53 protein-coding genes and 1 tRNA gene (1 of these 54 only partly in view) are annotated in these 56,691 nt (G+C 68.2%); 40 read left to right on the top strand and 14 right to left on the bottom strand.

Features of this window, described 5'->3' with window-relative positions:
• The first annotated feature begins 184 nt into the window (after window positions 1-184).
• The 24 genes from AC1DH3_RS11625 to AC1DH3_RS11510 all read left to right on the top strand — a co-directional run bounded on the left by AC1DH3_RS11625 (window position 185) and on the right by AC1DH3_RS11510 (window position 26,174).
• Window positions 185-1,342, top strand: coding sequence for a mannose-1-phosphate guanylyltransferase (locus tag AC1DH3_RS11625; protein WP_441418516.1), 1,158 nt, complete (start codon window positions 185-187; stop codon window positions 1,340-1,342).
• An 84-nt stretch (window positions 1,343-1,426) separates the two neighbouring features.
• Complete coding sequence (locus AC1DH3_RS11620; protein ID WP_476909372.1) at window positions 1,427-2,626, top strand: amidohydrolase; 1,200 nt, start codon at window positions 1,427-1,429, stop codon at window positions 2,624-2,626.
• A 301-nt stretch (window positions 2,627-2,927) separates the two neighbouring features.
• On the top strand, window positions 2,928-3,320 hold the full coding sequence (locus tag AC1DH3_RS11615) for a MarR family winged helix-turn-helix transcriptional regulator (RefSeq protein ID WP_476909391.1): 393 nt from the start codon (window positions 2,928-2,930) through the stop codon (window positions 3,318-3,320).
• Between the two features lie 76 nt (window positions 3,321-3,396).
• Window positions 3,397-3,828 carry an organic hydroperoxide resistance protein gene (locus AC1DH3_RS11610; protein WP_441418514.1) on the top strand — a complete coding sequence of 144 codons (432 nt, stop codon included), beginning with the start codon at window positions 3,397-3,399 and terminating at the stop codon, window positions 3,826-3,828.
• A complete protein-coding gene (locus AC1DH3_RS11605) occupies window positions 3,825-4,850 on the top strand; it encodes an NADP-dependent oxidoreductase (protein ID WP_476893267.1) in 1,026 nt (341 codons plus the stop codon). The genes AC1DH3_RS11610 and AC1DH3_RS11605 overlap by 4 nt, the downstream gene beginning before the upstream one ends.
• A 306-nt stretch (window positions 4,851-5,156) precedes the next feature.
• Complete coding sequence (locus AC1DH3_RS11600; RefSeq protein WP_441418512.1) at window positions 5,157-6,266, top strand: BMP family lipoprotein; 1,110 nt, start codon at window positions 5,157-5,159, stop codon at window positions 6,264-6,266.
• 170 nt (window positions 6,267-6,436) lie between these two features.
• A complete protein-coding gene (locus AC1DH3_RS11595) occupies window positions 6,437-8,050 on the top strand; it encodes an ABC transporter ATP-binding protein (protein WP_476909371.1) in 1,614 nt (537 codons plus the stop codon).
• Window positions 8,043-9,467, top strand: coding sequence for an ABC transporter permease (locus AC1DH3_RS11590; RefSeq protein WP_441418511.1), 1,425 nt, complete (start codon window positions 8,043-8,045; stop codon window positions 9,465-9,467). The genes AC1DH3_RS11595 and AC1DH3_RS11590 overlap by 8 nt, the downstream gene beginning before the upstream one ends.
• Window positions 9,464-10,801, top strand: a complete 1,338-nt coding sequence (locus AC1DH3_RS11585) for an ABC transporter permease (protein WP_441418510.1) — start codon at window positions 9,464-9,466, stop codon at window positions 10,799-10,801. Before AC1DH3_RS11590 ends, AC1DH3_RS11585 begins: the two co-directional genes overlap by 4 nt.
• A gap of 2 nt (window positions 10,802-10,803) precedes the next feature.
• Window positions 10,804-11,247, top strand: coding sequence for a cytidine deaminase (locus AC1DH3_RS11580; protein ID WP_441418509.1), 444 nt, complete (start codon window positions 10,804-10,806; stop codon window positions 11,245-11,247).
• A complete protein-coding gene (locus AC1DH3_RS11575; RefSeq protein WP_476909370.1) occupies window positions 11,244-12,578 on the top strand; it encodes a thymidine phosphorylase in 1,335 nt (444 codons plus the stop codon). Before AC1DH3_RS11580 ends, AC1DH3_RS11575 begins: the two co-directional genes overlap by 4 nt.
• A gap of 151 nt (window positions 12,579-12,729) precedes the next feature.
• On the top strand, window positions 12,730-13,380 hold the full coding sequence (locus AC1DH3_RS11570; protein WP_476893264.1) for a DedA family protein: 651 nt from the start codon (window positions 12,730-12,732) through the stop codon (window positions 13,378-13,380).
• 182 nt (window positions 13,381-13,562) lie between these two features.
• Entirely contained in the window at window positions 13,563-14,279 is a 717-nt protein-coding gene (locus AC1DH3_RS11565; RefSeq protein WP_441418506.1) for a DedA family protein, read from the top strand.
• Window positions 14,280-14,311: 32 nt separating this feature from the next.
• Window positions 14,312-15,493: an adenosine deaminase gene (locus tag AC1DH3_RS11560; protein ID WP_476909369.1), complete on the top strand. Its 1,182-nt coding sequence runs from the start codon at window positions 14,312-14,314 to the stop codon at window positions 15,491-15,493.
• A 76-nt stretch (window positions 15,494-15,569) separates the two neighbouring features.
• The gene (locus AC1DH3_RS11555; protein ID WP_441418571.1) at window positions 15,570-16,247 is read left to right on the top strand and encodes a MazG nucleotide pyrophosphohydrolase domain-containing protein; all 678 of its coding nucleotides are present in this window, start codon (window positions 15,570-15,572) and stop codon (window positions 16,245-16,247) included.
• Window positions 16,248-16,375: 128 nt separating this feature from the next.
• A complete protein-coding gene (eno, locus tag AC1DH3_RS11550; protein WP_441418504.1) occupies window positions 16,376-17,656 on the top strand; it encodes a phosphopyruvate hydratase in 1,281 nt (426 codons plus the stop codon).
• A 122-nt stretch (window positions 17,657-17,778) separates the two neighbouring features.
• Window positions 17,779-18,528, top strand: a complete 750-nt coding sequence (locus AC1DH3_RS11545; RefSeq protein WP_476909368.1) for an FtsB family cell division protein — start codon at window positions 17,779-17,781, stop codon at window positions 18,526-18,528.
• A gap of 123 nt (window positions 18,529-18,651) precedes the next feature.
• Entirely contained in the window at window positions 18,652-19,344 is a 693-nt protein-coding gene (locus tag AC1DH3_RS11540) for a DUF501 domain-containing protein (RefSeq protein ID WP_476909390.1), read from the top strand.
• Entirely contained in the window at window positions 19,341-20,291 is a 951-nt protein-coding gene (locus AC1DH3_RS11535) for a Ppx/GppA phosphatase family protein (protein WP_441418502.1), read from the top strand. Before AC1DH3_RS11540 ends, AC1DH3_RS11535 begins: the two co-directional genes overlap by 4 nt.
• Before the next feature lie 120 nt (window positions 20,292-20,411).
• Entirely contained in the window at window positions 20,412-21,827 is a 1,416-nt protein-coding gene (locus AC1DH3_RS11530; protein ID WP_476909367.1) for a S8 family serine peptidase, read from the top strand.
• 38 nt (window positions 21,828-21,865) lie between these two features.
• Window positions 21,866-23,320, top strand: coding sequence for an NAD(P)/FAD-dependent oxidoreductase (locus AC1DH3_RS11525; RefSeq protein ID WP_476909366.1), 1,455 nt, complete (start codon window positions 21,866-21,868; stop codon window positions 23,318-23,320).
• Between the two features lie 135 nt (window positions 23,321-23,455).
• Window positions 23,456-24,433 (top strand): N-acetyltransferase, encoded by a 978-nt coding sequence (locus AC1DH3_RS11520; RefSeq protein ID WP_441418499.1) that lies wholly within the window; start codon window positions 23,456-23,458, stop codon window positions 24,431-24,433.
• A gap of 31 nt (window positions 24,434-24,464) precedes the next feature.
• Window positions 24,465-24,538: transfer RNA gene (locus tag AC1DH3_RS11515), tRNA-Leu, on the top strand.
• A 283-nt stretch (window positions 24,539-24,821) separates the two neighbouring features.
• Entirely contained in the window at window positions 24,822-26,174 is a 1,353-nt protein-coding gene (locus AC1DH3_RS11510) for an ABC transporter substrate-binding protein (protein WP_476909365.1), read from the top strand.
• A 538-nt stretch (window positions 26,175-26,712) separates the two neighbouring features.
• Here AC1DH3_RS11510 and AC1DH3_RS11505 read toward each other — a convergent pair.
• The 4 genes from AC1DH3_RS11505 to AC1DH3_RS11490 are packed head-to-tail and all read right to left on the bottom strand — an operon-like array spanning window position 26,713 to window position 30,889.
• Complete coding sequence (locus tag AC1DH3_RS11505; RefSeq protein WP_476909364.1) at window positions 26,713-27,486, bottom strand: ABC transporter ATP-binding protein; 774 nt, start codon at window positions 27,484-27,486, stop codon at window positions 26,713-26,715.
• A complete protein-coding gene (locus AC1DH3_RS11500) occupies window positions 27,483-28,619 on the bottom strand; it encodes an ABC transporter ATP-binding protein (protein WP_476909363.1) in 1,137 nt (378 codons plus the stop codon). The genes AC1DH3_RS11505 and AC1DH3_RS11500 overlap by 4 nt, the downstream gene beginning before the upstream one ends.
• A complete protein-coding gene (locus tag AC1DH3_RS11495) occupies window positions 28,616-29,584 on the bottom strand; it encodes a branched-chain amino acid ABC transporter permease (RefSeq protein WP_441418496.1) in 969 nt (322 codons plus the stop codon). Before AC1DH3_RS11495 ends, AC1DH3_RS11500 begins: the two co-directional genes overlap by 4 nt.
• 9 nt (window positions 29,585-29,593) lie before the next feature.
• Entirely contained in the window at window positions 29,594-30,889 is a 1,296-nt protein-coding gene (locus AC1DH3_RS11490; protein WP_476909362.1) for a branched-chain amino acid ABC transporter permease, read from the bottom strand.
• A 511-nt stretch (window positions 30,890-31,400) separates the two neighbouring features.
• On the opposite strand from AC1DH3_RS11490, the gene AC1DH3_RS11485 reads away from it, so the two are divergent.
• Window positions 31,401-32,324 carry a Bax inhibitor-1/YccA family protein gene (locus tag AC1DH3_RS11485; protein ID WP_476909361.1) on the top strand — a complete coding sequence of 308 codons (924 nt, stop codon included), beginning with the start codon at window positions 31,401-31,403 and terminating at the stop codon, window positions 32,322-32,324.
• Window positions 32,325-32,441: 117 nt separating this feature from the next.
• Here AC1DH3_RS11485 and galK read toward each other — a convergent pair whose 3' ends face one another.
• Together galK and galT are read right to left on the bottom strand one after the other, a co-directional pair.
• Window positions 32,442-33,602: a galactokinase gene (gene galK / locus AC1DH3_RS11480; protein ID WP_476909360.1), complete on the bottom strand. Its 1,161-nt coding sequence runs from the start codon at window positions 33,600-33,602 to the stop codon at window positions 32,442-32,444.
• Window positions 33,599-34,762 (bottom strand): galactose-1-phosphate uridylyltransferase, encoded by a 1,164-nt coding sequence (galT, locus tag AC1DH3_RS11475; protein WP_476909359.1) that lies wholly within the window; start codon window positions 34,760-34,762, stop codon window positions 33,599-33,601. Before galT ends, galK begins: the two co-directional genes overlap by 4 nt.
• 83 nt (window positions 34,763-34,845) lie before the next feature.
• Here galT and AC1DH3_RS11470 point away from each other — a divergent pair, with 83 nt between their 5' ends.
• From AC1DH3_RS11470 to AC1DH3_RS11455, 4 genes are all read left to right on the top strand, one after another.
• Window positions 34,846-35,850 carry an aldose 1-epimerase family protein gene (locus tag AC1DH3_RS11470; RefSeq protein ID WP_441418491.1) on the top strand — a complete coding sequence of 335 codons (1,005 nt, stop codon included), beginning with the start codon at window positions 34,846-34,848 and terminating at the stop codon, window positions 35,848-35,850.
• A 94-nt stretch (window positions 35,851-35,944) separates the two neighbouring features.
• Entirely contained in the window at window positions 35,945-37,288 is a 1,344-nt protein-coding gene (locus AC1DH3_RS11465; protein WP_476909358.1) for an AI-2E family transporter, read from the top strand.
• A 3-nt stretch (window positions 37,289-37,291) separates the two neighbouring features.
• Window positions 37,292-38,530: a threonine ammonia-lyase gene (gene ilvA, locus AC1DH3_RS11460; protein WP_441418489.1), complete on the top strand. Its 1,239-nt coding sequence runs from the start codon at window positions 37,292-37,294 to the stop codon at window positions 38,528-38,530.
• 9 nt (window positions 38,531-38,539) lie between these two features.
• Complete coding sequence (locus tag AC1DH3_RS11455; RefSeq protein ID WP_441418488.1) at window positions 38,540-39,130, top strand: rhomboid family intramembrane serine protease; 591 nt, start codon at window positions 38,540-38,542, stop codon at window positions 39,128-39,130.
• A gap of 79 nt (window positions 39,131-39,209) precedes the next feature.
• Here AC1DH3_RS11455 and greA read toward each other — a convergent pair whose 3' ends face one another.
• Together greA and AC1DH3_RS11445 are read right to left on the bottom strand one after the other, a co-directional pair.
• Entirely contained in the window at window positions 39,210-39,704 is a 495-nt protein-coding gene (gene greA, locus AC1DH3_RS11450; RefSeq protein ID WP_138769984.1) for a transcription elongation factor GreA, read from the bottom strand.
• Between the two features lie 224 nt (window positions 39,705-39,928).
• Window positions 39,929-40,387: a DUF4307 domain-containing protein gene (locus AC1DH3_RS11445; protein ID WP_476893258.1), complete on the bottom strand. Its 459-nt coding sequence runs from the start codon at window positions 40,385-40,387 to the stop codon at window positions 39,929-39,931.
• Window positions 40,388-40,483: 96 nt separating this feature from the next.
• Here AC1DH3_RS11445 and mca point away from each other — a divergent pair, with 96 nt between their 5' ends.
• The 4 genes from mca (at window position 40,484) to AC1DH3_RS11425 (ending at window position 44,662) form a co-directional block, all read left to right on the top strand.
• Window positions 40,484-41,389 (top strand): mycothiol conjugate amidase Mca, encoded by a 906-nt coding sequence (mca, locus tag AC1DH3_RS11440; RefSeq protein ID WP_441418486.1) that lies wholly within the window; start codon window positions 40,484-40,486, stop codon window positions 41,387-41,389.
• Window positions 41,390-41,470: 81 nt separating this feature from the next.
• Window positions 41,471-41,815: a hypothetical protein gene (locus AC1DH3_RS11435; protein ID WP_476893257.1), complete on the top strand. Its 345-nt coding sequence runs from the start codon at window positions 41,471-41,473 to the stop codon at window positions 41,813-41,815.
• On the top strand, window positions 41,793-43,988 hold the full coding sequence (locus AC1DH3_RS11430; RefSeq protein WP_476909357.1) for a thioredoxin domain-containing protein: 2,196 nt from the start codon (window positions 41,793-41,795) through the stop codon (window positions 43,986-43,988). The genes AC1DH3_RS11435 and AC1DH3_RS11430 overlap by 23 nt, the downstream gene beginning before the upstream one ends.
• Window positions 43,985-44,662, top strand: a complete 678-nt coding sequence (locus AC1DH3_RS11425; protein WP_476909356.1) for an HAD family hydrolase — start codon at window positions 43,985-43,987, stop codon at window positions 44,660-44,662. The genes AC1DH3_RS11430 and AC1DH3_RS11425 overlap by 4 nt, the downstream gene beginning before the upstream one ends.
• A 147-nt stretch (window positions 44,663-44,809) precedes the next feature.
• On the opposite strand, the gene trhA is transcribed toward AC1DH3_RS11425, so the two are convergent.
• Window positions 44,810-45,451, bottom strand: coding sequence for a PAQR family membrane homeostasis protein TrhA (gene trhA, locus AC1DH3_RS11420; RefSeq protein ID WP_441418569.1), 642 nt, complete (start codon window positions 45,449-45,451; stop codon window positions 44,810-44,812).
• A 256-nt stretch (window positions 45,452-45,707) separates the two neighbouring features.
• Here trhA and AC1DH3_RS11415 point away from each other — a divergent pair, with 256 nt between their 5' ends.
• Together AC1DH3_RS11415 and AC1DH3_RS11410 are read left to right on the top strand one after the other, a co-directional pair.
• Complete coding sequence (locus AC1DH3_RS11415; RefSeq protein ID WP_346959534.1) at window positions 45,708-46,469, top strand: isoprenyl transferase; 762 nt, start codon at window positions 45,708-45,710, stop codon at window positions 46,467-46,469.
• 235 nt (window positions 46,470-46,704) lie between these two features.
• Window positions 46,705-48,147 (top strand): PhoH family protein, encoded by a 1,443-nt coding sequence (locus tag AC1DH3_RS11410; RefSeq protein ID WP_441418482.1) that lies wholly within the window; start codon window positions 46,705-46,707, stop codon window positions 48,145-48,147.
• 209 nt (window positions 48,148-48,356) lie between these two features.
• On the opposite strand, the gene AC1DH3_RS11405 is transcribed toward AC1DH3_RS11410, so the two are convergent.
• Window positions 48,357-49,004 (bottom strand): GNAT family N-acetyltransferase, encoded by a 648-nt coding sequence (locus AC1DH3_RS11405; protein ID WP_476909355.1) that lies wholly within the window; start codon window positions 49,002-49,004, stop codon window positions 48,357-48,359.
• A 96-nt stretch (window positions 49,005-49,100) separates the two neighbouring features.
• Here AC1DH3_RS11405 and AC1DH3_RS11400 point away from each other — a divergent pair, with 96 nt between their 5' ends.
• From AC1DH3_RS11400 to AC1DH3_RS11390, 3 genes are all read left to right on the top strand, one after another.
• The gene (locus tag AC1DH3_RS11400) at window positions 49,101-49,667 is read left to right on the top strand and encodes a prepilin peptidase (protein ID WP_476909354.1); all 567 of its coding nucleotides are present in this window, start codon (window positions 49,101-49,103) and stop codon (window positions 49,665-49,667) included.
• Window positions 49,668-49,676: 9 nt separating this feature from the next.
• Entirely contained in the window at window positions 49,677-50,147 is a 471-nt protein-coding gene (locus tag AC1DH3_RS11395; RefSeq protein ID WP_441418479.1) for an NUDIX hydrolase, read from the top strand.
• A gap of 125 nt (window positions 50,148-50,272) precedes the next feature.
• Window positions 50,273-50,941: a VWA domain-containing protein gene (locus tag AC1DH3_RS11390; RefSeq protein WP_476909353.1), complete on the top strand. Its 669-nt coding sequence runs from the start codon at window positions 50,273-50,275 to the stop codon at window positions 50,939-50,941.
• A 115-nt stretch (window positions 50,942-51,056) separates the two neighbouring features.
• On the opposite strand, the gene AC1DH3_RS11385 is transcribed toward AC1DH3_RS11390, so the two are convergent.
• The 3 genes from AC1DH3_RS11385 to AC1DH3_RS11375 form a co-directional block, all read right to left on the bottom strand.
• Window positions 51,057-52,493, bottom strand: coding sequence for a class II fumarate hydratase (locus tag AC1DH3_RS11385; protein ID WP_476909352.1), 1,437 nt, complete (start codon window positions 52,491-52,493; stop codon window positions 51,057-51,059).
• Between the two features lie 64 nt (window positions 52,494-52,557).
• Window positions 52,558-53,172 carry a carbonic anhydrase gene (locus tag AC1DH3_RS11380; RefSeq protein WP_441418476.1) on the bottom strand — a complete coding sequence of 205 codons (615 nt, stop codon included), beginning with the start codon at window positions 53,170-53,172 and terminating at the stop codon, window positions 52,558-52,560.
• A gap of 9 nt (window positions 53,173-53,181) precedes the next feature.
• Window positions 53,182-53,862, bottom strand: a complete 681-nt coding sequence (locus tag AC1DH3_RS11375) for a DUF4245 domain-containing protein (RefSeq protein WP_476893292.1) — start codon at window positions 53,860-53,862, stop codon at window positions 53,182-53,184.
• A gap of 221 nt (window positions 53,863-54,083) precedes the next feature.
• On the opposite strand from AC1DH3_RS11375, the gene glpX reads away from it, so the two are divergent.
• Together glpX and galE are read left to right on the top strand one after the other, a co-directional pair.
• Window positions 54,084-55,106 carry a class II fructose-bisphosphatase gene (gene glpX, locus AC1DH3_RS11370; RefSeq protein ID WP_175322845.1) on the top strand — a complete coding sequence of 341 codons (1,023 nt, stop codon included), beginning with the start codon at window positions 54,084-54,086 and terminating at the stop codon, window positions 55,104-55,106.
• Window positions 55,107-55,221: 115 nt separating this feature from the next.
• The gene (galE, locus tag AC1DH3_RS11365; RefSeq protein ID WP_441418475.1) at window positions 55,222-56,196 is read left to right on the top strand and encodes a UDP-glucose 4-epimerase GalE; all 975 of its coding nucleotides are present in this window, start codon (window positions 55,222-55,224) and stop codon (window positions 56,194-56,196) included.
• Window positions 56,197-56,198: 2 nt separating this feature from the next.
• Here galE and AC1DH3_RS11360 read toward each other — a convergent pair whose 3' ends face one another.
• Window positions 56,199-56,691: the 3' portion of a lipid II:glycine glycyltransferase FemX gene (locus AC1DH3_RS11360; RefSeq protein ID WP_476909351.1), read on the bottom strand. 467 nt of this gene lie beyond the right edge of the window; only the last 493 of its 960 coding nucleotides appear in the window; its start codon lies off the right edge, out of view; its stop codon occupies window positions 56,199-56,201.

Raw genomic sequence — 56,691 nt, 5'->3', positions numbered from 1 at the left:
GCCTAAATCTAGGCTTCGCCCTCAGCTTATTCAATTCAGCGGATCGATGGTGACGGCGCCCGGCGCGGTTTTTGGCCGCTTTTGAGACGAACGCCACATTCGCTTGCGCCGCCGTCGACTCCGTTTGCGTGCGTTGCGTGCCAACTCCGGGGTGTGCAGGCGGCGTTCCGCTAAAGTAGCCGTGATGACTACAGACAATATGGCCAGCCATGACTCACCCCAGGACGCTGCGGCGGACTCCCCGCTGCGGCGTTTCATCGCGGTGATTCCGGCAGGCGGTGTGGGGACCCGGCTCTGGCCGCTGTCCCGGGCCGCCGCCCCCAAATTCCTGCACGATCTCACCGGATCCGGCAGCACGTTGCTGCGCGCCACCTACGACCGGCTGGAACCCCTCGCCGGCAGCCGCGTGCTGGTCGTCACCGGAACGGCGCACCGCGAGGCCGTGTGCCGCCAGCTGCCCGAGGTGCGCGAGGCGGACCTGGTGCTGGAGAGCGAGCCCAAGGACTCGGGTGCGGCCATCGGCCTCGCCGCGGCGATCCTGTTTGAGCGCGATCCGGAAACGATCATGGGTTCCTTCGCCGCGGATCAGGTCATCAGCCCCGACGCACTGTTCCAGGACGCGGTCCGTGAGGCCATCCACACGGCGGCCGCCGGCAAGATCGTCACCATTGGCATCAAGCCCACGCACCCGTCCACCGGCTTTGGCTACATCCGCGCCGGCGACAAGTTGAGTGTGCCCGGCGCCCCGAGCGCCCACACAGTCGTCGAATTCGTCGAGAAGCCCAGCGAGGAAGTCGCCCAGCAGTACGTGGACAGCGGCGAGTACGTCTGGAACGCGGGCATGTTCGTCGCGCCGGTCTCGCTCATGCTCAAGCACCTGGAGGCCAACCAGCCGGAACTCTTCGCGGGCCTGCAGGAGATTGCCAAGGCCTGGGACACCCCGCTGCGCGACGAGGTCACCTCCCGCGTCTGGCCAACCCTGCCCAAGATCGCCATCGACTACGCGGTCGCCGAGCCCGCCGCGGCAGCCGGGGACGTCGCCGTCGTGCCCGGCACCTTCCGCTGGGACGACGTCGGGGACTTCGCCTCCGTGGGCCGGCTCAACAGTGCCAAGGAAGTCGACGACGTCACCGTGATCGGCGAGGGTGCCCGGGTCTTCACTGAGAACTCGAGCGGCGTGGTGGTCTCCGACACCAAGCGTGTGATCGCCCTGATCGGCATCGAGGATGTGGTGATCGTGGACACCCCCGATGCCCTGCTCGTGATGACGAAGGCGCATTCGCAGCGGGTCAAGGCCGCCGTGGACGCGCTCAAGGCCAGCGGCGACACGGACGTCCTCTAGTCCCCTTCAGGTAAGCGGGACTGTACTGCCGTAACCGTCCGGCTGCGATGCCGCTATTTTTCTGACTCTCGCTAGAGTGATTGTGTGCGCAATTACACTACTGAAGCTGAGCCAACCACCCTGGTGGGGCCGTGGCTGGAGCCACTCCTGCCGGAGCTGATCGCCTTCCGCCGCGACCTGCATGCGCACCCCGAGCTGTCCTTCAAGGAGTTCCGCACCACGGATAAGCTGGCCAAGCGGCTTGAGGCTGCCGGCCTGGCCCCGCGCCGGCTCGAGGGTACCGGGCTGACCGTGGATGTCGGCGAGGGCCCCATCGCCACCGCGCTCCGCGGCGACATTGACGCCCTGCCCATCATCGAGGAGACCGGACTGCCGTTCGCGTCCAAGAACCACGGCGTGACGCACGCCTGCGGCCACGACGTCCACACCACCACGATGCTGGGCATCGCCCTGATCCTGCAGCGGATGCACGACTCCTCGCCGCTGGGCGGCACGGTGCGGATCATCTTCCAGCCGGCGGAGGAGACCATGCCCGGCGGGGCGCACGCGTGCATCGAACAAGGTGTGCTGGAGGGGGTGCCGCGGATCCTGGCGCTGCACTGCGACCCCCGGATCGAGGTCGGCAAGATCGGCACCCGGATCGGCGCCATCACCTCGGCGTCGGACACCATCAAGATTGAACTTAGCGGCCGAGGCGGCCACACCTCGCGCCCGCACCTGACCGAGGAACTCGTCTTCGCCCTCGCGCAGATCGCCATCAACGTCCCGGCCGTGCTCTCCCGCCGCGTCGACGTCCGCAGCGGGGTGTCCGTGGTCTGGGGACACATCTCGGCTGGCTCCGCACCGAACGCCATCCCGGCGAGCGGCTACATGGCCGGCACCATGCGCTGCCTGGACCGGGATGCCTGGCACAGCGCGGGGGAGATCCTCGACGAGGTGGTGCAGCAGATCGCAGCGCCCTACGGCGTCGACGTGCACCTGGAGCACACCCGCGGCGTGCCGCCCGTAGTGAACTCCGAACACGAGACCGCGCTGATCGAGGCTTCGGCCCGGGCCGAAATCGGCGAGAGCTCCGTGGTGCTGACGCCGCAGTCGATGGGCGGCGAGGACTTCGCCTGGTTCCTCGCGGACCTGCCCGGCGCGATGATGCGGCTGGGCACGAAAACCCCCGGCGGCGAGGAGTACGACCTGCACCGCGGCGACTACATCCTGGACGAACGCGCCCTGGGCCTCGGCATCCGGGTGCTCACGGCGGCGGCCCTCCGCACCCTCCGCGACCTCTAGGGCAGGCGCCAGCCGACGCTCCGGAGCCGCACCTTCGCCTGCTCAAGGGCGGGCGTGCCCGCGGAAATTCCCCACCTTTCCCTTCGCGGGGCCGGGACGCGCCAGCGCTGCCTGCGGACACGCCGTCGGCGCCCCTTGAAGGTGGGGAAATCCGGCGGGCGACTCCACCGGTAAATGCGTTGTGCACAACTCAGTTGTGCGCAACTTAGTTGTGCGCTAAGGTTTTTAGGTGAGCAAAACTGATTCCCCTGCGTCCGCCGGGACCGACGCCCCCCGCCTGGACAGGCAGGTGTGCTTCGCCATGTACTCGGCTTCGCGGGCCGCTACCGCCGTCTACCGGCCCATACTCGAGGAACTCGGACTGACGTACCCGCAGTACCTCGTGATGATGGTGCTCTGGGAGGACCAGCCCCGCAGCGTCCGCGAGCTGGGCGAGGAACTCGGGCTGGACTCCGGAACCCTCTCGCCGCTGCTCAAGCGCCTCGAGTCCCTGGGATACGTGGAACGACGGCGGTCCGCGGCGGACGAACGGCGCGTCGAGGTCTTCCTCACTGAGTCCGGCGCCGCCCTCAGCGCCCGTGCCACCGGAATTCCGCAGCGGCTCGCCGATGCCGCCGGACTCTCCGCTAACGAGCTCGACCAGCTCCGCGAGACCCTGGGCCGGCTCACCGCCGCGCTGCAGTCCGGCCGCTGACCGGCCCCGCCAATTGCGGGCTGCGGCCGCGCGGCAACCCCACAAGCTTCCCTTCCCCCAACAGATTGGAATCCCCATGAAGACCCTCTATACGGCCGAAGCACTGGCCTCCGGCGAAGGCCGCGACGGCAACGCGCAGACGTCCGACGGCAAACTCAATGTCACCCTGGCCAGCCCGGTTGAGCTCGGCGGCAACGGCGAAGGCACCAACCCCGAGCAGCTCTTCGCCGCCGGGTACGCCGCCTGCTTCCACTCTGCCCTGCGCCTGGTGGGCCGCCAGCAGAAGGCGGACCTGACCGACTCCGCCGTCGCCGCGAAGATCCACCTCGGCGCCCTCGACGGCGGCTCCGGCTACGGCATCGCCGCCGAACTCGAGATCGCGCTGCCGGCCGTGGACCGCGAAACCGCCGAAGCGCTCGTCGCCAAGGCCCACGAGGTCTGCCCCTACTCCAACGCCACCCGTGGCAACATCACCGTAGACATCACCATCCTGGAGGTCGCCGCATGAGCACCGAGAACAGCACCCTTCCCGCCACCACCCGAGAGATCCAGCTGGCCTCCCGCCCGCACGGCCGCCCCGTGCCGGAGAACTTCCGGCTGGCCGAATCCCCGCTGCCGGAGCTCCAGGACGGCCAGGTCCTGGTCCGCAACCTGTTCATCTCCGTGGACCCCTACATGCGCGGCCGGATGAACGACGTGAAGTCCTACTCCGCGCCGTTCGCCCTGGACGCCGCCATGGAGGGCGGCGCCGTCGGCGAGGTCATCGCCTCCCGCTCGGCCGACCGCGCGGTTGGGGACACTGTGGTGCACAGCCTCGGCTGGCGCGAGTACGCCGTCCTGGACGCCGCCGCGACGACGCCGGCCCGCACCGACCTGGCCCCGGCGTCGGCCTTCCTGGGTGCCCTCGGCATGACCGGCCTGACCGCCTACGCCGGACTGCTCAAGGTCGCCGAGTTCAAGCCGGGCGAGGCCGTCTTCGTTTCCGGCGCAGCCGGCGCCGTCGGCTCGCTGGTGGGGCAGATTGCCAAGGCCATGGGCGCCTCCCGGGTGATCGGCAGCGCCGGCACCCCGGAGAAGGTGGCCCGCCTGCTGGAGCTCGGCTTCGAGGCCGCCTTCAACTACCATGACGGCCCGGTCCGGGACCTGCTGAAGGAGGCCGCGGGGGAGAAGGGCATCGACGTCTACTTCGACAACGTCGGCGGCGAGCACCTCGAGGCCGCGCTGTCCGTGCTCAACGTCGGCGGCCGCGTCGCCATGTGCGGCGCCATCTCTCAGTACAACTCCACCGAGCCGACGCCGGCCCCGCGGAACCTCATGCTGGCCATCGGCAAGCAGCTGACCCTCAAGGGCTTCCTGGTGGGCGGTTACTGGCAGTACATGGGCGAGTTCGTCGAGAAGCTCTCCGGCTGGCTGGCCGACGGCACCGTCCGTTACGACGAGACCGTGGTGGACGGGCTGGAGAACGCACCGCAGGCCTTCATGGACCTGCTGGAGGGCGCCAACACCGGCAAGATGCTGGTCCGCCTCTAAGCTAACTCCGCCTCCAGCGCAGGCGCGAACGTTGCCCCTGGGGCCCCGATTTCCACGATTTCGGGGCCTCACGCGTACGGTCGCGCGGGAACGGCGCAGCGCTTGGTAACAAGTTCTCAACAATCTGTGAAATGGCTGTGAAGTGTGTTACTCGACGTGTTCCATGACACTAAAGTAACTTGCATCAGTGCGCCTCGGCGCAGTGCTGCGAATCCGTCAGTGACAACAGTGTTTCGGGGGAAAACCGGAAGCAGACACTCATTGAACTCCCGTCGTAGCGCCTATCTCTTTCTTCCTGGAGGAACTTTGACGAACTCACTGCGCGCAACTTTCAAGCGCGGTTCAATGGCCGGCGTCGCCACCGCAGGTGCGGCCGCTTTGCTGCTCACCGGTTGCGGGGCTGCCCCGACCGCCAGCAGCACCGCCAGCGCAAGCGCCAGCAACTACACCGGCTGCATCGTGTCCGACTCCGGCGGATTCGACGACCAGTCGTTCAACCAGTCCTCCTACGAGGGCCTGAAGAAGACCGAGAAGGATCTCGGCATCAAGGTCAACCAGGTCGAGTCGAAGACCAACAACGACTTCGAGCCGAACCTGCGCGCCATGGTCACTGCCGGCTGCAACCTGACCATCACGGTCGGCTTCCTGCTCGGCGACGCCACCAAGGCCCAGGCCACGGCGAACCCGGACAAGCACTTCGCGATCATCGACTTCGGCTACGACAAGCCGATCGCCAACGTCAAGCCGATCATCTATGACACGGCCCAGGCTGCCTTCCTGGCCGGCTACCTCGCCGCGGGCACCACCAAGACCGGTACCGTCGCGACCTTCGGCGGCATCAAGATCCCCACCGTCACCATCTTCATGGACGGCTACGCCGACGGCGTGAAGTACTACAACGAGAAGAAGGGCAAGAACGTCAAGGTTCTTGGCTGGGACAAGGCCAAGCAGGACGGCTCCTTCACCGGCGACTTCGAGAAGCAGGACAAGGGCAAGCAGTTCACCCAGAACTTCCTGGACCAGGGTGCGGACATTGTCATGCCCGTCGCGGGTCCGGTCGGCAAGGGTGCAGGCGCAGCGCTGAAGGAAGCCAAGGCAGCAGGCAAGGACGTCAAGCTCATCTGGGTTGACTCCGACGGCTTCCTGACCGCCCCGGATTACAAGGACATCATGCTCTCCTCCGTGATGAAGCAGATGGGCGAGGCCGTTGAGACCGTCGTGAAGGAAGACACGGAAGGCAAGTTCACCAACACGCCTTACGTCGGCACCCTCGCGAACGACGGCGTCCAGCTGGCTCCGTTCCACGACCTGGACTCCCAGGTTCCGGCCGAACTGAAGTCCGAGCTGGACCAGATCAAGAAGGACATCGCCGACGGCAAGCTGAAGGTTGAGTCCGCAGCCAGCCCGAAGGCGTAACTTCCGCCGCTAAGCGCCACGGCCCGGACGGTCCCAGACCGCACGGGCTGTGGCGCTTTTCGTTGCGGCTACTCTTGGCCGCAGCGCTGGCGGCAGGCACTAGGCTGGTTCTGCAGCCCCATCACCCCGTCCGGTCGTGACCCGGACACACTTCGAGATTGGTCAGAGTTTTGAAACTTGAACTCAAGGGGATCACCAAACGCTTCGGCTCCCTGGTAGCCAACGACCACATTGACGTGGTCGTTGAACCCGGGCAGATCCACTGTCTGCTCGGCGAGAACGGCGCCGGCAAGTCCACGCTGATGAACGTCCTCTACGGGCTCTACGAACCCACCGACGGCGAAATCCTCATCGACGACAAACCCGTCAGCTTCCGCGGCCCGGGGGACGCGATGGCGGCAGGCATCGGCATGGTGCACCAACACTTCATGCTGGTCCCGGTCTTCACGGTCGCCGAAAACGTGGCCCTCGGGGCGGAAACCACCAAGGCCGGCGGCTTCCTCAATCTCGATGACACCCGCCGGAAGATCCAGGAGATCTCCGACCGGTACGGCTTCGACGTCGACCCCGACGCCCTGATCGAGGACCTGCCGGTCGGCGTCCAGCAGCGCGTGGAGATCATCAAGGCCCTGGTCCGCGACGCCAAGGTGCTCATCCTCGACGAGCCCACCGCCGTGCTGACCCCGCAGGACACCGACGAGCTGCTGGACATCATGCGCCAGCTCAAGAGCCACGGAACCTCGATCGTCTTCATCTCGCACAAGCTGCGCGAGGTCAAGGCCGTCTCGGACACCATCACGGTGATCCGGCGCGGCAAGGTCGTCGGCACGGCCAGCCCCACGGCCTCGACGACGGAACTCGCCTCCATGATGGTGGGCCGGGCAGTCAACCTGACCCTGGACAAGGCCCCGGCCCGGCCGCAGGAGACCACGTTCCAGGTCAAGGACCTCACCGTGATCGCACCGAGCGGCCAGCACGTCGTGGACGGGATCAGCTTCGACATTGCCCGCGGCGAGATCCTGGCCGTCGCCGGCGTGCAGGGCAACGGGCAGACCGAGCTGACCGAGGCGATCCTCGGCCTGCAGGACCGGGTCCACGGCTCCATCCTGCTCGACGGCGAGGAGTTGGTGGGCCGCAGCGTCAAGGACGTGCTGAAGGCCGGCGTCGGCTTCGTGCCCGAGGACCGCTCGGTGGACGGTCTGATCGGAACGTTCTCGATCGCCGAGAACCTGATCCTGGACCGCTACGACCAGGAACCGTTCGCGAAGGGCATCAGCATGAGCCCGGCGAAGGTGCTGGAAAACGCGAAGACCCGGATCGACGAGTTCGACGTGCGCACCCCGTCCGGCTCGCTCGCCGCGGGCACCCTGTCCGGCGGCAACCAGCAGAAGGTGGTCATGGCTCGCGAGCTGTCGCGCCCGCTGCGCCTCTTTATCGCGTCCCAGCCGACCCGCGGCGTCGACGTCGGCTCCATCGAGTTCCTGCACAAGCGGATCGTAGCGGAACGCGACCACGGCACCCCCGTGATGATCGTCTCCACCGAACTCGACGAAGTGATCGAGCTGGCGGACCGGATCGCTGTGCTTTACAAGGGCAGGCTGGTGGGCATCGTCCCGGCCGGCACCGGACGTGACGTCCTGGGCCTCATGATGGCCGGCCTGTCGCCCGACGAGGCCCACGCCGACGGCACCAAGACCCCGGCAACCGCAGCCGCCGCCCCGGCCGCCGCCGCCCAGCCCGCACAGGAGTCCACCTCCGGCGCCGTAGGAGAGCACCATGACTGAAACCAACCGGCCACGCCACGCGGCTGAATCCGATCCGGCGAAAACCGCGGGAACCGCAGCCCAGCCAACCGCGACGCCGAACACCCCCGACGTCGAAACCGCCGAAACCACCGACGCCACGGACGCCACCACCGCCACCTCGCTGGACACCGCTGGCGGGGCGATGCGCCCCTCGGCCGTCCCGGTCTCGGGCCAGAGCGGCATCGTCCCCGGCGGCCCCGACTCGCTCATGCGCAAAATCTTCACCGGAAGCGGCATGGTCTCCGTGCTGGCCGTGCTGCTCGCGCTGATCCTCGGCGGCCTGCTGATCGCCAGCACGGACAAGGCCGTCAGCGCGAGCGCGGGCTACCTCTTCGCCCGGCCCAGCGACTTCTTCTCCGCCGTCTGGTCCGCCGCTACCCGCTCCTACGTGGCGCTCTTCCAGGGCTCCGTGTTCAACCCCCGCGGCACCGGCGCGGCCGGGCAGTTCGCCCCGCTGATGGAAACCCTCACCATCGCCACCCCGCTGATCACCGCCGGCCTCGGCGTCGCCCTGGCCTTCCGCGCCGGACTCTTCAACATCGGTGCTCAGGGCCAGATCATCATGGCCGGCATCCTCGCCTCGTGGGTCGGCTTCGCCCTGCACCTGCCGATGGGCCTGCACCTGCTGCTGGTCCTCGTGGCCGGCATCCTCGGCGGCGCCCTCTGGGCCGGCCTGGTCGGCTTCCTCAAGGCCCGCACCGGCGCCCACGAGGTGATCCTGACGATCATGTTCAACTACATCGCGCTGTACTTCCTGCGCTACCTGCTCAACACCCCCGCGTTCCAGCGGCCGGGCGAGACCAACCCGATTTCCCCGATCCTGGACCCCAGCGCCGTCTACCCGCAGATTTTGGGCACCCAGTACCGGCTGCACCTGGGCTTCATCCTGGCCATCGCGGCGACCGTCTTCGTCTGGTGGGTGCTGAACCGCTCCACGATCGGCTTCGAATTCCGGGCCGTCGGCGCCAACCCGAAGGCCGCCCTGACCGCCGGCATCAACGTCCCGCGCGCCACCATCCTGGTGATGGCCATCGCGGGCGCCCTCGCCGGCATGTCCGGCGTCGCCCAGGTGGCCGGCACCGAAAAGGTCCTCACCGACGGCGTCGCGGCCACCTACGGCTTTGACGCCATCACGGTTGCGCTGCTGGGACGCTCGACGCCGTGGGGCACCTTCGCCGCAGGCCTGCTCTTCGGCGCCTTCCGCGCCGGCGCCGTCCAGATGCAGATCCAGACCGGAACCCCGATCGACATCGTGCTGGTGGTCCAGTCGCTGATCGTGCTCTTCATCGCCGCCCCGCCGCTGGTGCGGGCGGTGTTCGGCCTGAACCCGCGCAAGAAGAAGGCCGTCAAGGCCAACAAGTCCAAGACGGCAGCAACCACCGGAGTAGCAGCATGAGCACAACAGCAACGTCGCCCCAGCCGGGGAAGCCGCAGCCTGCACCCCTGGACGGAGCTCCCGCGGCCAAGCACCACCACACGGCCGTGACCGCCAAGCCCGTGACCTGGAAGCTCCCGGTCACCCTGCTGGTGCTGGCCATCGTGGCGTTCGTCTTCTTCGGACTGATGGGGCCGCACCAGACCGCCAAGTTCGGAATCTCCACCGGGAGCGACTTCTTCCAGCTGCCGGCCCTGGAGGTTCAGGCCTTCCTCGGCGGCATCGTTCTCTCGGTGATCATGCTGGCGCTGGCCGGCTATGCCGTGTTCCTCAAGACCCGGAACCGCAAGGTCCCGGGCTGGGTCACGATCGCCTTCATCGCGCTGTTTGTCGCCGCGTTCCTGATCTGGGTGGTCGGCGGGGCCCGCACCACCAGCATTTCCCTCGCCGGGCTGATCGCAGGGTCCGTGACCCTGGCCGTGCCGCTGGTCTTCGGCTCCCTGTCCGGCGTGCTCTGCGAACGCGTCGGCGTCGTGAACATCGCGATCGAAGGCCAGCTCCTGGGCGGCGCCTTCACGGCCGCGATCATCGCCACCCTGACGCACAACCCCTTCCTGGGCCTGCTCGCGGCGGCCATCGCCGGGGCCCTCGTCTCCATGATCCTGGCCCTGTTCAGCATCAAGTACGTGGTCAACCAGATCATCGTCGGCGTCGTGCTCAACGTCCTCGTCTCCGGCGTCACCGGCTTCCTGTTCAGCACGGTCATGCAGGCGGACAAGGAGAAGTTCAACTCTCCCGCGCACCTGGATCCGATCACCATCCCGGTTTTGGGCGACATCCCGCTGATCGGCCCGATCCTGTTCAAGCAGTCCTTGATCGGCTACCTGATGTACATCGCCGTGATCGTGGTCTGGGTAGGGCTGTTCAAGACCAAGTGGGGCCTGCGCGTCCGCGCCGTCGGCGAACACCCGCAGGCAGCCGACACCATGGGCATCAAGGTCAACGCCACCCGCTTCTGGAACGTCACCCTCGGCGGCGCCATCGCCGGCATCGGCGGTTCCTTCTTCACCCTCGTGGCGATCGACAGCTTCACCAAGGAAATCTCCGGCGGACGCGGCTTCATCGCCCTGGCCGCACTGATCTTCGGCCGTTGGAACCCGATCGGCGCCTTCTTCGCGGCGCTGCTGTTCGGCTTCGCCGACAACCTGCAAAGCATCGTGACGATCATCGGCACCCCGGTTCCGAGCCAGTTCATGGCGATGCTGCCGTACCTCGTGACGGTGCTCGCCGTGGCCGGGCTCGTCGGACGCTCCCGGCCGCCGGCGGCCAGCGGCATCCCGTACGTGAAGGGCTGACCATGGCTGATCACATTAGCGGGAACGGCAGCCCGGCAGCGGTCCCGGCCGCCGGCGTGGACTGGGCAGCCCTCGAGGCCGCCGCGGTCGCGGCGATGAAGAACGCCTATGCGCCGTATTCGAAGTTCGCGGTGGGGGCAGCGGCCCTCACCGCGGACGGCCGGATCGTCAGCGGCTGCAACGTCGAAAACGCCAGCTACGGGCTCACGCTGTGCGCCGAGTGCACGCTGGTCGGCAACCTGCACATGAGCGGCGGCGGCCTGCTGCGCGCCTTCTACTGCGTGGACGCGGACGGCAACGTGCTGATGCCGTGCGGGCGCTGCCGGCAGCTGCTCTACGAATTCCGGGCCCCGGACATGGAACTCATGACCACACAGGGCATCAAGACGATGGACCAGGTGCTTCCCGACGCATTTGGCCCCCAACACCTGGAGGAAACCCGGTGACACAGACCACCAGCACCACTGCCAGCGGCACTGAAGCCTTCGACGCCGTCGACATCATCCGCATCAAGCGCGACAAGGGCGTGCTCAGCGCCGCCCAGATCGACTGGACGATCGACGCCTACACACGCGGCGCCATCGCCGATGAGCAGATGGCCGCGCTGAACATGGCCATCCTGCTCAACGGAATGGACCGCGCGGAGATTTCCCGCTGGACCGCGGCGATGATCGCCTCCGGCGAGCGGATGGACTTCTCCAGTCTGCGCCGGCCCGACGGCGGCGTGAAAGCCACCTCTGACAAGCACTCCACCGGCGGGGTGGGGGACAAGATCACCCTTCCGCTGGCACCCCTCGTGGCCGTGTTCGGCGTCGCCGTTCCGCAGCTCTCCGGCCGCGGCCTCGGCCACACGGGCGGCACCCTGGACAAGCTCGAGTCCATCCCCGGCTGGCGCGCGGCGCTGAGCAACGAGGAGATGCTGGCCCAGCTGCAGGACGTGGGGGCCGTCATCTGCGCCGCCGGCGCCGGCCTGGCCCCGGCGGACAAGAAGCTCTACGCCCTGCGTGACGTCACCGGCACGGTCGAGGCCATCCCGCTGATCGCCTCCTCGATCATGAGCAAGAAGATCGCCGAAGGCACCGGATCGCTGGTCCTGGACGTCAAGGTGGGCAGCGGCGCGTTCATGAAGGACGAGGCGCGTGCCCGCGAGCTGGCCGAGACCATGGTTGCGCTGGGCAAGGACGCCGGGGTCAACACGGTGGCGCTGCTGACCAACATGAACACGCCCCTGGGCCTCACCGCGGGCAACGCGATCGAGGTCGAGGAATCCGTGGAGGTCCTCGCCGGCGGAGGCCCCGAAGACGTCGTCGAACTCACCGTCCGGCTGGCCGAGGAGATGCTGGCCTGCGCCGGCGTCCACGACGCCGATCCGCGCGCCGCGCTCCGGGACGGCCGCGCCATGGACGTCTGGAACCGGATGATCGAGGCCCAGGGCGGCGATCCGCGCGCCAAACTGCCGGTGGCCAAGGAATCCGAGACCATCTACGCGCCGGCCGACGGCGTGCTGGTGGAACTCGACGCCATGGCCGTTGGCGTCGCAGCCTGGCGCCTCGGCGCCGGCCGCGCCCGCAAGGAGGACCAGGTCCAGGCCGGCGCCGGGGTGCGGATGCACGCCAAGCCGGGCGCCACGGTCCGCGCCGGCGAGCCGCTGATGACCCTGCTGACGGACACCCCGGAGAAGTTCGAACGTGCCAAGGAAGCGCTCGAGCACGCCGCCGTGATCGCCCCCGAGGGCTCCCACCCGGCCCAGCAACTCATCATCGACCGCATCGCCTGAGGCTCCGGCTGCCGCCTTGCCCTATCACTCCTGGTCCCCAACCCCCGGGGGTTGGCAGCCCCAAGTGATAGGGCAACGGCGCCGGGTCCGGCAGTACACTGGCACCACAGTATTCCGGGAGAAACCGGGCACCGCCGTGCGTTAGGAAACCGTGCAGGCAATCAACGACTTCATCCTGGCCGCCGCAGGCCAACCCTGGGTCCTGTTCCTCGTGTTCGCGTGCTGCCTGATCGACGGGTTCTTTCCCCCGGTTCCCAGCGAATCGGTGGTGGTGGGCCTGGCCGCCGTCGCCGCGGCGGCCGAGGTGCCCAACCCGCTTCTGCTGGTGGCCGTGGCCGCCGCCGGGGCGTTCTCCGGGGACAACATCGCCTACCTGATCGGGCGGGCCACCGGGACCGGACGCTGGGCGTGGATGCGCGGATACCGGGCGCAGCGGGCCTTCCTCTGGGCCGGCGGCGAGCTCCGGAAGCGGCCCGCGTCGCTGATCATGGTCGCCCGGTTTGTCCCGATCGGCCGGGTGGCCGTCAACCTGACCGCCGGCGCCACCAACTATGCGCAATCCCGTTTTGTGGCCCTGACGGTGCTTTCCGCGATGCTGTGGTCCGGCTATTCGGTGGGAATCGGCCTTTTCTTCGGGCAATGGTTCGAAGACAACCACCTGCTCGGCGCCACCATCGCGATCATCTGCGCGATCATCCTCGGCATCGCCGTCGACCTCACCCTGAGCAGGCTTCGCGGCCGTGCGCCGGGGGAGCTGGTCCCGGACGACCCGGACCGGCCCGCGCCGCCGGCCGACGGCTAGGACCGTGCCGGGAACGCCCGCGCCACGGCCGGAAACATCGCTGCGGTGCGTAGCGCAGGACGCCCGGCCCGTGGGACACTTAGGTGCGATTCACGTCACGTCCGTGCCGTGTGCGCCCAGCTGTATCTCATGTCCGTCCCGGGTACGTCCCACCCCTTCAGTTTTCTAGGAGCACAGCCCGCGTGGAGTTCATTAATGAGGCAGTCCTCCATGCAGCAGGCCAGTGGTGGATCTACCCCCTCCTGCTGGTGTTCTTCTTCGTCGACGGCTTCGCCATGGTGGTCCCCAGCGAGACGCTGATTGTCGCCCTCGCCGCGTACTCCCGGCACAGCGGACAGCCCAATCTGTGGATTCTCGGCCTCACGGCGCTCATCGGCGCCATCGCCGGCGACAACATGGCCTACCTGCTGGGGCGCAAAATCGGGATCGAACGGTTCCGCTGGATGCGCAAGCCCAAGGTCCAGCGGGTCTTCGCCTGGGCCCGCTACGAACTGGAAAAGCGCGGCGCGGTGCTGATCTTCACCGCCCGGTACATCCCGTGGGGCCGCGTGGCCGTCAACTACGTCGCCGGCACCACCGGGTTCCCGCACCGCAGGTTCTTCCTCCTGGACGCCTTCGCCTGCGTCACCTGGGTGATCTACTCGCTCGGGATCGGCATTCTGGCCAGTTCCTTCCCCTGGCTGCACCACAACCCGCTCCTGAGCGCCGGGATCGCCGTCGTCTTCGCTATTGTCCTCGGCGTGGCCGTTGACCACCTGCTGCGCTGGTGGCACAAGCGCCTGGGCCGGCACGACGAGCCGGAAGCCGCGGAGGCCGACGCGGCGGACGATGCCGCGGCTTCCGGGTCCGAGCCGGCGCTGACCGCCTGGTCGAAGGAGACCGACGCTTCCCGCAAGTAGCGCGGGGAGCCGTCCGACCCTATGGTTGGAACGTGACTGAGACTATTCTTGACGCTGCCCCTGACCTCGAATTCGACCTGAAGGGCCTTCCCAAGGTTTCCCTTCACGACCACCTGGACGGCGGACTGCGTCCGGCCACCATCATTGAACTTGCCGAAGCGGTCGGCCACACGCTGCCCTCCACCGACCCGGTCGCGCTGGGGGAGTGGTTCCGCGAATCCGCCGACTCCGGTTCGCTGGTCCGCTACCTCGAGACGTTCGACCACACCATCGCCGTCATGCAGACCAAGGAAGGCCTGTTCCGCGTCGCCAAGGAGTTCGTTGAAGACCTCGCGGACGACGGCGTCGTGTACGGCGAAGTGCGCTGGGCCCCGGAACAGCACCTGCAGCAGGGCCTGTCGCTGGACGACGTCGTTGAGGCCGTCCAGGCGGGCCTCAATGCAGGCGTCGACGCCGTCGCCGAGACCGGCCGCGAGATCCAGGTCGGCCAGCTGATCACCGCCATGCGCCACGCCGACCGCGGCCAGGAAATCGCCGAACTGGCCGTCCGGCACCGCTACAAGGGTGCAGTCGGCTTCGACATCGCCGGCGCCGAGGACGGCTTCCTGCCTTCCCGCTTCAAGGACGCCTTCACCTACCTTGCCCAGCACAACTTCCCGGCCACGATCCACGCCGGCGAGGCCGCCGGCCTGGAGAGTATCCAATCCGCACTCGTTGACGGCCGGGCCCTGCGCCTGGGCCACGGCGTTCGGATCGCCGAGGACGTCACCGTCGAGTTCGAAGAGGCCGACGCCGCCGACGCCGACGATGTCTCCGATATCAACGCCGACAGCGACGAGGTCGACGACAACATCGGCCTGGTAACCCTCGGCGAGCTCGCCAGCTGGGTCCGGGACCGCGGCATCGCACTGGAGATCTGCCCGTCCTCCAACCTGCAGACCGGCGCCATTGCCGGCTTCGGCGAGGGCATCGAAAGCCACCCGGTGGACATGCTCTACCAGCTGGGCTTCAACGTCACGATCAACACGGACAACCGGCTGATGAGCGGCGTGACCCTCACCGACGAGTTCGAACTGCTCGTGGAGACGTTCGACTACGACCTGGACGACCTGCTCGAGCTGACCCTGAACGCAGCCGAAGCCGCGTTCCTGCCGCTGGAGGAGAAGGAAGCCCTGGTCGAATACATCAACGAGGCCTACGCCGACCTTGGCTAAGGACTCCAACCCGGTGGACGCGCCGCTCAGGGATTTGTTGCGAACCATCGCCGAGCTGCGCGTCCACTGCCCCTGGATGGGCGCCCTCAGCCACGAATCCCTCGTGGAATACCTCCTCGAGGAGGCCTATGAGGTGGCTGAAACCATCGAGTCAGACGGCGGCGACGCCGAGCTGCGGGCGGAACTAGGCGATGTCCTGCTGCAGGTGGTGCTGCATGCCCGGCTCGCCGAGGAGCGCGGCGCCTTCGACTTCGACGACGTCGCCCGCGGCCTGCGGGACAAGATGGTCCGGCGCAATCCGCACGTCTTCCGCGCCGACGGCTCCCTGCAGGACTCCTTCCCGGCCACGGTCCAGGAGATCGTGCTGAAGTGGGATGCGGTCAAGAAAACCGAAAAGCCCGGCCGGGGCCACGCCTTCGACGGCGTCCCGGCCGCGCTGCCGGCGCTGGCCCGGGCGCAGAAGCTCCAGGACCGGGCCGAACGGGCCGGACTGCCGACTGCGTTGGAGCCGGCGCCCGCGATGGAGGCCCCCGCCTTGGAGGCCGCCGCCTCCGCACCCGCCGCGGGACCACCCGCCCCGGCGACCGAGCGGGAGCTAGGCGAGCTGCTGTTCGGCATTGTCGCGGCCGCCCGGCGCAACGGCCTGGACGCCGAACGCGCCCTGCGCGCGGTCAACCGCCATTTCCAGGAGAGCCAGCCCGGCAGCGAGCCCGGCGGCACCGGCGCGGGAGCACCGAGTCCGGGGACTGGATAGCTTTCCGTAACTTATCCCACTCTCGACTAGGCTAGGGGCGACGAGGACGTCGGTTTCCAGCTTGATCCACCGCTAGATTTCCAGCAGTCAGATTCCCAGCAGATCGCTTCACCCAAAGGAGCATATTCATGGCGCTTATCGATGCCATCCACGCCCGCGAGATCCTCGATTCCCGCGGCAACCCGACCGTAGAAGTTGAAGTCCTGCTCTCCGACGGCCAGATCGGCCGCGCAGCAGTTCCCTCCGGCGCCTCCACCGGCGAACACGAGGCCGTGGAACTCCGCGACGGCGACAAGGGCCGTTACCTCGGCAAGGGCGTCCAGAAGGCCGTCGACGCCGTCATCGACCAGATCGCCCCGGCCCTCATCGGCTTCGACGCGACCGACCAGCGCAGCATCGACCAGGCCATGATCGACCTGGACGGCACGGCCAACAAGGGCAAGCTCGGTGCCAACGCGATCCTGGGCGTGTCCCTCGCCGTTGCCAACGCCGCGGCCGCCTCGGCCGACCTGCCGCTTTACAAGTACCTGGGCGGGCCCAACGCGCACGTCCTGCCGGTGCCGCTGATGAACATCCTCAACGGCGGCTCGCACGCCGACTCCGACGTCGACATCCAGGAGTTCATGGTTGTCCCGCTCGGCGCCGAGACCTTCTCCGAGGGCCTGCGCTGGGGCGTCGAGGTTTACCACGCGCTCAAGGCGGTGCTGCAGTCCAAGGGCCTGGCCACCGGCCTGGGTGACGAGGGCGGCTTCGCCCCGAACCTGCCGTCCAACCGCGCGGCCCTGGACCTGATCCAGGAAGCCATCAAGAACGCCGGCTACACCCCGGGCAAGGACATCGCGCTGGCCCTCGACGTCGCCTCCTCCGAGTTCTTCAAGGACGGCGCGTACCAGTTCGAAGGCAAGGCCCTCAGCTCCGCCGAGATGAGCGCCTACTACGCCGAGCTGGTGGCGGACTACCCGCTGGTCTCCATCGAGGACCCGCTGGACGAGAACGACTGGGAAGGCTGGAAGGCCCTCACCGACTCGATCGGCGACAAGGTCCAGATCGTGGGCGATGACCTGTTCGTCACGAACCCGGAGCGCCTCCAGACCGGCATCGATTCGAAGACCGCCAACTCGCTGCTGGTCAAGGTCAACCAGATCGGTTCGCTGACCGAGACGCTCGACGCCGTATCCCTCGCCCAGCGCGCGGGTTACACGACCATCACCTCGCACCGCTCCGGCGAAACCGAGGACACCACCATCGCTGACATCGCCGTTGCCACCAACGCGGGCCAGATCAAGACCGGTGCCCCGGCCCGCTCCGAGCGCGTCGCCAAGTACAACCAGCTGCTGCGCATCGAAGAGGAACTCGACGACGCCGCACGCTACGCCGGACGCAGCGCCTTCCCGCGTTTCAAGGGCTAGTACCCGCAAGAATCAGGTACCGGTGGCTATGGTGGAAAGACCATGGCCACCGGTTCTGTTTTGGCCCGTTCTTTTTGGCGGCCTGTTTTGGCCGGTTCGTTTGGCCTGTTTGAAGGAGTGACATGGCAACCCGCCGTCCCAAGGTTCCCCGGGCCGCTGCTGCGGCCCCGAAGTCTCCGGCCTCCGGCCGGGGGGAAGCCGACGGCGGCGACGTCATCAGGGCTGATTTCGGCAGCCCGCGGCACGGCATCGAACCCGCCGGCCGGACAGCCGGCCACGACGCCGGACGGCCGGCGTCTGAAGCGCCGGGAACCGGCAAACCCGGCCCCGTCGGCGGAGCCGCTGCGCCCGCCCGGACGGGAGCTGCAAAGACCGGAGCTGCAAAGACCGGCGCACGCGAGACCGGGCCAGCCACGCCGGCTGCGGGCAGCGGAGCCGGCACGAAGTCCGGACAGACCGGGCAAACCGACGGGCTCGATCCCGTCCCGGCCAAGGCCTTCTCCGGACGACTGCTGGCACTCGGCGTCGTGATGATCGCCATCACGATCATGCTGGCGCCCACGGTCAGGATCTTCCTTGAAAAGCGCGCCGAAATAGCTGACCTGGAGGCCGAAATTTCGGCCCAGCAGGCGAAGCAGACGGACCTCAAACGTGAGGTCTCGCGCTGGCAGGACCCGAACTACGTGAAACAGCAAGCCCGTGATCGCATTAACATGGTTATGCCCGGCGAAACCGGCTACTGGGTTTACGGCAGCGATCTTCCTGCCGCAACGTCCGGTTCCGGCGCCGCAGCAGGAACAGCCACAGACCCGGCCAATCTGCCGTGGGTGGATTCCCTTTGGGACTCCATCAGGCGGTCGGCAACAGACTAGGAGCGGCGCCCGCCGCCGGATTACCGCAACCCGGTAATTCCAACAGGGCAGGAAGGTGCCGCGCCAGTGGACGAGAACCGAGCGGACGATCCCCGGACCGGGAACCCCATCGACGCGACCCCCATGGAAGGGACCCCAGCGACGGGGGATTCCCGCCAGCCGTCGGCCCGCGACCTTGACGTGCTCAGCCGGCAATTGGGGCGGCCGGTGCGCGACGTCGTCGAGATCCCTGCCCGCTGCGTCTGCGGCAACCCGCTGGTGGCGGCCACCTCGCCGCGGCTGAGCAACGGGACGCCGTTCCCCACCACCTTCTACCTGACCCATCCGGTCATCACCTCGGCCGTGTCCAGGCTGGAGGCGGCCGGGTTGATGAATGAGATGAACGAACGGCTCGGTGCCGACGAGGCGCTGGCGGCGGACTACCGTGCCGCGCATGAGGCGTACCTGCAGTCCCGCGCCGAGATCGGCGCCCGGTCCGGCATCGGGGCCGTCCCGGAGATCGACGGGATCTCCGCAGGCGGCATGCCCACCCGCGTGAAGTGCCTGCATGTCCTGGTGGGCCACTCGCTCGCTGCCGGTCCCGGAGTCAACCCGCTCGGCGACGAGGCCGTAGCCGGCATCAGCGAGTGGTGGACCCCGGACCGTTGCTACTGCGACGGCGCGTGGGACACCGGCGGAGAGGCCCCTTCCCAGGACCTGAGCCGGCACGGTCCGCAGGGTCTGCCCGAAATCGTCGGCCGGCCGGCCCCGGTGCGGAAGTCCCGCACCGGGCATGACGAGAACGGCGCGGATACCGCCGCCGGAGCCGGGCAGTGAGCCGCGTGGCCGCGATCGACTGCGGCACCAACTCCATCCGCCTGCTCATCGCAGATGTCGCCGCGGGCGGCGATACCCTGCCGAAGCTGACCGACGTCGTGCGCGAGATGCGCGTCGTCAGGCTCGGCCAAGGCGTCGACGCCACCGGCGAATTCGCCCAGGACGCGCTGGACCGCACCCTCGAGGCCACCCGTGACTACGCCGAGCTGATCCGCCGCCACGGCGCCGGGAAGGTCCGTTTCGTGGCAACATCCGCAACCCGGGACGCCCGGAACCGCCAGGTCTTCATCGACGGGGTCCGGGAACTGCTCGGCGTCGAACCCGAGGTGATCAGCGGCGACGAAGAAGCCGCCCTGTCCTTCGCCGGCGCCAGCAGCGTGCTGCCCTCGCGGGGCAAGGACCCGGTGCTGGTAGTGGACCTGGGCGGCGGCAGCACGGAGTTCGTGCTGGGCGACGCCGACGGCGTCATCGCCGCCAAATCGGTCGATGTGGGCTGCGTCCGGATGACCGAACGGCACTTGCAGGACGACCCGCCCACGGCGGAACAGATCGCCGCGGCGGAAGCCGACGTCGACGCCGCCATCAGCCACGCGGCGCTGACGGTGCCGCTGGAGCGCGCCACCGCCGTGGTCGGCGTCGCGGGGTCAGTGACCACAATCACCGCCCACGCCTTGAAGCTCACCGAGTACTCGCCGGCCGCCATCCACGGCACCGAACTTGGCTTGGACACTGCCCGGGAGGCCTGCACCTCGCTGCTCGAAATGACGCGGGACGCCCGCGCCGCCCTGCCCTACATGCACCCGGGCCGGGTGGACGTGATCGGCGCCGGCGGCCTTGTCTGGCGGCGCGTGCTCGAACGCATGGCGGACGTCACAGAGGGCCGCATCACGTCGGCCGTGACGAGCGAACACGATATTCTGGACGGTATTGCCCTGAGCATCAGCTAGCTCCGCGCCGGCACCAACCCACTCCCGGCCCTGTCCGGCAGCGCCGGCAGGAGCAGCCGCCACCCCTGCCGCGCGCCCGGAACGGTCGCGGCCGCAGCCACACCGCCGATTGGACCTGAAATGACCAGAGCAACAGCCCGGCGCCGCCGGACCGCCTCCGCGTTGATGGCCCTGGCCCTTGCCGGCGGCAGCGTCGCGGGAGCGCTGTCGGCTGCCCCCGCTGCACACGCGGACAGCACCCGCGACAAGGAGTACTGGCTCGCCGAGTCCGGCATCAAGAAGGCCTGGGCCGTCTCGAAGGGCGCCAACGTTAAGATCGCCGTCATCGACAGCGGCGTGGACGGCAAACATCCGGACCTCAAGGGCGTGCTGACCGGGGGCACGGACGTGTCCGGGGCGGGAGCCGCGGACGGCAGGAAAAGCATCGGCGCCAAACCCGAGCACGGCACCCTGGTGGCGACCATGCTCGCGGGCCGCGGACACCAGCCGGCAAAGTCGACAAAATCCACGGCCCGGCCCTCAGCCACAGCCGGAGTAGGCCCCGACGGGATCGTCGGCGTCGCCCCCGAAGCCGAGATCCTCTCCGTCTCCACCTGGCTCGGATCCGCTAACCCGGGCGGAAAGAGCGACCAAGACCAGATCCCCGCCGCGGTCCGCTGGGCCGTCGACAACGGCGCCCGGGTCATCAACATCTCGCTCGGCAGCACCTCCCCGGAGTGGCCGCAAAGCTGGGACGCGGCGTTCCTTTACGCCGAGCAGAAGGACGTCGTCATTGTCGCCGCCGCCGGCAACCGGGTGGGCGGCAACATCCAGGTGGGCGCCCCGGCGACCATCCCCGGCGTGCTGACGGTGGCCGGCCTGAACCGCAAGGGCGTCGCCAGCATTGACTCCTCGTCCCAGGGCATCAGCATCGGCGTGGCGGCACCGGCCGAGGACCTGGTCGGCGGCCTGCCCGGCGGCGGCTACGCCGAGTGGGCGGGCACTTCGGGCGCAACCCCGATCGTTGCCGGCGTCGCTGCCCTGATCCGCTCGAAATGGCCGGAGATGTCCGCCAGCCAGGTTATTAACCGGATTGTCAGCACCGCGAAGGATGCCGGGCTGCCGGGCAAGGACCCGCTGTACGGCTTCGGCGTGCTGAACGCCGAGGCTGCACTGAAGGCCGATGTGCCGGAAACCACCCTCAATCCGCTGGGTTCGATCTCCGATTGGATCCGTGTGCACCGGCGGGGAAACCCGGTGAGTCCCGCCCCGGCCGCCGCACCCAGCCCCTCGAGTGCGGCGCCGACCCTGCCCGAAGCCACCCTTCCCGTCGCGGAGGCCCCGTCGCCGGCCGACAGCGCCGTCCCGGCAATGGTGGTCCTCGGCTTCGGCGGGCTCTTCGTCTGCATCATCGCCGGGGCCGCCATCCAGCTGCGCCGTGCCCTCCGCGGGCCCGGCACCGCACCCGTGCCGGGCACCGACCCAGGCACCGCCGCGGGCCCCCGCGACCCGGGGGCAGCGGCGCCGGATTCGGTGCAAGACCAGGCCCCGCAGTAGTTAGTGAAGTTTTTCACAAACTACGGTATTCTTGATCCATGGCATCCACCCCTCAGCTCCAGGACCGTCCCAGGGTACTCGTCGTCGGCGGCGGGTACGTCGGCCTGTACGTAGCCCTCAAACTGCAGAAAAAGATCGCGAATGCCGGTGGCATCGTCACCGTCGTTGATCCGCTGCCCTACATGACTTACCAGCCCTTCCTGCCGGAAGTGGCCGGCGGAAACATCGAGGCGCGTCACGCCGTCGTCTCGCACCGCAAGCACCTCAAGCAGACCGAACTGATCCAGGGCCGCGTCACCTCGATCGATCACGCCAACCGTACGGCCGTGGTGGCGCCGGCTGACGGCGGCGAGAACTTCGAGATCCCCTACTTCGACGTCGTGCTGGCCGCCGGCGCGATCACCCGCACGTTCCCGATCAAGGGCCTCGCGGACAAGGGCATCGGCCTGAAGACGATCGAGGAAGCCGTCGCCCTGCGCAACGGTGTCCTGGAGCGCATCGAAACCGGCTCGCTGATGACCGACCCGGCCGAGCGCGCCCGCGCCCTGACGTTCGTCGTCGTCGGTGGCGGCTTCGCCGGCATCGAGTGCATCACCGAAATGGAAGACCTGGCCCGCGCCGCGGTCAGGAAGAACCCGCGCATCAAGCAGGAGGAAGTCCGCTTCGTCCTGGTCGAGGCCATGGGCCGCATCATGCCCGAGGTCACGGCCAAGCAGGCCGAGTGGGTCGTCGAGCACCTGCGCAGCCGCGGCATCGAGGTGCTGCTCAACACCTCGCTGGACAACGCCGAGGGCTCCCTGAAGCTCATCAACCTGCCGGACAAGACCCCTGCCCAGGAATTCGAATCCGACACCCTGGTTTGGACTGCCGGCGTGCAGGCCAACCCGATGGTCCGCTCCACCGACTTCCCGCTGGAACCCCGCGGCCGTGTCCGTGTTCTCCCGGACCTGCGCGTCTCCGGCGACGAAGGCATCATCGAAAATGCCTGGGCCGCCGGCGACATCGCGGCCGTGCCGGACCTCACCGGCAGCGGCCTGCCGGACGGCACCTGCGTCCCGAACGCCCAGCACGCGCTGCGCCAGGCCAAGCGGCTTGCCAAGAACCTGTGGGCCTCCCGCTGGGACAAGGAGCTCAAGGACTACAAGCACAAGAACCTGGGCGCCGTAGCCGGCTTCGGCGAATGGAAGGGCGTTGCCAACATCAACCTCGTCGGCCGCATCGGCCTCAAGGGCCCGCTGGCCTGGCTCGCACACCGCGGCTACCACGGCCTGGCCATGCCGACGGTCGAGCGCAAGATCCGCGTGATCTCCGGTTGGTTCTGGCAGCTCTTCCTGGGCCGCGACACCACCCAGCTGATGGACCTGGACAACCCGCGCGGGGCCTTCGTGGCCGCGGCGACGCCGGCTCCGAAGCCGGCGGCTGCTCCGGCTCCGGCCGCCGATAAGCCGGCCGAAGCGCCTGCGAAGGAAGCTGCCCCGGCCAACTCCAAGTAGCCGGCAGCAAGCCGACGACGGCGGCCGTTCCCCTTCGGGGGAGCGGCCGCCGTCGTCGTTGGTGCCGCCGCCGGCACCGCCTGGATTGCCGGTCGGATTGGCCGTGGGACGGGCCGACCTGCCTAGACTGGGCCCATGACTCCCGCTGAGAAGGACCTGAACACCTTGCTGGCGACCATGCGGCCGGTGGTGCGCGAGGGCGAGTACGTCTATGCGCTGTGGCCGCACGGCAAACCGCTGGCCGGCCACATTGCGGCCGCGGTCCGGGAGGCCGAGGGTTTGACCGTGGTGCTGCCGCGGGCCGACGCCGATGCCCTGGGCCTCAAGTACGACTTCGTGGCGGCCTGGATCACCCTGCAGGTGCATTCCTCGCTCGAAGCGATCGGACTTACTGCTGCCGTCAGTGCCGCCCTGACCGAGGCCAAGATCAGCTGCAACGTGCTGGCCGGATTCCACCACGACCACCTGCTCGTGCCGGTGGCCGATGCCGAACGCGCCCTCGAGGTGCTCCACGAGCTCTCCGCGGACAGCCGCAGCGCGAACGGCGGCGGGCAGTTGCCGGTGCCGAAGCTGGTCCTGCGCGGCGAACAGCCCGAGGACCGGCCGGCGCTCCTGGCCCTCACCGCAGCGGCCTTCTCCATCTCGCCGGTCACGGGCCTGCCGGTTGAAGGGGAGCCGGAGGAAGTGGACCTGCTGCGGCGGCTCTTCGATTGCGGGGAGTACCTGCCGGACTTCAGCATTGTCGCCGAGCTGGATGGTGAGATCGTGGGCCATGTCATCAGCACCCGGGGCAGGGCGGGGGAGCTGGAGCTGCTGGGGCTGGGCCCGATCGGGGTGGTGCCGCGGCTGCAGCGGCACGGAATCGGATCGGCGCTGATGAAGGAAACCATCGACCGTGCGAATGCCGCGGGGGAGCGGGGCATTGCGTTGCTCGGCAGCCCGGAGTATTACGCCAGGTTTGGCTTCGTGCCTTCCACCTCGCTCGGCGTGCAGGCGCCGGATCCGTCCTGGGGCGACCATTTCCAGCTGCTGCCGCTGGCGCTTTGGCCCGGCGGGGTCAGCGGGACGTTCCGCTACGCCGAGCCCTTCGACGGGGTGCCGGCCGCGTCGTAGGGAGCCGTTGCCGGGATACCATTGACCGGGCGCCCCAGTAGCCCAATTGGCAGAGGCAGCGGACTTAAAATCCGCGTGTTGTGGGTTCGAGTCCCACCTGGGGCACTTCATAAATGCCGCACTGCGCGCCACAATTGCTGCCCGCGGCCCCGGCAGGCGCTTCAGGGCGCCGGGGGTGGTGGGCGCTGGCGTGGCCTCCCGGGCCGTCCCCAAGCCAATCACCGCGCTTTTCCCGCACGCTGATTTCCTCTATGCAACGAGTGTTATAAGGATGTGACCGTAGTCACTTATTTTCGGGCGGAAATTGCATTAGCTTGAATCTAAATCAGGAACACCTGATCTTTCGCATCAAAGGCCGTTCGCACCTTTAGATCGAGGAGATTTCTCTATGACTTCACTCCCCCAGGTGGCGCCGCGCATCGCTAAGCTCACAGTGCTTAGCCTCGGCGTCGCCCTTCTGGCTACGGCTTGTGGCGGTACGTCCACCGCGCCGGCGTCAAGCGGCTCGGCATCCGCCCAGGCCGCCGGCATCGCTTGCCCGGCCCCGAGCGCAACCGGAGGCTCCACCAGCTCGGCCAGCGCGGCAGGCTCCGTGCCCGCGTCCTCGACCACCACGGATACCCCGCTCAAGATCGGCTCGCTCCTGCCGACCACCGGTTCCCTTGCCTTCCTCGGCCCGCCCGAAATCGCAGGCGTGAACCTTGGCATCAAGGAAATCAACGACGCCGGCGGCGTCCTCGGCAAGCCGGTCCAGGTCATCCACCGCGACTCGGGCGACACCAAGACGGACATCGCCACCCAGTCCACCACCGCGTTGCTGGGCCAGGGTGTCAGTGCCATTGTCGGTGCCGCCTCCTCGGGCGTTTCCAAGACCGTGATCAACCAGATCACCGGCGCCGGAGTCATCCAGTTCTCGCCGGCCAACACCTCGCCGGACTTCACCACGTGGGACGACAAGGGTCTCTACTGGCGCACCGCCCCGTCGGACGTCCTGCAGGGCAAGGTCCTCGGCAACTACATGGCCACCTGTGGCGCGCAGACCGTTGGCATGATCGTACTGAACGATGCTTACGGCACGGGTCTGGCTAAGAACGTCAAGTCGGCCGTAGAAGCTGCCGGCGGCAAGGTTGTGGCGGAAGAGCTCTTCAACGAAGGCGATTCCCAGTTCAGCAGCCAGGTGGACAAGGTCCTCGCGGCCAAGCCGGATGCCATCGCCCTGATCACCTTCGACCAGGCCAAGAGCATCGTCCCGCTGATGACGGGCAAGGGCATCAAGCCCACCCAGATCTTCATGGTGGACGGCAACATGTCCGACTACAGCAAGGATTTTAAGGCAGGCACCCTGAAGGGCGCCCAGGGCACCATCCCGGGCACCTTCGCCAAGGATGACTTCAAGAAGAAGCTCCTCGCCATCGATCCGGCGCTCAAGGACTACAGCTACGCAGGCGAGTCCTACGACGCCGTGAACCTGATCGCACTGGCTTCTGAAGCCGCCAAGAGCACCAAGGGCGTGGATATCGCCAAGCAGCTCAAGGCGGTCTCTGAAGGCGGCGAGAAGTGCAACAACTTCGCCTCCTGCGTCACCCTGCTCCGTAACGGCAAGGACATCGACTACGACGGCCAGTCCGGCCCCGTAACGTTCTCCGACGCCGGTGACCCGACGGAAGCCTACATCGGCATCTACGAGTTCCAGGATGACAACAGCTACAAGCCCGTCAAGGAAGAATTCGGCAAGCTGTAAAGCCGCTCTCCAAGAAAAACAAGAGACCCCCGTCCCCTCCGGACGGGGGTCTCTTGCGTGCCGGGAGCAGGGAGGGGAGCGGGGGCGAAGGACGCGACCGGGCCTAGGCGTCACGCAGGTCAGTCCTTCGGGCCGCCCCGTTCAGTTCGACCCCGCAGAACCAGCCCAACCCGCCGGGTGGAGGCCCAAGACTCTGCTGCGCGTGACGCCGTCGCATAGCCGGGGAGGGGTTCCGACGGCGCCCTGTGGCCGCCGGGGCTAAAGCAACGGATGGAGGCTACGGAATCGGACAGAGGCTGCTCGGATCCGGGCTGCGTCTGTCTGGAACCGCCGCGGAAACCTGGCTTGGGTGCCGCAGAGCGTTCGGCGAGAGTCACGCAGAGGGTGACGGGGGCAGGCGCCGAGCAAGTGGCTGTCGCCGGAGCCCTGCGGGGACCCTGGGCGCCCGGGACGGCACCCACGGGAACCGGACACGCGCCGGGCATGCAGAAGGGCCGCCACCGGCTGGTGACGGCCCTTCTGGACAGCGATGGCCGGACTAGTCGACCGTGTCCGCCAAGGTGCCCAGGTACAGCTGGATGACCTTGGGATCCTTCATGAGTTCCCGGCCGGTTCCCGTGTACGCGTCCTTGCCCTGGTCCAGGACGTAGCCGCGGTCGCAGATCTGCAGGCAGCGGCGCGCGTTCTGCTCCACCATGATCACGGAGACGCCGGCCCGGTTGATCTCGTGCACCCGCAGGAAGGTTTCGTCCTGCTTGACGGGGGAGAGGCCTGCCGAGGGCTCGTCGAGCAGCAGCACGGCCGGGTCCATCATCAGGGCCCGTCCCATGGCGACCATCTGGCGCTCACCGCCGGAGAGCGAGCCGGCGCGCTGGGCCCGGCGCTTGGCCAGCTCCGGGAACAGCTCCGCGACGAAGTCGAACCGCTTGGCGAAGTCCTTAGGGCGCTGGAACATGCCCATCTGGAGGTTCTCTTCGATGGTCAGGGCCGCGAACACGTTGTTGGTCTGCGGGACAAACCCAACGCCCCGGCTGACCAGCTTGTTGGCCTTCAGCCCGGTGATGTCCTGGCCGCGGACCACCACGGAGCCGGAGTGGACCTTGACGAGGCCGAACATGGCCTTCAGCAGGGTCGACTTGCCGGCGCCGTTGGGACCGATGATGCCAATCAACTCACCCTTGCGGGCCTCGATGCTGCAGCCGTTGAGGATGTTGACGCCCGGGATGTAACCGGCCACCAGGTCGGTGACCTTGACGACCGAATCGCCCTCGTATGCGTTAGTCGCGGCGGTGGCCGCACTCGTGGCGCTCATTCTGTGTCCTTCTCTGTCCGGTTCGGCTCAACGCGGTTCGGCTCTGTCCGGTTCGGCTCGCCGAGGCCGGGTTCCTCGGCGCTGCGCCGGCCGTGCGCCGCACCGTTGGCGGTGTCGTGCCCGGGAGCCTCCGTCGCGAGCACGTCGGCGGAGATGATGCCCGCGTTCTCGGTGCCGACGATTGATTCCTCGTCCGCCTCAAGTTCGGCTGCGAGCACCTTGATGCCTTCCGAATCGCCAAGATCCACGTCGTGGTGGGCGCCCAGGTAGGCGTCAATCACGGCCGGGTTCTTCATGACCTCAGCGGGCGGCCCCTCGGCCACGATCTTCCCCTCGGCCATCACCACCACCCAGTCGGCGATGTGGCGGACCATGTGCATGTCGTGCTCGACAAACAACACGGTCATGCCCTCGGCCTTGAGGTTCTTGATGTGGTCCAGCAGGGACTGGGTGAGCGCCGGGTTGACGCCTGCCATCGGTTCGTCCAGCATCACGAGCTTCGGACGAACCATCAGCGAACGGGCCATTTCGAGGAGCTTGCGCTGGCCGCCGGAGAGGGACGCCGCGTAGTCGTCCTTCTTGGCGTCGAGCTTGAACTTCTCCAGCAGCACGTTGGCTTCTTCGGTGATCTTCTTTTCCTGGCCGCCCCAGATCCCCTTGAACAGGGCCTTGGAGAGCTTCTCACCGGATTGGTGTGAAGCGCCCAGCCGCATGTTCTCCATGACGGTGAGCTTGCCCATGACCTTGGTCAGCTGGAAGGTGCGGACCATGCCCATGCGGGCCACCTTGTAGGAGGAGACACCGGCCAGGCTGTTTCCTTCGAACTGCCATTTGCCCGTGTTTGGCGTATCGAAGCCCGTCAACAGGTTGAACAGGGTGGTCTTGCCGGCACCGTTGGGGCCGATCAGGGCCGTGATTTTGTGCCGCGGGATCTCGAGGTATTCGACGTCGACGGCGTTGATGCCGCCGAAGCTGCGGGTGACATTTTCCGCCACCACAATCGGGTCGCGCTTCTTGCAGCCGGGAGCAATCTCGCCGGCCGCAATCGGACGCGTGTCCGTCATGTAGTCGATGCCCTCCGCGGTCTCGGTGGACCCGAGGCCGGGCTTTGGTTCTTCGCTGTGCATGCTCATGCGAACGCCAGCTCCTTCTTGTTGCCGAAGACGCCCTGGGGCCTGAAGATCATCAGCAGCATCAGTGCGATGCCGACCAGGATGTAGCGCAGCTGCCCGGCCTGGACCGTGTTCAGCCACGTGACGGCGCCGGATTCGATCAGGCCGTAGAGCACGCCCTGGGTCAGGGACAGCACGACCCAGAAGATCATCGCCCCGACGACGGGTCCCAGCACGGTGCCGAGTCCGCCGAGCAGCAGGCAGGTGTAGAGGAAGAACGTCAGCTCGGTGCCGTAGTTGGCCGGCTGCACCGCGCCGCGGGGGAGGGTGAAGACCATGCCCGCGAGGGCGCCAAGCACGCCGCCGATGACGAGGGCCTGCATCTTGTAGGAGTAGACGTTCTTGCCGAGCGAGCGGACGGCGTTCTCGTCCTCGCGGATGCCCTTGAGGACGCGGCCCCAGGGGCTGCGCATCAGCAGCCAGACCAGCAGGCAGCAGACGATCACCAGGGCCCAGCCGACCACGCGGATGAAGAAGTCGCGGTTGTTCATGCCGAAGTAGGACCCCTCGGGGAAGGGGTTCATGGCGTAGAAGTCGCCTTCGAAGGCAGCAAGGCCGTTGGCCGAACCGGTCACCGAGGTGAGCTGGTTGGTGGTGACGATGTAGCGGACGATTTCCGCGGCCGCGATCGTGACGATGGCCAGGTAGTCGGCCCGGAGCCGGAGGGTGGGGATGCCGAGCAGCAGGGCGAAGATCGCCGAGCAGACGACGGCGATCAGCAGGCCCACGAAGAACGGCACGTGGAAGGTCAGGGTGGAGATCGCGAACCCGTAGGCCCCCACCGCCATGAAGCCGGCCTGGCCGAAGTTCAGCAGGCCCGAATAGCCGAAGTGGACGGCCAGGCCGAGCGCGGCAAGCGCGTACGCCGCCGTCGTCGGGCTGAACAGTTCACCGGCAGCGCTGGAAAGAATAAATCCGAAGTCCATGTCTGTCTCCTAACCCACGCGCTCGCGGCGGCCCAGGATGCCCTGAGGCCGGAACAAGAGGACAACGATCATGATGAACAGTGCTCCCACGTATTTGAGGTCGGCGGCGAGGCCGAACACGGTGGTCAGCTCCACGAAGATGCCGACGATGATGGAACCGAAGAGGGCGCCCCAGACTGTGCCGAGGCCGCCGAGGGTCACGCCGGCGAAGATGAGCAGCAGGATCTGCGAACCCATGTCGAAGGTGACGCCGGGACGGTAGTACGCCCAGAGAATGCCGCCGAGCGAGGCGAGCATGCCGCCGGTGACCCAGACGATCCGGATGACCCCGTCGACGTCGATGCCGGAGGCCGCCGCCAGTGCCGGGTTGTCGGCCACGGCGCGGGTGGCCTTGCCCAGCCGGGTCTTGAGTAGTACGACGCCGAGGACGGCGATGACAACGACGCTGATGAGCAGGGACCAGAGGTTGTTCGGCGAGATGGAGACCGGCCCGATCTGGATTTCCGCGCTCTGGGCGAAGGGCAACTGCTGGGTGGCGCCGCCGAAGTAGAACTGGATGACGTAGCGGACGGCGAGGGCGAGGCCGATGCTGACGATCATCATCGGGACCAGGCCGGTGCCGCGGCGCCGCAGGGGTTTCCACAGCCCGGCGTCCTGGACGTAGCCGAAGAGGCCGCCGCCGAGGAGCGCGAGGATGATAGAGAGCCAGAACGGCAGGTTCATGGCGTTGAAGCCAAAGACCAGCACGGCGCCGAGGGTGACCATCTCGCCGTGTGCGAAGTTGGTCAGGCCGGTGGTGCCGAAGATCAGTGACAGTCCCACCGACGCGAGCGCGAGCAGCAGGCCGAAGCTCAGGCCTGCCACGAGGCGGTTCAGCAGGTTCTGGCCGAAGTCCTGCTCCTGGACGACGATGCCCTTGCCGAAGGCGAAGATGACCGAGAGGTTGGAGGTCTGGCTGAAGCTGACCTTGCGGGGGTTTTCCTGGCCCTCGGCGAGCTTGATGCCCTCCGGGAGGGTCTTCACGTCCAGCTCGACCTCATACGTTCCCTGGGTGGGCACGCCGATGTTCCAGGAACCGTTGGGACCCGACTTGGTTGTTCCCGTGAAATCGCCGCTCTTGGCGGTGATGGTGACGCCGGCGAGCGGGGCGCGGTCATCGCCGCGCAGGAATCCGCTGATGCTGTTTTGGAACGAAGTGCTCGACGGGGATGGTGTCGGCGAAGGGGTCGTGGCCTGGGATGCCGGGGCGACGATGAGCAGAAGGGCGGCCACGGCGGCGAAAACGGCCCCCACAGCTTTCAGCATTCTGCCGCGCCGTCTCTGCGACGGGCCTCTCGGTGTGCTTCTCAAATTGAAAACCTCCACATGGGGGTGGTCTGGGTTGCGCCATTGCAACCGCTGCGAACGGTCAGGGGACGAGGGTAGAGCGGATACTTCGATGCGATGGAGCGGTTCTTGCTTGTGATGTTCGTCACCCTGTTGGGCCAATGTTACAGGCCGGGCGGGGTAACTAATGCCGCTGCGAGCAGGCAGAACGTCGCGATCGCGTAACAACCGTGAAGCCGGCGCCCAAGCGGGATTTAGCCGAGCTAAAGAAAACTTTTGTTGTTCCCGAGGATTCCTAAACATTCGGCGAAGAAGCGCTTCACCGGGGCGGAAGCAGGGCGGGGGCGGGCCGCCCCAGATCACGGTTTTGTTGCGGCGGGAACCCGAAGGGAACTATCCCTGCCTGCCGGGCGTGGGAATTGGTAGCGTGAGTCATAACGATCCTCACCACCGATCATCACCTACCCCCTTAATTTGGAGGACACCAGCAATGGCACTTGGCGGAAACCCGATCTTCAACGGAAAGAACTTCCGTGGAGCCACCCAGGCACCGCCTGCCCCGCAAGCGCCGTACGGGCAGGGCTACGGCCAGAACCAGTACGGCCAGAACCCGTATGGCCAGGGCCAGTTCGGCCAGACCCAGGCCGGCTGGAACCCGTCGCAGCAGGCGATGAGCAGCGACCAGCTGCAGGACATGTACAACCGCCCGGCGGCCGGACCGGCCGACAGCGGCCGCATGACCTTCGATGACGTCATCATGAAGACGGCGGCCTGCCTCGCCGCCGTGATCGCCGGCGCGGCCGTCACCCTTGTGGTGGCGCAGGGCCTCGCCTCGATGCTGATGATTGTCGGCGCGCTGGGCGGCTTTGTCCTGGCCCTCGTCAACACCTTCAAGAAGCAGCCCTCGCCGGCGCTGATCCTGGCCTACGCAGCCCTTGAGGGCCTGTTCCTCGGCGGCCTGACCCGGATCCTCGACGGGATGTTCCCCGGCGTCGGCCTCCAGGCCGTGATCGGGACGCTCTCCGTCTTCGCCGTGACCCTGGTGTTGTTCAAGAGCGGCAAGGTCCGCGCGACGCCCCGGGCCATGCGCTTCTTCATGATCGCGATGATCGGCTACGCCGTCTTCGCGCTCGTCAACATGGTCATGATGTGGACCGGCGCCGTGCAGACCCCGTTCGGCCTGCGTACCCAGGTGGAGCTCTTCGGTATCCCGCTGGGTGTCTTCATCGGCCTGCTCGCGATCGGCCTCGCCGCGTTCTCCCTGATCATGGACTTCACCAGCATCGAAGCCGGCGTCCGCAGCGGCGCCCCGCAGCGCTTCTCCTGGACCGCGGCGTTCGGCCTCACGGTCACCCTCGTCTGGCTCTACGTCGAGATCATCCGCCTGCTGGCCATCCTGCGCGGCGACGACTAGCCGGCAGCCGCACAACAGCACGACTTATGAAGCGGGCCCCGCCGGATGGCGGGGCCCGCTTCATGCCTTCCCCTCGGGCCAGCCTCAGGCCGGCTTCGGGCCGGCTTCAGGCCGGCTTCAGTCCAGCCTGCGGGCTCCCGCCGCGGGGCGGACGCGGAAGACCTCCGGGGCGGCGTAGCCGGCGCGCCCGAAGGCCCGCCCGACGTCGGAACGCACCCGCTGCTCCGCGCCTGCCGGGGTAAGGGCGATCGCGGCTCCGCCGAAGCCGCCGCCGGTCATCCGGGCGCCGATGGCGCCTCCGGCGCGGGCTGTGTCCACCGCGAGGTCCAATTCGGGGCAGGAAATTTCGAAATCGTCCCGCATCGAGGCGTGCGAGGCGTCCAGCAGCGCGCCGATGGCCTGCGGCCCTTCGCCCTCGAGGCGTTCCACCGTCTGCAGCACGCGGTCGTTCTCGGTGACGACGTGGCGGACCCGATGGAACGTTTCCGTGTCCAGCAGCCCGGCAGCCTCCTCGAGATCCCCGACCCCGACGTCGCGCAGCGCCCGGACGCCGAGCACATCGGCGGCCAGCTCGCAGGACGCGCGCCGGGCCGCGTAGCCACCGCCGGCATGCGAGTGCGAGACCTTCGTGTCGATCACCAGCAGCACCAGGCCGGCTGCCTCGGCGTCGAACGGCACCAGCCGGACGCTCTGGTCCCGGCAGTCGAGGAACACTGCACGGCCCGCGGCGCCCCGGAGCGAGGCCGACTGGTCCATGATCCCGGTGGGGGCTCCGACAAAGTCGTTCTCCGCGCGCTGGGTGGCCAGGACCATGTCCTCCACGCTGAGCCCTGCGCCGGTCAGCTCGTTGACGGCCAGGATGATGGCGCATTCGATGGCATGCGAGGAGGACAGCCCGGCTCCCCGCGGCACGTCGGAGTCCAGGAGCAGGTCCAGTCCGGGGACGGCGAGACCGCGCTGCTCGAGGGCCCAGAGCACGCCGAGCGGATACTTGGTCCAGCCCCTGGCCGTGGCCGGGTCCAGGACGCAAGCGTCCGCCGTCGTCAGCCCTTGGTTTCCGAACGTGGACAGCATCCGCAGCGTGGAGTCGGGCCGGAGCCGGACGGCCACCCGGGCGGTCCGGTCGATGGCGAACGGCAGCACGAACCCCTCGTTGTAATCCGTGTGTTCGCCGATCAGGTTGACCCGCCCCGGGGCCTGCCAAACGCCGTCCGGGGCGGCCCCGAAGACCTCCTTGAACCGCGACCGAAGTTCCTTGGTGCCCGGCGGGGGGTTCATAGGGTGCTGCTTTCCGTGGGGACTGGGTAACTCGTGGCGGCTGCGTCGCGCAGCCGGGCCGCGACGGCCTCCGGCGTGGTGTCGTTGATGAATGCCCCCATCGCTGCCTCCGAGCCGGCCAGGTACTTGAGCTTGTCCGCGGCGCGGCGGGGCGAGGTCAGTTGCAGGTGCAGGTAGCCGGCGGGGCGTAGCACACTGTCCAGCGGCGCCTGCTGCCACGCGGCGATGTACGGGGTGGGGGTGGGGTAGAGGGCATCCAGGCGCCGCAGTAGGTCCAGGTACAGCTGTGCGAGTTCGTCCCTCTCGTCGCCGTCGAGGGCGGCGAGGTCGGGGACCTGCCGATGCGGGACGAGGTGGACTTCCAGCGGCCAGCGGGCGGCGAAGGGCACGTAGGCGCTGAAATGCCGGCCCTCGAGGACCATCCGGCTGCCGTCCGTGCGCTCGGCGCGCAGCAGCGATCCGGTGAGCGTGTCACGGCCCCCGGCGTCGTCGTAATGTTTCCGCGCGGCGACGGCCAGCACGGCCGCGCGCGGCGGCAGGTAGGGGTAGGCGTAGATCTGGCCGTGCGGGTGGTGCAGCGTGACACCGATTTCCGCGCCGCGGTTCTCGAACGGGAACACCTGCCGGATCCCGGGCAGCGCGCTGAGCGCCGCAGTGCGGACGGCCCAGGCCTCCACCACGGTACGGGCACGCACCTCGCCGAGGCCGCCGAAGGAACCGGTATGGTCCGGGGTGAAGGAGACCACCTCGCAGCGCCCGTACGCCGGCACGCTGGTTCCCCATGCCGGCTGCGCCGGGAGCTGGCCGAGGTCGGGGCCCAGCGAGGGGAAGCGGTTTTCGAAGACGACGACGTCGTAGTCCGGCGCCGGGATTTCCGAGGGGTTGGCCGAGGTGCTCGGACACAGCGGGCACTCATCGGCCGGCGGAAGGTGCGTCCGGGACTGGCGGTGCGCGGCGATCGCCACCCATTCGCCGGTCAGCGCGTCGAAGCGCAGCTCGCCGGCGGCGGCCCGTCCGTCCAGCTCCCGGCGGTCGTCGTGGGCCCGCGGCCGACGCCGCCGCGTGCCTGAATCGGCGGCTGCCTCCCCGGCGGCATCATCGAAGTAATAGAGCTCCCGGCCGTCGGCGAGGGTGCCTTGGGTGATGCTGTTGGCGCGCATTCCATCATTCGATCAGACTTCACGACTTTCCGGCAAAGCCCCGCCGTGTACGGGCGGGCGCACGGTTCGGTACCGTGGTGCCCATGGACCTCCCTGCTTCCCCGGCCTCCCCAGACCCTTCCGTCGCCGCAGTTTCCGCTGCCGCAATTTCCGCCGCAGGCGGACCGGGCACCTCCACCCGGCGCTACGCGAGCGGCAGGCAATACGAACTGCGCCGGGGCGACGCCCTGGCCGTGGTGACCGAACTCGCGGCCGGCCTGCGGCTCTACAGCCGTGCGGGCACCCAACTGACCGAGAGCTACGGCGACGCCGACATCCCGCCCGGCGCTACCGGGATCACGCTGGCGCCATGGGCAAACCGCGTGGAAGACGGCATCTGGTACCTCAACGGGAAGAAACAGCAGCTCGATATCACCGAGGTGGCCAGAAACAATGCCAGCCACGGGCTGCTGCGGAACGCCTCCTACGAGTTGGTGGAGGAATCGGAATTCTCCGTGACCCTTGAGGCGGCTGTGTTTCCGCAGCACGGCTACCCGTTCCTGCTGCGGCACCGGGTGCGCTACGAACTGGAGGAGGACCTGGGGCTCACCGTCCGCCAGACGCTGATCAACGATTCGCAGGAGCCGGCCCCCTTCGTCCTCGGCGCGCACCCGTACCTGCGGCTGGGGGAGGTGCCGAGCGAAGAACTCACCGTGACCGTCAGCGGCCGCACCCGGCTGGTGACCGACGAGCGCCTGATTCCGCGCAGTACCGAGCCGGTCGCCGGCGACTTCGACCTCCGGGCAGGCCGGCTCGCCGGGGACCTCGACCTGGACTGCGCGTACACGGACCTGGACTTTGACGGCGGCCTGGCACGCAGCACACTGCGCGCCGCCGACGGCCGCAGCGTAAGCCTCTGGCAGGACGAGCACTGCCGCTACGTCCACGTCTTCGTCACCGGCAAGTTCCCGGGCCGGACCACGGCCGTGGCGCTTGAGCCCATGACCGGACCGGCCAACGCCTTCAACAGCGGCGACGGCCTGGGCTGGCTGCCTGCGGGGGAGTCCTTCACAATGAGCTGGGGAATTACTGCCTCCCTCGGCAGCTAGCCGGCCAAAGCCCCGCTGCCCGTACCCTTGCCCGGATACCTCGGCTCGTTCCGCGCCGTTTCCTTTGCGCGCCGCACTAGGGAATTATGGGGCTATGACGCCAGCTGAGGACGCCACCCAACGACCCGACTCCGAGCTCCCCGGATATGCCGCGCCCAGGCTTTCCGCCCCTCCTGCCGGCCCCGCCGCCAGCGTAGCTGCCGGAGTGCCTGCCGGCCCGGTGCCGGGCGCTGCCCCGACGGCACCGCGGGCCCGCAGCGACCGGGAACTGGACGAGGACATCCCCTACGGCGTGCGGATTGCGGCGTCGTGGGCGTGGCGGATCGGCCTGATCCTGCTTGTCACCGGCGTGCTCGTCTGGCTGCTCAGCAAAATCAGCTTCCTCATCATCCCGGTGATGGTCGCCGCCCTGCTGGCCGGACTGCTCAGCCCGGTCACCCGCTGGCTGCGCAGGCGCCGGGTGCCCAACGGCGCCGCCGTCGCCATCACCCTGCTCGGCTTCATCGGGGTTATCGCCGGCGCGCTCGCCCTCGTCGGCCGCCAGCTCACCGCCGGCTTCGGCGAGCTCTGGAGCCAGGCGCTTACGGGCCTGCAACAGGTCCAGACCTGGCTGGCCGACGGCCCGCTGCACCTGACTGCCGCCCAGATCGACACCTACGTCAAGGAAGGAGCCGACGCGCTGCAGAAGAACAGCAGCAGCATCCTCAGCGGCGCGCTGACCTTCGGCAGCACCGCCGGGCATTTCGCCGCCGGGCTCCTGATTGCCTTGTTCGTCACGATCTTCTTCCTGCTCGAAGGCGAACGGATCTGGGGGTTCCTGGTCCGGCTGATGCCGCGGAAGGCCCGTCCGGCCGTCAACGGCGCCGGCCGGCGCGGCTGGACCTCAATGGTCAGCTACACCCGGATCCAGATGTTCGTGGCCTTCGTGGATGCCCTGGGGATCGGTGTCGGAGCAGCGATCATCGGCGTCCCGCTGGCCCTGCCGCTTGGCGTGCTGGTGTTCATCGGTTCGTTCATCCCGCTGGTCGGCGCACTCGTCACCGGCGCAGTAGCCGTGCTGCTGGCCCTTGTGGCCAACGGCCTGGTCAACGCCCTCATCATGGTCGGTATTGTGCTGCTGGTCCAGCAGCTGGAAGGCCATATCCTGCAGCCCCTGGTCATGGGCAAGGCCGTCTCGCTCCACCCGGTCGCCGTCATCCTGTCCGTCGCCGCGGGTTCCTACCTCGCCGGCATCCCGGGCGCCCTGTTCTCCGTGCCGATCCTCGCCGTAGCAAACTCGGCCATTCGGTACATTGCGGCCAGAACGTGGGAACATGATGGAGAGCTGGCAGCCGCAAGCCCGCAGGGAGCCCCTGCCCTTGCCGGCGCCGGCCAGGACCCGGGCTTCAGGGAGGTCCACCGCCCTGGCGCCGACGCCGGAACCCCTAAAGGAGACTAGTTCGTGAATACCCTCGAGAGCCTGCCCGTCACGTTGGACGATGTCCTGGAGGCGCAGAAGCTGCTCGACGGGATTATTACGCGGACCCCGGTGGAGTCCTCCCGGGCGCTGGGCAGCATCGCCGGCGGCGACGTCTACTTCAAGTGCGAGAACCTGCAGCGCGCCGGTTCCTTCAAGGTGCGCGGCGCCTACGTCCGGATGGCCAAGCTCTCCGCCGAGGAGAAGAAACGCGGCGTCGTCGCGGCCTCGGCCGGCAACCACGCCCAGGGCGTGGCCGTGGCGGCGAAGTCCCTCGGCATCAAGGCCCGCATCTACATGCCGCTCGGCGTCGCCCTGCCCAAGCTTGCCGCGACGCGCAGCCACGGCGCCGAGGTGGTGCTGCACGGCCACAACGTCGACGAGGCGCTGGCCGAGGCCAAGCGCTACGCGGACGAATCGGGCGCCGTCTTTGTGCACCCCTTCGACGACGTCGACGTCGTGGCCGGCCAGGGCACCGTGGGACTGGAAATCCTCGAGCAGATCCCGAACGTGGACACCATCCTGATGGGCGTCGGCGGCGGCGGCCTGCTGGCGGGCGTCGCGGTGGCAGTGAAGGCAAGGGCCAAGGAACTCGGCCGGGAGATCCGGATCATTGGCGTGCAGGCCGAAAACGCCGCCGCCTACCCGCCCTCACTCGCCGCCGACGCCCTCGTCCCGCTCAAGCGCGTCTCCACCATGGCGGACGGCATCGCCGTCGGCCGGCCGGGGCAGCTGCCCTTCAGCATCATCCGCGAGCTCGTCGACGACGTCGTCACCGTCAGCGAGGACGCGCTGGCCCGGGCGCTGATCTTCCTGCTGGAACGGGCCAAGATGGTGGTCGAACCGGCCGGCGCCGTGGGCGTGGCCGCCCTGATGGAAGGCAAGATCGAAAACCCCGGGACCACCGCCGTCGTGCTCTCCGGCGGCAACATCGATCCGATGCTCATGCTCAAGGTCATCCAGCGCGGCCTCTCCGCTGCCGGCCGCTACATGACCGTGCGGATGATGCTGGACGACCGGCCCGGCTCGCTCGCGACCATCGCCCGGATCATCGCCGAAAACGACGCGAACGTGACCGGGCTGGACCACACCCGGGTGGGCGGCTCGATCAGCATGGGCGACGTCTCCATCACCGTCAACCTGGAAACCAAGGGCCACGAGCACTGCGAGCAGGTCCTCGGCGCGCTCCGGGCCGAAGGATTCCAGCCGATCGTGGTGCACTAGGCGGCCGCCGTGCTAGAAGCGTCCAAGGCCGAGCGGCGGGATACCCCCGCTGCCCGGGCCCGGCTGGGCCTGCTGGTGGTGGGCTCCTTCGTGCTGTTGCTCTACGCGATCGAGATCGTCAACTCCCTGACGATGCATTCGCTGAACGCCACCTTCGGACTGCGCCCGCGCTCCGCCGACGGGCTGCTGGACATCCTGACCTTCCCGCTGCTGCACGCCAACCTGGCCCACCTGCTCTCCAACACCCTGCCGCTGATCATTTTCGGGTTCCTGGTGTTCCTGTCCGGCGTGCGGGTCTTCGCCACGGCGCTGGCCTCCAGCTGGCTCGGCTCGGGAGCGGCGGTGTGGCTGATCGGCGGGTTCAACATCACGGTGGGAGCGTCCGGGCTGGTCTTCGGGCTCTTCGCGTTCCTGCTGGTACGGGGCTTCTTCAACCGCCACTGGGGCCAGATCCTGCTCTCGCTGGTGCTCTTTTTGGCCTACGGCGGCATCCTCTTCGGCATGCTGCCCATCGTGGCGGGCTACGTCTCCTGGCAGGCGCACCTGGGCGGGGCCGCCGGCGGCGTCGTCGCGGCCCTGCTGCTGAGCCGGCGCCGGTAGTTAGAGACGATGCGGTAATTAAACGGCGACGCCGGCCCTTCCCGTTGCAGGGGAGGGCCGGCGTCGAGCACTGGTGCCGTTAGCCGACGTACGGCTTGGCGGAGATGATCTCCACCGTGATGTCCTTGCCGTTCGGGGCGGTGTAGCTGAGCTTGTCGCCTTCCTTGTGGCCGACGATGGCGGAACCCAGCGGGGACTTCTCGCTGAAGACGTCCAGCTCGGAGTCGCCGGCGATCTCGCGGGAGCCCAGCAGGAAGGTCTCTTCGTCCCCGGCGATCTTCGCCACGACGATCATGCCGGCCTCGACAATGCCGTCGTCGGCAGCGGCCTCGCCCACGTGTGCATCGCGGAGCAGCACGGTCAGCTGGCGGATGCGGGCCTCGATCTTGCCCTGCTCTTCCTTGGCCGCGTGGTAGCCGCCGTTCTCCTTGAGGTCGCCTTCCTGGCGGGCGGCTTCGATCTTCTGAACGATGTCTGCACGCCCGGCGCCGGAGAGGTGGTCCAGCTCTGCCTTCAGGCGGTCAAAAGCTTCCTGGGTAAGCCAAGCTGCAGTTGCGCTGTTGGTGGTCGACACGGACTTCTCCTTTTGATGGTCAAACAAGCTGGTCAAACAAGCAAAGACCCCGCCACGGTGGCCACTTATGGATCTCAGTAACCAGCTCAGCGGGGCAGGGGTATTGATCCATTGTAGTCAATGCTGTGGATAAACCCAAGAACCGCTGCGGCGCAGATCACACTGTGTTACGCCTTGAGCCCTGCCCGGGCCCGGGTTCCGGGCCCGATTCCTTCGGGATGCGGCTACTTCGAGGCGTCCGGAATCCAGCAGTTGTCCACGACGGCGGACACGGCCTGCGATTCGGTGCGGATGGTCACCCGGTGCACGGTGGTGCGGCCGCCGTCGGCGCCGGCATCGACGGCGTTGGGACCGACGTCGACGACCTTCCAGCCGACGACGGCGAACTTGGCATCCAGGGCCTTGACGGCGCACTTGGCGGCCGTGGCCGGATTCTTGGTGACCTGGAAATCCGCCTCGGCCACGGTGGCGTCGGGCGTGCTGTAGCCGATGTCCTTGAAGCTGACGGATTCGGTGGAGGCCGACGTCGAAACCCACGCCATGAAGCCGATTCCGGCCGCGAGGGCAGCGATCAGGATGTTGCGCTTGGTCCTGCCGCCCAGTGTGCGCTTTTGGCCGCCGTAGCGATTGGCTAGGCTGGTAGGTGCCGGCGCGGGCGCGGCAGGCTGCTCCTCGGAAGTCACCAGTCCAGTTTAGTGTGGATCGGGCAGGGGAATTTCCGCACCGCCGTTCCGCCCGCGCAGCACCGACCCCGCAGAAGAAAGAGGAGCCGTCCAACGATGACAGCGTCCCCCAGCCCGTCAGCCAAGCTTCGGCTGCTCGCCGTCCACGCGCACCCCGACGACGAGTCCAGCAAGGGCGCCGCGACGATGGCCATGTACGCCGCCTCTGGCGTCGAAGTCATGGTGGCCACCTGCACCGACGGCTCCCGCGGCGACATCCAGAACCCGGCGATGGAGAGTGCGCCGCACCCCAAACGGGACATGGCGGGCGCCCGCCGGCTGGAGATGGACAACGCGGCCAAGGTCCTCGGAATCCGCCAGCGCTGGCTGGGCTTCGTCGACTCCGGCCTGCCCGAAGGCGACCCGCTGCCTCCGCTTCCGGTCGGCTCGTTCGCCACGCTGCCGCTGGAGCGGGCCGCCGCCCCGCTGGTCCGTCTGGTCCGCCACTTCAAGCCGCAGGTCATCCTTAGCTACGACGAGAACGGCGGCTATCCGCACCCGGACCACATCATGGCGCACCGGGTCGCCGTCGAGGCCTTCGAAGCCGCCGGCGACCCGGCACGCTACCCCGGAACCGGCGAAGCCTGGGCACCCAGCAAGCTCTACTACGACCGTGCGTTCAGTCCCGAACGCTTCCGCGCCCTGCACTACGCTCTCGAGGAAGCCGGCCTGCAGTCGCCGTACGCCGAGCGGCTCGCGGCCTGGCTTGAGGCGGACGCGGAAGGGCACACCCCGCCCGCGCCCACGCACCCCACCACCACCCAGATCGAGTGCGGGGACTTCTTCGAGGCCCGCGACGACGCCCTGCGCTCGCACCGCACCCAGATCGATCCGGAGGGCTTCTTCTTCGCGGTGACGCCGGCAATGCAGCGGCAGACCTGGCCGTGGGAGGACTACTCGCTGATCCAGTCCCGGGTCCCCACCGACGTGCCCGAGACGGACTTCTTTGCCGGGCTAAGATAGTTCCAGCAGGGACTTCTATGCCGCGTAGAAGAGTGGTACCGGAAGACCCGCAAAAGACGTTCCCCACAGAAGGTTCCCACCGTGCATTCCTTGTTCATCGCCCTGGCGGCTTCCCCGGCACCGACACCGACGCCGTCGCTGCGCCCGGGACTCGACCAGGACCAGGTCACCCCGGGCCTGCTGGGTTTCCTGCTGACCGCGTTCATCGTGGTGCTAACGGCGCTGCTGATTGTGGACATGGTGCGCCGGATCCGTCGGGTCCGTTACCGGGCGCAGGTGGAGGAAGAGCGGGCCGCCGCCGAGGAAGCCGGACAGGTCCAGGCCGGGCAGCCCGGGGGTGGCAGCCTGGGGGGCTACCCGCAAACCGGCGACGGCGCGGACATCCGGCCGGAAGCCAACGGTGATGCAGGGTCCGGGAACCGCTGACCGCGGCGCCTCCGATGCCTCACCCTGGGCGGCCAACGCCCTGGGCGGGGAACCCTCCGCCTATCTCCGCCAGCACGCCGGCAACCCCGTGCACTGGCAACCCTTCGGCGACGAAGCGTTCGCGTTCGCCGCGGCCCGCGACGTTCCGGTGTTCCTGTCGATCGGCTACGCCGCCTGCCACTGGTGCCATGTCATGGCCGGCGAGTCCTTCGAAGACCAGGACACCGCCGACTTCCTGAACGCCAACTTCGTCCCCGTGAAGGTGGACCGGGAGGAACGCCCCGACGTCGACGCCGTCTACATGGCCGCCACGCAGGCCATCAGCGGCGAGGGCGGCTGGCCGATGTCAGTCTTCCTGCTGCCTGACGGCCGGGCCTTCCACGCCGGCACCTACTACCCGCCGCGGCCGATGCCCGGCAGGCCCTCCTTCCGCCAGGTGCTGGAAGCCGTCCGCGAGGCCTGGCTGGAACGCCGCGACGCCGTCGAGCAGAACGCCGCCACGCTGGCGCGCGGCATCGCCGCCGCGCAGTCCGCGTCCGCCGTCCGCTTGGACGCGCCCGCGGCCGTCCTCGACCCGGCCCTGATTTCCGCGGCGGTGCGCGCCCTGGCCCGCTCCGAAGATGCCGCGGGAGGCTTCGGCGCCGCGCCCAAATTCCCGCCGTCGGCCGTCCTGGAGTTCCTGATCCGGCACGCAGCCACGGCCTCCGACACTGCGGAGGCGGCCCGGGACGTGGCGGGCCGCACGCTCGCCGCGATGGCGCGTTCGGCACTGTTCGACCAGCTCGACGGCGGCTTTGCCCGCTACTCCGTGACGCGCGACTGGTCCGTGCCGCACTTCGAGAAGATGCTCTACGACAACGCCCAGTTACTTCGCGTCTACGTCCACTGGGCCCGTCTCGGCGGCACGGACGGGTACCCGGCCGCGGAGGCCGCCGCCGTCGCGGGCAGCACCGCGGACTGGATGCTCGACTCGCTGGGCCTGGCCGGTGCGGCGGCGCAAGCTAGCCAAGGCGGCGCCGAAGGCCCGGCGGCGCTTGCGTCGTCCCTCGATGCGGACACCGTGGTGGACGGGGTGCACTCCGAGGGCGCCAGCTATCTGTGGACCCCCGGAGAACTGGCGGAGCTGCTGGGGCCCGCGGACGGCGCCGCCGTGGCCCGGCTGATGCATGTCTCCGACGCAGGCACCGTGTCCGCAGCCGGGTCGCCGCTGCATCCCGGCCACGCGCTGGACGGCCCGGAAGGCGCGTTGTGGCAGCGGGTCCGGCCCGTGCTGCGGCTGGCCCGCGCGGCGCGGCCGCAGCCTGCCCGGGATGACAAGGTGGTGGCCGGCTGGAACGGGCTGGCCCTCGCGGCGTTGGCCGAGGCCAGTGCCGTGCTGGGCCGCCCCGAATTGCTTGGCGCGGCCGAGCGGATCGCCGGCTACCTGGAACGGGTGCACTGGACCCCGGGTCAGGGCGGGGAGCCCGGCCGGCTGCTCCGGGTGTCCCACGACGGGTCTGCCCGCGGGATCGGCGGCCTGCTGGAGGACTACGCCTTTTGCGTGGAGGGCCTGTTCGCGCTTTACGCCGTCTCCGGGCGGACGCGATGGTATGCCCTGGCCGAGGCCATCCTGGCGTCCGCCTGCACCCGGTTCGCGGCCGGTGGGGCGCTGCGAGACGCCGCCGGGGAATCAGCACAGGTCCTCAACGCCCAGGGGGGCCGGGCCGGAATGGATCCCTTCGACAACGCCACCCCCAGCGGTGCGGCCGCATTTGCCGGGGTCCTGCTGTCCTCTGCCGCGCTGTCCGGATCCTCGGAGCGCCGCGCCATGGCCGGAAACATCCTGTCCCTGCTGCCGCCGCTAGCCACCAACGCACCCCGGGTGGCCGGGTGGCTGCTGGCCACGGCGCGGGCCGCGCTGGCGGGCCCGGTGGAAGCCGCCGTCGTCGGGGCCGACACGCCGGAGCGGACGGCGCTGCACCGCGCGCTGCTGCTCTCGCCCAGCCCGGGACTGGTGATTGCGCTCCAGGACCCGGCAGGGGACGCCGGGGGCGGCCAGGTCCCCCTGCTCCGCGGCCGCACTGCGGGGCCGGGCGGGTCGCCGCAGGTCTACCTGTGCCGCGGCATGGTCTGCGACCTTCCGGCGGGTTCGGTCGCCGCGCTCCGTGCCCGGCTGGCTACCATGGCGGAATGACATTTGCCCCGGGGGACCCGGCTCCCTTTGACCTGGTGGTCTTTGACTGCGACGGCGTCCTGGTGGACTCGGAGGTGATCTCGGTCCAGGTGGACCAGCGGGTCCTGGCCGACCTTGGCTGGGAGCTGGAGATCGAGGAAATCGTGCGGCGCTTCGTCGGCCGGAGCGAGGCCAACTTCATCGCCACCGTCGAACGGGAACTGGGCATCGAACTGGCCGAAGGCTGGGACAGGACCTACCAGACGTGGTACCACGATGCCTTCGAACGCGAGCTCACCACCGTCGACGGCGTGGAGGAGGCCCTGGACCGGCTCCGGCTTCCGCACTGTGTTGCCTCCAGCGGCAGCCACGCGAAGATGCGGCGGACACTGGGCCGGACCGGGCTGCTAGACCGTTTTGCCGGCCGGATCTTCAGTGCCACGGAGGTGGCCAACGGCAAGCCGGCCCCGGATCTTTTCCTGCATGCGGCCGGGGTGCTCCGGACCGCGCCGGAGCGCTGCGCCGTCGTCGAAGACAGTGCCTACGGGGTGCAGGCGGCGCGGGCCGCGGGGATGCACGCGTTCGCCTATGCGGGCGGAGTGACCCCCGCGGAATGGCTCGCCGGCCCCGGCACCACGGTCTTCCACGACATGCGCCAGCTCCCGGAGTTGATTGCCGCGGGCCGGCCGGGCTGAGGGTGGCGCCGGCGCTGGATTTCCCCAACTTTGGAGTGGGCGCCCGGTGTGTCGGGCCGGAACCCCGGCGATTCCCGGCGTCTGGAATTCAAAGGCGGGGAGAATCCAGTCCGGCCGGCGGGCCGGCGGCCCGGCCGGGCTCAGCGGTCAGCCCAGGACGGCGATCGCGATCGCGATGTAGTGCGCGGCGAAGGCAAAGACCGTGAAGGCATGGAATAGCTCGTGGAAGCCGAAGTGCTCGTAGCTGAAATTCGGCTTCTTCAGCGCGTAGAACACGGCGCCGGCAATGTAGAGGGCGCCGCCCACGCAGATCAGCACGGCGGCAGGGGCGCTGGCGGCGAAGAAATCGGGCAGGTAGAACAAGGCCCCGCAACCCAGGGCGATGTAGATCGGCACGTAGAGCCAGCGCGGGGCGTGGGTCCAGAACAAGCGGAAGAGCACCCCGAGCACCGCGCCGGACCAAATCACCCACAGCAGCAGCACGGCCTTGGGCCGGTCCAGGAGCGCCCAAGCCAGCGGTGTGTAGCTGCCGGCGATCACCAGCATGATGTTCGTGTGGTCCAGCCGCTTCAGCACGATCTTGACCCCGGGGGACCAGTTCCCGCGGTGGTAGACAGCGCTGACGCCGAAGAGCAGCACCCCTGTGAAGGCATAGACCGCCGAGGCGGTCTTCAGCTCGGCGGTAGGGGCCAGAAGTACCAGCACCAGGCCTGCGGCAAAGGCCAGTGGCGCCGTGACGGTGTGGATCCAGCCGCGCCATTTCGGCTTGATCATCAGCAGCTCGGCGATCCTGACGGCGGCGTCGTCCACCGGGCTGCTTTCCCGGCCCTTGGGGCTGTTTTCGCTGTGCGCGGACCGCTCGGATCCGGGCTCCGGACTGGTGCTCTCCATGCGGCAATAATAACCTACGGTCCGGTAAGTTACCCGCGGGTAACAAGGTCCGCGGAGGAAAATCGCGACCGCGGTGTGCGCGGTACCTGCCCTCCGGCGGGTAGCCTAGGAATGCACTGACGTCAGACCTCAAGGAAGCCAGGTGAATCTCCGGATGGAACTGCCCGGGTTCCTGTATGGCTTCTACGAGCGCAGCCTCCAGCGGTCCCTTGACCCGGAGCGCGTCCCCAAGCACATCGGCGTCATGGTCGACGGCAACAGGCGCTGGGCCCGGCAGTTCAACGCCCCCACCAGCCAGGGCCACCAGGCCGGCGCGGACAAGATCCACGAATTCCTCGGCTGGTGCCAGGAGCTGGGGATCAAAGTCGTCACGCTCTACATGCTCTCCACGGACAACATGAACCGCTCCGGCGAAGAGCTGGACCTGCTGATGGGCATCATCGCCAACACCCTGGACCGCCTCGACGAAGACGCCGACATCTCGGTGCACGCCATGGGCGCCCCGGAACTGCTGCCGGACTACCTCGCCGAGCGGCTCAACAAGCTCACGGCCCGCACCCCCGTGCACGAAAAGATCCACGTCAATGTCGCCGTCGGCTACGGCGGCCGCCGGGAGATCGTCGACGCCGTCCGCGAACTGCTGCACGACGCCGTCGCCCGCGGCGCCGACATCGGCAAGCTGGCCGACGAACTCAGCGTCGACGACATCTCGCGTTTCCTCTACACCCGCGGCCAGCCCGACCCCGACCTCGTGATCCGCACCTCCGGGGAGCAGCGGCTGTCCGGCTTCCTGATGTGGCAAAGCGCCTACAGCGAGTTCTACTTCTGCGAGGCCCTGTGGCCGGCGTTCCGCAAGGTGGACTTCCTCCGCGCGCTGCGCGACTACGCCGGCCGGCAGCGCCGCTTCGGTTCCTGACACGGTTCATCCGGGCTTCACCTGATGTATTCAAGAATCGCCGAAAAATAGATCGGCAATGCGCGGGCCATGGACGTACGTTAATCCCATCAGCGGGCAAACCGCCGGCTGATCGGGGAGGCCAGTACATGGAGCGGAAGTTCGCACCGGATGTATGGGAGGCCGCGTCCGGCCTCGAGGCCGAGCCGCCTCACCAATAACAATTCCGGGCCAGCGGCCCGGGGCTGGAGTCGATGTGGCTATTTCTGCAGAACTGCCCGGCGTCATTTCCGACCAGGGCAAGAAAGCTGCCTCTCGCGCCAAGCGAGCCACTTCCAAGACCGGCGCAGCGCATTCCGACGCTGCGGCCGGTCTTGCTGTTTCCGGGGAAGGAACAGCAAGCCGGGAGGCCGCCCGAAGCTACGTGATCGACACCTCCGTGCTGCTTTCGGACCCGCGGGCGCTGCTGCGCTTCGCCGAGCATGAGGTGATCCTGCCGATCGTTGTCATCACCGAGCTTGAAGGCAAGCGGCACGACCCGGAACTGGGCTACTTCGCCCGCAAGGCGCTGCGCCTGCTCGACGACCTCCGGGTGGAGCACGGCGGCCTGGACCGCGCGATCCCGCTGGGCAACGACGGCGGCACCCTGATGGTCGAGATGAACCACATCTCTGCCGAGGTGCTCCCGGCCGGATTCCGCGGCGGCGACAACGACAGCCGGATCCTCGCCGTCGCCAAGAGCCTCGCCAACGAGGGCCGCGACGTGACCGTGGTGTCCAAGGACCTGCCGATGCGGGTCAAGGCCTCCGCCATGGGGCTGCTCGCCGACGAATACCGCAATGAGCTCGTCAAGGACTCCGGCTGGACCGGCATCGCCGAGATCGACGCCGCCGAGGACGAGCTGGCCACGCTCTACGGCCACGAACCGGTCTTCATCCCGGCCGCGGCCGAACTTCCGGTGAACACCGGCCTGGTGCTTCTCTCCAACCGCGGCTCCGCCCTGGGCCGGGTCGGAGCCGACAAGCAGGTCCGCCTGGTCAAGGGGGACCGGGACGTCTTTGGCCTGCACGGACGCTCGGCCGAGCAGCGGCTCGCGATCGACCTGCTGATGGACCCGTCCGTGGGCATCGTGTCCCTCGGCGGGCGGGCCGGCACCGGCAAGTCCGCGCTGGCCCTGTGCGCCGGCCTGGAAGCCGTCCTGGAACGGCGGGAGCACCGCAAGGTAATCGTGTTCCGGCCGCTCTACGCCGTCGGCGGCCAGGAACTCGGCTACCTGCCCGGCTCCGAGTCCGAGAAGATGAACCCCTGGGCGCAGGCCGTCTTCGACACCCTGGGCGCGTTGGTCAGCGAGGAAGTGGTGGAGGAGGTCATGGACCGCGGCATGCTCGAAGTCATGCCGCTCACGCACATCCGCGGGCGTTCACTCCACGACGCGTTCGTGATCGTGGACGAGGCGCAATCCCTCGAGAAGAACGTCCTGCTCACCGTGATGAGCCGGATCGGCCAGAACTCCAAAATCGTGCTGACCCACGACGTCGCCCAGCGCGACAACCTCCGGGTGGGACGGCACGACGGCGTGGCAGCCGTCGTCGAAACCCTCAAGGGCCACCCGCTCTTCGGCCACATCACCCTCACCCGTTCCGAGCGCTCGCCGATCGCTGCGTTGGTGACGGACATGCTCGAGGGGGCGGAGATCTAGCTCTGTCGATTTCAGCTCGCCTGGGTTTGGGGCCGTGGTCGGGTTCGCCCGCCACGGCCCTTTCGCCGTCGCTTAGACACGTCCCATCGGCCCCGACGGTCGCGGGCGACCTCTGGGGGGCCGATGTGCCGCGATGCGCGACTACGCGAAAGGCCCGCGGCGCGGCTGGCGAGCTTCCCATCTGCGCGGGGCCGCAAATTCGCCTCGGGTTATCCGATGCCCAGGAACTTCGCGGTGGGGTCGTGGCCTTGGACTTCCAGGGTCCAGTCGGGGCGTTTGAAGGTGGCGGGGGTGAGGCGGACCCGTTGGGAGTCCTGGAGTTCGCCGCCCCAGTTGGCGCGGGTGATGCCGTTGAGCTCGTAGCCGAGGGAGCGGGAGACGCCGAGCGACCGCTGGTTCCAGGCCGCCGCCTCGGATTCGGCGACTTCGGCGCCGAGCCAGTCAAAGGCGTAGAGGGCGACGGCGGCCCGCATTTCCTTGCCCAGTCCGCGGCCCTGGACGCTTTGTCGGAGCCAGGAGCCGGTGCTGACCGCCTTCAGGGTGGCGAAGTCTTTGGCTTCGACGTCCTGGCAGCCGACGAACTCGCCGTCGTGCCAGACGCCCAGCAGCAGGGTCCATTCCTGCGGGGACATATTCCCGCGGCAGCGCCAGTACCACTGCGCCATGTTCGGGCCGAGCTCCCGGGCCGGCATTTCCGCCCAAGGCCGGCTGAAGGGGCTGCGGCCTGGTTCGTGGACGCCGCTCAGGGCTGCCTGCACCGCGGCCGGGATGTCCTCGTCGCGGATGGGCCGGAGCGTGAGGCGGGGCGTGGCCAGCGAGAGGGCGAACGGGGGCCAGTAGGAGTCGGGCGCAGTCATCCCGGAAGCCTAACGGCGGGGCGCGGTGGCCGCCAGTCACACGCCGACCCCGGCGGGGAGCGGCACGGACACGGCAAAATCCAGTAGCATCCGAGGGTGATCCATCGACTCGGCGAACTTGGGGGTGCCGCCCCGCTGGCCTTCTGGCTGGCGCTGCTGGCGTGCGCGTACTTCGCCGTCATGGCCGCCCGGCTGACGGTCATCGACGTGCGGCACCACTTGCTGCCCAACCGGATCATCTTTCCCTCCTACGCGGTCGCGGGCGTGCTCCTGGTCGGCGCTGCCGCGGCGCAGGCGGTGGCGGGGGTCCCGGCCGCAGCGTCGGCGTCAGCGCAGGACGGCGGGGCCGGGCTGTTCGGCGTGCCGGGGCTCCGGGTCGTGGCCGGCGGGGCAGTCCTCTGGCTGTTCTATTTCATCCTGCGGGCCGTCTATCCGCCGGGGATGGGCTTTGGCGACGTCAAGCTCGCCGGCGTGCTGGGCATGTACCTCGGGTTCCTCGGCTGGGGGCAGGTCTTTGCCGGAACGTTTGCGGCGTTCCTGTTCGGCGGACTCTGGAGTATGGCGTTGCTCGTTTCGCGGCGCGGAACGCTGAAGTCGGACATTCCGTTCGGCCCCTTCATGTTGGCCGGGACTGCGGCCGCGATGCTGCTGCCCGGAGGTTAGGCTGGCGGGATGGCCACCCCTGAATTCATCCTGAAACTGCGTGAGAAGATCGGCCAGGAGCCCCTCTGGATTCCCGGCGCCTGCGCCGTGGTCTTCGACGACGCCGGCCGGGTCCTGCTCGGCCAGCGCGCCGACAATGGCCGGTGGGGCCTGATCACCGGGATCCTGGAACCGGGCGAGGAGCCCGCGCCGGGCCTGCTGCGCGAAGTCCTGGAGGAAACCGGCGTGGTGGCCGTTGCCGAGAGGCTGGTCTCGGTGGACGCCGTCGGTCCCACCACCTACCCGAATGGCGACGTCTGCCACTTCCTGACGCTGGTGTTCCGCTGCCGTTATGTCTCCGGGGAGGCGCGCGTCAACGACGACGAATCCCTCGCCGTGGGCTGGTTCCGGCCCGAAGAATTCCCCGAGCTGATGCCCGGGCATCTGGAATCGATCGAACAAGCCCGGGATCCGGACGGCGCGGCGCACTTCCGGAGCTGACGTAGGCCGGTCCGCCCGGCCGGACCGCGGACATGATTGTCACAGCCCGGCCATAGCCTGCTTCCATCCAGCTCTCCCAGCTGGCGACAGTGGCCCGGGCACGCCCGGGCCGGAAACGGGGAAGCATGACAGATTCAGCACTGACGCACGTTTATGTCCTCCTGGACCGCTCCGGTTCCATGAGCTCCATCGCCGATGACACCGTGGGAGGCTTCGCGGCTTTCGTCCGCGAGCAGCAGGCGGTGGCGGGACGATGCAAGCTTTCGCTGGCGCAGTTCGACGACGTCTACGAGCGGGTCTACGCCGCGGTGGACATCCGGGACGTTCCGCCGCTGGTGCTCCAGCCGCGCGGCAGCACGGCCCTGCACGACGCCATGGTCCGGCTGATCGGGGAGGCCGGCGCTGAGCTGGCGGCGCTGCCCGAACCGGAGCGCCCGGGCACCGTGCTCGTGGCGGTGCTCACCGACGGCCACGAAAATGCCTCACGCGAGGCCAGCGGTGCCATGGTCAAGGCCCTGGTCGAACGCCAGCAGCACCAGTGGGGCTGGCAGTTCACCTACCTTGGAGCCAACCAGGACGCCGTCCTGACGGCGCACGGGCTGGGCATCCGGGCCGAGGACGCCCTGACGTACGCGGCCGGCAACGTGGACGCCGCCTTCTCCGGCCAGTCCGCCAAGACCCGGCGGCTCCGGGAAGCCCGCATGGCGGGTGCCAGCCTGGACGAAGCCGCTGCCTACTCTGCCTACACCGCGGAGGAACGCCGCGCCGCGGGAGGAGAGGTGCCGCTGGAGTAGCACCGCCCGCCTTTTGGATGAGCGCCGTGCCGGCTAAACGCACGACGGCGGCCGGCGCCTTCCGCTGGGAAGGTGCCGGCCGCCGTCGGACGCTACGGGCCGCGGAGCCTGGCGACTAGGCCTTGTGCGGCGGACGCGTCATGGACATGACGTCCAGGGCGGTGTCGAGCTGCTCTTCGGTCAGCTCGCCGCGCTCCAGGAAGCCCATGGCCACGACGGTCTCGCGGATGGTCAGGCCCTCGGCGACTGCCTTCTTGGCGATCTTGGCGGCGTTCTCGTAGCCGATGAACTTGTTCAGCGGCGTGACAATGGACGGCGAGGCTTCGGCGAGGAAGCGGGCGCGCTCCACGTTGGCGGTGATGCCATCGATCATCTTGTCCGCCATGACGCGGCTGGTGTTGGCCAGCAGGCGCACGGATTCGAGCAGGTTGGCGGCCATCACGGGGATGCCGACGTTCAGTTCGAAGGCGCCGTTGGTGCCGGACCAGGCGATGGCGGTGTCATTGCCGATGACCTGGGCGCAGACCATGATGGAGGCCTCGCAGATGACCGGGTTGACCTTGCCGGGCATGATCGAGGAGCCGGGCTGCAGGTCCGGGATCGCGATTTCGCCGAGGCCGGTGTTGGGGCCGGAGCCCATCCAGCGGAGGTCGTTGTTGATCTTCATGAAGGAGATCGCGATGTTGCGCAGCTGGCTGGACGCTTCGATCAGGCCGTCGCGGTTTGCCTGGGCCTCGAAGTGGTCGCGGGCCTCGGTCAGCGGCAGGCCGGTGTCGGCGGCGAGGAGTTCGATGACGCGCTCCGGGAAGCCTGCCGGGGTGTTGATGCCGGTGCCGACGGCGGTGCCGCCCAGCGGGACCTCGGCGACGCGGGGGAGGGAGGCGTTGATGCGTTCGATGCCGTAGCGGACCTGCGCGGCGTAGCCGCCGAACTCCTGGCCGAGGGTGACGGGGGTGGCGTCCATGAGGTGCGTGCGGCCGGACTTCACCACGTCCTTGAACTCGACGGCCTTGCGGTCCAGCGAGTCGGCGAGGTAGCCCAGCGCCGGGATCAGGTCGTTGATCAGCGCCGAGGTGGCAGCCACGTGGACCGAGGTCGGGAAGACATCGTTGGAGGACTGCGAGGCGTTGACGTGGTCGTTCGGGTGAACCACCTTGTCGCTGCCGGCTGCCTTGAGCGCGCGGGACGCCAGCTCGGCGATGACCTCGTTGGTGTTCATGTTCGAGGAGGTTCCGGAACCGGTCTGGAAGACGTCGATCGGGAAGTCGCCGTCGTACTTGCCGGCGGCAACCTCATCGGCGGCGTCCGCAATCGCCTGGGCAAGCTCGCCGTCGAGCACTCCCAGCTCTGCGTTCGCCTGGGCTGCAGCCTTCTTGACACGGGCGAGGGCCTCGATGTGGGCGCGCTCCAAGGTCTTGCCGGAGATCGGGAAGTTCTCGACCGCGCGCTGCGTCTGTGCCCGGTACAGGGCGTTCACGGGAACGCGGACTTCGCCCATCGTGTCGTGTTCAATGCGGAATTCTTCAGTGTTCAAGTCTGCTGTGGAAGTCATGGGCCTAGCTTATTCCGCCCAAGCGTCGCACCGAAAACCATGAACCGGCACTGAAACGAGGCTCCTAGAGCTCACCGATCCCGGAGACGAGGTCTGCCCGGCCCTCGGCGAGGCTGTACGCAAGCCCGATCACGGCGGCACGGCCGCTTCCGACGGCGTCGGAAATCACCCGGGAGCTGTCCACCAGGCGCTGCGAGGTCTGCTTGACGTTCTCCACCACCATGTCGTTGACCTCGTGCTGGTCGTTGCGCAGCGAGGTCAGCACCGACGGCGTGATCCGTTCGACCAGGCTCCGCATGAAACCAACCGGCATCTGGCCGGTCTCCACGGCGTCCTTGGTGGCGATGACGGCACCGCAGCTGTCGTGGCCAAGGACCACGATCAGCGGCACACCGAGCACGCTGATGCTGTATTCGAGCGAGCCGAGCACGGCGTCGTCGATCACCTGGCCCGCGGTCCGGACGACGAACGCGTCGCCGAGGCCCAGGTCGAAGATGATTTCGGCGGCCAGGCGCGAGTCGGCGCAGCCGAAGATGACGGCGAACGGATGCTGGTTCTCCACCAGGGAGGACCGCCGCGAGGCGTCCTGGTTCGGGTGCGAGGATTCGCCGGCGACGAAACGGTCATTGCCTTCGCGCAGGCGGCGCCAGGCGAGGGCGGGAGTCAGGTAAGTAGCCACGGCCCTACCTTACGACGCCGGGGTGGCCGAGGGGGAAACCGTGGCTGCCGCGTTACCTTCCAGCGACTTAACAACCGCCGCGGCGAGCACCGAGAATTCTTCCAGCTGCGCGGGCCCGGTCAGGATCACTGTGGTCCCGCGGTAATCGAGCACCATGGACTTCTCGCCCTTGCCGGTGTCGCGCAGCTGCCAGTCGCGGCCGCCGGCGGTCCGCGTCCCGGTCACCGGCGCGTTTTTCGTCTGCTGCAGCAGCCAGGTCGGGTTGGCCTGCCGGGTCTGAACCAGCCCGATGAAGGACTCCTTGGGCGTCAGGTAGCCGACCTCCCAGGTGGCCACGCCACTGCCGGAACCGGACTCCCAGCGGGCGTAGTTCGAGCGGAATGTGTCGCCGGTTTCCGGGGTTACCGGTGTGAATCCCGCCACACCCGCGGCGTTTTGCGCGATGGCGCTGACGTTGATGTCCGGACGGTACCCATCGCTCTTGGGCGAAGGGTTCATCAAGACCACCGGCAGGAACGCGCCAATGCTGAGGGCCAGCGCGATGATCATGCCGATCACCGAGGCGTTGGCCCGCTTTGCCGCTGCGGCGCGGATGACGGGCTTGACGGGCTGTTCGCCGGCGGCGCTTTCGCCGTCCGGCGTTGCACCAACGGAGGGCGATCCGGGGGCCTCGGGCGACGTGTCCTGCAATTCATTCACCCCTCTATAGTCGCCCATTCCGGACCGATCTCACATTCGGCGGGAGGGCGCCTGCCGAATCCGGGCAGGTTCACGGTTTGGTCATTCCATGACCGATGGAGGCCGCCGCGACTATGATCAGTACCAGACGAATCACCGCGGTGGCCGGAGACCGGATGCCGCGGGTTCAATGATCGCCACTCGAAGAAGAGGTTCACGTGTCACCAGCGTCCATGACCCAGAAGTACTCCACGCTTTCCCCGTCGCTCGCCGTCGGCATCGACGAGCCTGACCGCAACCTTGCCTTGGAGCTGGTCCGCGTCACGGAGGCCGCGGCCATCGCCGGCGGCCACTGGGTCGGTTTTGGCGACAAGAACAAGGCCGACGGCGCCGCCGTCGACGCCATGCGCTCCTTCCTGCAGACCGTCCACTTCAACGGCGTCGTGGTCATCGGTGAGGGCGAAAAAGACGAAGCCCCGATGCTGTTCAACGGCGAGCGTGTCGGCGACGGCACCGGCCCCGAGTGCGACGTCGCCGTCGACCCGATCGACGGAACCCGGCTGACCGCCCTCGGCATCAACAACGCCCTGGCCGTCCTGGCCGTGGCCGAGCGCGGCTCCATGTTCGACCCCTCCGCCGTGTTCTACATGGAGAAGCTCGTCACCGGTCCGGAAGCCGCCGACATGGTGGACCTGCGCCTGCCGGTGAAGCAGAACCTGCATCTGATCGCCAAGGCCAAGGGCGTCAAGGTCAACCAGCTCAACGTGATGATCCTGGACCGGGACCGGCACCGCCCGCTGGTCGAGGAAATCCGCGAGGCCGGCGCCCGCACGAAGTTCATCATGGACGGCGACGTCGCCGGCGCCATCGCCGCGGCCCGTGCCGGTACCGGCGTCGACGCCCTGATGGGCATCGGCGGAACGCCGGAAGGGATCGTCGCCGCCTGCGCCATCAAGTCCCTCGGCGGCGTCATCCAGGGCCGGCTCTGGCCCACCAGCGACGAAGAGAAGCAAAAGGCCATCGACGCCGGACATGACCTGGACCGGGTGCTCTCCACCAACGACCTGGTCTCCAGCGACAACTGCTACTTCGCGGCTACCGGCATCACCGACGGCGACCTGCTCAAGGGTGTCCGCTACTCCAAGGACAAGGTCCTCACCCAGTCCATCGTGATGCGCTCCAAGTCGGGCACCATCCGCTTCGTGGACGGCGAGCACCAGGCCAGCAAGTGGGAAGGCTACGCCCGCAAGAGCTAGCACCAGCGGCACTCAAGAGATCCCGGGACGCGCCCTGCGTCCCGGGATCTCTTATTTGTGCGGCAGCCCGACGTCGGCTTGCCGGGCTTTCGCCGGCATTGGATAGGGTGGAGCCATGACTTGGCTTGTTACTGGCGGCGCAGGATATATCGGTTCCCATGTGGTCGCGGCTTTGCGCGCGGCGTCGATGCCATCGGTGGTGGTGGATTCACTGTCCAGCGGGCACCGGGAATTCGTCCCGGACGACGTGCCCTTTGTGCACGGGAACATCCTCGATGCCGAGCTGATGGCCCGCACCATGCTCGATCACGGCGTGACCGGGGTGATCCACCTCGCCGGCTTCAAGTACGCCGGTGTCTCCGTGCAGGAGCCGCTGCTCACATATGAGCAAAACGTCACCGGAACGGCGGAACTGCTTAAGGCGATGGAGCTCGCCGGAGTCGACAAACTGGTGTTCTCTTCCTCCGCAGCCACGTATGGCACCCCCTCCGGGGACATCGTCACCGAGGACACGCCCACCCGGCCGGAATCCCCGTACGGCGAGAGCAAGCTCATTGGCGAGTGGCTCATCCGGGACCAGGGACGGGCCCGGGGACTGCAGCACACCTCGCTGCGTTACTTCAACGTCGTCGGCTCCGGATCACCCGAGCTTTACGACACGAGCCCGCACAACCTTTTCCCGATCGTGCTGCGGGCGCTGACGTCGGGGAAGACCCCGAAGATCTACGGCACCGACTACAACACCGAGGACGGCACCTGCGTGCGCGACTACGTCCACGTCGCCGACCTCGCGTCGTCCCACGTGGCCGCGGCCCAGGCCCTCGCTGCTGGCCGGACACTGGAGCGTGTCTACAACCTCGGATCCGGCGACGGCCTGTCGGTCCGGCAGATCATGACGGCCATGGCTCAAGTGACCGGCATCGACTTCGAGCCGGAGATCGGGCCGCGCCGGCCCGGGGATCCCGACCGGATCGTCGCCGACGGGACCCTGGCCGGCCGAGACCTTGACTGGAAGATGCGCCACTCTGTTGAGGAGATGGTCGCCAGCGCCTACGAGGCGCAGAAACGCGCGGTTTCGGCCGGAAGCTAGCGCTACTTATTGAGCCTGGCGCGCAGGCCCTTGAGGAGCTGGGCGGCCTTGCGGGCGAGCTGGTACGCGCCGTAGCGGACCTTCTTCACCGGCATGTCCCAGGTTCCGGGGTACGCGATTTCACGGCCGCCGAAGGATTTCTTGAACGCCGTGAATCCGGCCCACTTATGGTCGGGCTGGTCCGCGGGGGCCACGCCCCAGAGGTCCACGTGCGCCAGGCCCTTGTCCTTGGCATCGGCCATCAGCGTGACCAGCAGCGGAATACCCGCGCTGAGCTTCCGGTGCGTGTCATCCAGGGCGGCGTGCGCATAGGTGCGGGTGTCCGCGGAGTCGTAGGCCACGGCCGCAGCGATCGGCTTGCCCTCGAGTTCGGCGATGAAGAGCGTGGCGGCGCCGGCCGGCATCAGCGAACGTGCAACCTGGGTCAGGTACTCGTCACTTTGCGGCTTGAAGCCGTTGCGTGCGGCGGTCAGGTGCAGGAAGTCCAGCAGCACG

It is taken from the genome of Arthrobacter sp. 05L428, from assembly GCF_056397665.1.
Note: the sequence above shows the minus strand (reverse complement) of the source record. Positions and strands in the feature narration are given on the sequence as shown.

Excerpts from the sequence above, each read along its gene's own strand:
- AC1DH3_RS11505 (WP_476909364.1), bottom strand. The coding sequence starts at position 27,486 with ATGAGCGCCACGAGTGCGGCCACCGCCGCGACTAACGCATACGAGGGC.
- galK (WP_476909360.1), bottom strand. The coding sequence starts at position 33,602 with ATGAACCCCCCGCCGGGCACCAAGGAACTTCGGTCGCGGTTCAAGGAG.
- AC1DH3_RS11555 (WP_441418571.1), top strand. The coding sequence starts at position 15,570 with ATGGGCGCCCTCAGCCACGAATCCCTCGTGGAATACCTCCTCGAGGAG.
- AC1DH3_RS11430 (WP_476909357.1), top strand. The coding sequence starts at position 41,793 with ATGCAGGGTCCGGGAACCGCTGACCGCGGCGCCTCCGATGCCTCACCC.
- AC1DH3_RS11585 (WP_441418510.1), top strand. The coding sequence starts at position 9,464 with ATGAGCACAACAGCAACGTCGCCCCAGCCGGGGAAGCCGCAGCCTGCA.
- AC1DH3_RS11485 (WP_476909361.1), top strand. The coding sequence starts at position 31,401 with ATGGCACTTGGCGGAAACCCGATCTTCAACGGAAAGAACTTCCGTGGA.
- AC1DH3_RS11495 (WP_441418496.1), bottom strand. The coding sequence starts at position 29,584 with ATGGACTTCGGATTTATTCTTTCCAGCGCTGCCGGTGAACTGTTCAGC.
- AC1DH3_RS11390 (WP_476909353.1), top strand. The coding sequence starts at position 50,273 with ATGACAGATTCAGCACTGACGCACGTTTATGTCCTCCTGGACCGCTCC.
- AC1DH3_RS11540 (WP_476909390.1), top strand. The coding sequence starts at position 18,652 with ATGGAAGGGACCCCAGCGACGGGGGATTCCCGCCAGCCGTCGGCCCGC.
- AC1DH3_RS11490 (WP_476909362.1), bottom strand. The coding sequence starts at position 30,889 with ATGCTGAAAGCTGTGGGGGCCGTTTTCGCCGCCGTGGCCGCCCTTCTG.
- galE (WP_441418475.1), top strand. The coding sequence starts at position 55,222 with ATGACTTGGCTTGTTACTGGCGGCGCAGGATATATCGGTTCCCATGTG.
- AC1DH3_RS11415 (WP_346959534.1), top strand. The coding sequence starts at position 45,708 with ATGGAACTGCCCGGGTTCCTGTATGGCTTCTACGAGCGCAGCCTCCAG.
- AC1DH3_RS11605 (WP_476893267.1), top strand. The coding sequence starts at position 3,825 with ATGAGCACCGAGAACAGCACCCTTCCCGCCACCACCCGAGAGATCCAG.
- AC1DH3_RS11625 (WP_441418516.1), top strand. The coding sequence starts at position 185 with ATGACTACAGACAATATGGCCAGCCATGACTCACCCCAGGACGCTGCG.
- AC1DH3_RS11465 (WP_476909358.1), top strand. The coding sequence starts at position 35,945 with ATGACGCCAGCTGAGGACGCCACCCAACGACCCGACTCCGAGCTCCCC.
- eno (WP_441418504.1), top strand. The coding sequence starts at position 16,376 with ATGGCGCTTATCGATGCCATCCACGCCCGCGAGATCCTCGATTCCCGC.
- AC1DH3_RS11500 (WP_476909363.1), bottom strand. The coding sequence starts at position 28,619 with ATGAGCATGCACAGCGAAGAACCAAAGCCCGGCCTCGGGTCCACCGAG.
- AC1DH3_RS11525 (WP_476909366.1), top strand. The coding sequence starts at position 21,866 with ATGGCATCCACCCCTCAGCTCCAGGACCGTCCCAGGGTACTCGTCGTC.
- AC1DH3_RS11385 (WP_476909352.1), bottom strand. The coding sequence starts at position 52,493 with ATGACTTCCACAGCAGACTTGAACACTGAAGAATTCCGCATTGAACAC.
- AC1DH3_RS11470 (WP_441418491.1), top strand. The coding sequence starts at position 34,846 with ATGGACCTCCCTGCTTCCCCGGCCTCCCCAGACCCTTCCGTCGCCGCA.
- AC1DH3_RS11405 (WP_476909355.1), bottom strand. The coding sequence starts at position 49,004 with ATGACTGCGCCCGACTCCTACTGGCCCCCGTTCGCCCTCTCGCTGGCC.
- AC1DH3_RS11545 (WP_476909368.1), top strand. The coding sequence starts at position 17,779 with ATGGCAACCCGCCGTCCCAAGGTTCCCCGGGCCGCTGCTGCGGCCCCG.
- AC1DH3_RS11615 (WP_476909391.1), top strand. The coding sequence starts at position 2,928 with ATGTACTCGGCTTCGCGGGCCGCTACCGCCGTCTACCGGCCCATACTC.
- glpX (WP_175322845.1), top strand. The coding sequence starts at position 54,084 with ATGACCCAGAAGTACTCCACGCTTTCCCCGTCGCTCGCCGTCGGCATC.
- mca (WP_441418486.1), top strand. The coding sequence starts at position 40,484 with ATGACAGCGTCCCCCAGCCCGTCAGCCAAGCTTCGGCTGCTCGCCGTC.
- AC1DH3_RS11590 (WP_441418511.1), top strand. The coding sequence starts at position 8,043 with ATGACTGAAACCAACCGGCCACGCCACGCGGCTGAATCCGATCCGGCG.
- AC1DH3_RS11510 (WP_476909365.1), top strand. The coding sequence starts at position 24,822 with ATGACTTCACTCCCCCAGGTGGCGCCGCGCATCGCTAAGCTCACAGTG.
- AC1DH3_RS11530 (WP_476909367.1), top strand. The coding sequence starts at position 20,412 with ATGACCAGAGCAACAGCCCGGCGCCGCCGGACCGCCTCCGCGTTGATG.
- AC1DH3_RS11395 (WP_441418479.1), top strand. The coding sequence starts at position 49,677 with ATGGCCACCCCTGAATTCATCCTGAAACTGCGTGAGAAGATCGGCCAG.
- galT (WP_476909359.1), bottom strand. The coding sequence starts at position 34,762 with ATGCGCGCCAACAGCATCACCCAAGGCACCCTCGCCGACGGCCGGGAG.
- AC1DH3_RS11610 (WP_441418514.1), top strand. The coding sequence starts at position 3,397 with ATGAAGACCCTCTATACGGCCGAAGCACTGGCCTCCGGCGAAGGCCGC.
- AC1DH3_RS11520 (WP_441418499.1), top strand. The coding sequence starts at position 23,456 with ATGACTCCCGCTGAGAAGGACCTGAACACCTTGCTGGCGACCATGCGG.
- AC1DH3_RS11580 (WP_441418509.1), top strand. The coding sequence starts at position 10,804 with ATGGCTGATCACATTAGCGGGAACGGCAGCCCGGCAGCGGTCCCGGCC.
- AC1DH3_RS11425 (WP_476909356.1), top strand. The coding sequence starts at position 43,985 with ATGACATTTGCCCCGGGGGACCCGGCTCCCTTTGACCTGGTGGTCTTT.